The sequence below is a fragment of the Vogesella indigofera genome, assembly GCF_003633895.1.
Taxonomy (GTDB): domain Bacteria; phylum Pseudomonadota; class Gammaproteobacteria; order Burkholderiales; family Chromobacteriaceae; genus Vogesella; species Vogesella indigofera.
This window is the reverse complement of the sequence record NZ_RBID01000014.1, coordinates 223,584-279,840: the sequence shown is the minus strand read 5'-3', so window position 1 is coordinate 279,840 and position 56,257 is coordinate 223,584. Positions and strand designations below refer to the sequence as shown.

Annotated in this window: 54 protein-coding genes (2 of these 54 only partly in view); 11 read left to right on the top strand and 43 right to left on the bottom strand. The window is 65.5% G+C overall.

Features of this window, described 5'->3' with window-relative positions:
- Nucleotides 1-108: the end of a lysine--tRNA ligase gene (lysS, locus tag C8E02_RS09515; RefSeq protein ID WP_120810573.1), read on the top strand. It extends 1,407 nt beyond the left edge of the window; the window shows 108 of its 1,515 coding nt (coding positions 1,408-1,515); its start codon lies off the left edge, out of view; its stop codon occupies nt 106-108.
- Between the two features lie 118 nt (nt 109-226).
- On the opposite strand, the gene C8E02_RS09510 is transcribed toward lysS, so the two are convergent.
- From C8E02_RS09510 to C8E02_RS09480, 7 genes are all read right to left on the bottom strand, one after another.
- Nucleotides 227-1,330 (bottom strand): HD-GYP domain-containing protein, encoded by a 1,104-nt coding sequence (locus C8E02_RS09510; RefSeq protein ID WP_120810572.1) that lies wholly within the window; start codon nt 1,328-1,330, stop codon nt 227-229.
- The gene (locus C8E02_RS09505; RefSeq protein ID WP_120810571.1) at nt 1,327-4,416 is read right to left on the bottom strand and encodes a response regulator; all 3,090 of its coding nucleotides are present in this window, start codon (nt 4,414-4,416) and stop codon (nt 1,327-1,329) included. The genes C8E02_RS09510 and C8E02_RS09505 overlap by 4 nt, the downstream gene beginning before the upstream one ends.
- A 363-nt stretch (nt 4,417-4,779) precedes the next feature.
- A complete protein-coding gene (locus tag C8E02_RS09500) occupies nt 4,780-7,827 on the bottom strand; it encodes a transglycosylase domain-containing protein (protein ID WP_120810570.1) in 3,048 nt (1,015 codons plus the stop codon).
- Nucleotides 7,828-8,150: 323 nt separating this feature from the next.
- Nucleotides 8,151-8,822: a TIGR01621 family pseudouridine synthase gene (locus tag C8E02_RS09495; protein ID WP_120810569.1), complete on the bottom strand. Its 672-nt coding sequence runs from the start codon at nt 8,820-8,822 to the stop codon at nt 8,151-8,153.
- Between the two features lie 27 nt (nt 8,823-8,849).
- Complete coding sequence (locus C8E02_RS09490; protein ID WP_120810568.1) at nt 8,850-10,241, bottom strand: exonuclease domain-containing protein; 1,392 nt, start codon at nt 10,239-10,241, stop codon at nt 8,850-8,852.
- Between the two features lie 75 nt (nt 10,242-10,316).
- Nucleotides 10,317-10,910 (bottom strand): 3'-5' exonuclease, encoded by a 594-nt coding sequence (locus C8E02_RS09485; RefSeq protein ID WP_053068108.1) that lies wholly within the window; start codon nt 10,908-10,910, stop codon nt 10,317-10,319.
- Between the two features lie 36 nt (nt 10,911-10,946).
- A complete protein-coding gene (locus C8E02_RS09480; RefSeq protein WP_120810567.1) occupies nt 10,947-11,588 on the bottom strand; it encodes an RluA family pseudouridine synthase in 642 nt (213 codons plus the stop codon).
- Between the two features lie 118 nt (nt 11,589-11,706).
- Here C8E02_RS09480 and C8E02_RS09475 point away from each other — a divergent pair, with 118 nt between their 5' ends.
- Entirely contained in the window at nt 11,707-12,417 is a 711-nt protein-coding gene (locus tag C8E02_RS09475) for an alanyl-tRNA editing protein (RefSeq protein ID WP_120810566.1), read from the top strand.
- A 204-nt stretch (nt 12,418-12,621) separates the two neighbouring features.
- Here C8E02_RS09475 and C8E02_RS09470 read toward each other — a convergent pair whose 3' ends face one another.
- From C8E02_RS09470 to C8E02_RS09430, 9 genes are all read right to left on the bottom strand, one after another.
- Nucleotides 12,622-14,133: a DEAD/DEAH box helicase gene (locus C8E02_RS09470; protein WP_047966819.1), complete on the bottom strand. Its 1,512-nt coding sequence runs from the start codon at nt 14,131-14,133 to the stop codon at nt 12,622-12,624.
- 108 nt (nt 14,134-14,241) lie between these two features.
- Complete coding sequence (locus tag C8E02_RS09465; protein WP_047966820.1) at nt 14,242-15,156, bottom strand: CobD/CbiB family protein; 915 nt, start codon at nt 15,154-15,156, stop codon at nt 14,242-14,244.
- 63 nt (nt 15,157-15,219) lie between these two features.
- Nucleotides 15,220-15,684, bottom strand: coding sequence for a flagellar export chaperone FlgN (flgN, locus tag C8E02_RS09460; protein WP_120810565.1), 465 nt, complete (start codon nt 15,682-15,684; stop codon nt 15,220-15,222).
- A 15-nt stretch (nt 15,685-15,699) separates the two neighbouring features.
- Nucleotides 15,700-15,984, bottom strand: a complete 285-nt coding sequence (gene flgM / locus C8E02_RS09455; RefSeq protein WP_047966822.1) for a flagellar biosynthesis anti-sigma factor FlgM — start codon at nt 15,982-15,984, stop codon at nt 15,700-15,702.
- A 75-nt stretch (nt 15,985-16,059) separates the two neighbouring features.
- A complete protein-coding gene (gene flgA, locus C8E02_RS09450) occupies nt 16,060-16,740 on the bottom strand; it encodes a flagellar basal body P-ring formation chaperone FlgA (RefSeq protein ID WP_120810564.1) in 681 nt (226 codons plus the stop codon).
- Between the two features lie 127 nt (nt 16,741-16,867).
- A complete protein-coding gene (gene thrC / locus C8E02_RS09445; protein WP_120810563.1) occupies nt 16,868-18,274 on the bottom strand; it encodes a threonine synthase in 1,407 nt (468 codons plus the stop codon).
- Between the two features lie 5 nt (nt 18,275-18,279).
- Complete coding sequence (locus C8E02_RS09440; RefSeq protein ID WP_120810562.1) at nt 18,280-18,624, bottom strand: hypothetical protein; 345 nt, start codon at nt 18,622-18,624, stop codon at nt 18,280-18,282.
- On the bottom strand, nt 18,617-19,927 hold the full coding sequence (locus C8E02_RS09435) for a homoserine dehydrogenase (protein WP_047966895.1): 1,311 nt from the start codon (nt 19,925-19,927) through the stop codon (nt 18,617-18,619). The genes C8E02_RS09440 and C8E02_RS09435 overlap by 8 nt, the downstream gene beginning before the upstream one ends.
- A gap of 129 nt (nt 19,928-20,056) precedes the next feature.
- A complete protein-coding gene (locus C8E02_RS09430; RefSeq protein ID WP_120810561.1) occupies nt 20,057-21,286 on the bottom strand; it encodes a pyridoxal phosphate-dependent aminotransferase in 1,230 nt (409 codons plus the stop codon).
- A gap of 139 nt (nt 21,287-21,425) precedes the next feature.
- Here C8E02_RS09430 and C8E02_RS09425 point away from each other — a divergent pair, with 139 nt between their 5' ends.
- A complete protein-coding gene (locus tag C8E02_RS09425) occupies nt 21,426-21,794 on the top strand; it encodes an Mth938-like domain-containing protein (protein ID WP_120810657.1) in 369 nt (122 codons plus the stop codon).
- Nucleotides 21,794-22,132 carry a GlpM family protein gene (locus C8E02_RS09420; protein WP_120810560.1) on the top strand — a complete coding sequence of 113 codons (339 nt, stop codon included), beginning with the start codon at nt 21,794-21,796 and terminating at the stop codon, nt 22,130-22,132. The genes C8E02_RS09425 and C8E02_RS09420 overlap by 1 nt, the downstream gene beginning before the upstream one ends.
- Nucleotides 22,133-22,175: 43 nt before the next feature.
- Here the strand turns inward: C8E02_RS09420 and C8E02_RS09415 are convergent, their stop codons facing one another.
- From C8E02_RS09415 to queA, 8 genes are all read right to left on the bottom strand, one after another.
- On the bottom strand, nt 22,176-22,529 hold the full coding sequence (locus C8E02_RS09415; protein ID WP_120810559.1) for a carboxymuconolactone decarboxylase family protein: 354 nt from the start codon (nt 22,527-22,529) through the stop codon (nt 22,176-22,178).
- Between the two features lie 136 nt (nt 22,530-22,665).
- Nucleotides 22,666-24,192 (bottom strand): ubiquinone biosynthesis regulatory protein kinase UbiB, encoded by a 1,527-nt coding sequence (ubiB, locus tag C8E02_RS09410; protein ID WP_120810558.1) that lies wholly within the window; start codon nt 24,190-24,192, stop codon nt 22,666-22,668.
- Nucleotides 24,193-24,203: 11 nt separating this feature from the next.
- A complete protein-coding gene (locus C8E02_RS09405) occupies nt 24,204-24,788 on the bottom strand; it encodes a ubiquinone biosynthesis accessory factor UbiJ (protein WP_245961113.1) in 585 nt (194 codons plus the stop codon).
- Entirely contained in the window at nt 24,788-25,114 is a 327-nt protein-coding gene (locus C8E02_RS09400; protein ID WP_047966830.1) for a DMT family transporter, read from the bottom strand. The genes C8E02_RS09405 and C8E02_RS09400 overlap by 1 nt, the downstream gene beginning before the upstream one ends.
- The gene (locus tag C8E02_RS09395; protein ID WP_120810557.1) at nt 25,111-25,635 is read right to left on the bottom strand and encodes a M15 family metallopeptidase; all 525 of its coding nucleotides are present in this window, start codon (nt 25,633-25,635) and stop codon (nt 25,111-25,113) included. Before C8E02_RS09395 ends, C8E02_RS09400 begins: the two co-directional genes overlap by 4 nt.
- Nucleotides 25,635-26,369 (bottom strand): bifunctional demethylmenaquinone methyltransferase/2-methoxy-6-polyprenyl-1,4-benzoquinol methylase UbiE, encoded by a 735-nt coding sequence (gene ubiE / locus C8E02_RS09390; RefSeq protein WP_047966832.1) that lies wholly within the window; start codon nt 26,367-26,369, stop codon nt 25,635-25,637. Before ubiE ends, C8E02_RS09395 begins: the two co-directional genes overlap by 1 nt.
- A gap of 2 nt (nt 26,370-26,371) precedes the next feature.
- A complete protein-coding gene (locus C8E02_RS09385) occupies nt 26,372-26,743 on the bottom strand; it encodes a gamma-butyrobetaine hydroxylase family protein (protein WP_047966833.1) in 372 nt (123 codons plus the stop codon).
- Nucleotides 26,744-26,747: 4 nt separating this feature from the next.
- Complete coding sequence (gene queA, locus C8E02_RS09380) at nt 26,748-27,773, bottom strand: tRNA preQ1(34) S-adenosylmethionine ribosyltransferase-isomerase QueA (RefSeq protein ID WP_120810556.1); 1,026 nt, start codon at nt 27,771-27,773, stop codon at nt 26,748-26,750.
- Between the two features lie 278 nt (nt 27,774-28,051).
- Between queA and aroQ the strand changes: the two genes are divergently transcribed.
- From aroQ to C8E02_RS09350, 6 genes are all read left to right on the top strand, one after another.
- On the top strand, nt 28,052-28,501 hold the full coding sequence (gene aroQ, locus C8E02_RS09375) for a type II 3-dehydroquinate dehydratase (RefSeq protein ID WP_047966835.1): 450 nt from the start codon (nt 28,052-28,054) through the stop codon (nt 28,499-28,501).
- 28 nt (nt 28,502-28,529) lie between these two features.
- Nucleotides 28,530-28,988 carry an acetyl-CoA carboxylase biotin carboxyl carrier protein gene (accB, locus tag C8E02_RS09370; protein WP_047966836.1) on the top strand — a complete coding sequence of 153 codons (459 nt, stop codon included), beginning with the start codon at nt 28,530-28,532 and terminating at the stop codon, nt 28,986-28,988.
- Between the two features lie 151 nt (nt 28,989-29,139).
- Nucleotides 29,140-30,495 carry an acetyl-CoA carboxylase biotin carboxylase subunit gene (gene accC, locus C8E02_RS09365; protein ID WP_120810555.1) on the top strand — a complete coding sequence of 452 codons (1,356 nt, stop codon included), beginning with the start codon at nt 29,140-29,142 and terminating at the stop codon, nt 30,493-30,495.
- Nucleotides 30,496-30,499: 4 nt separating this feature from the next.
- Nucleotides 30,500-31,390 (top strand): 50S ribosomal protein L11 methyltransferase, encoded by an 891-nt coding sequence (gene prmA / locus C8E02_RS09360; RefSeq protein ID WP_120810554.1) that lies wholly within the window; start codon nt 30,500-30,502, stop codon nt 31,388-31,390.
- 3 nt (nt 31,391-31,393) lie between these two features.
- Nucleotides 31,394-32,593: a DUF3426 domain-containing protein gene (locus C8E02_RS09355; protein WP_120810553.1), complete on the top strand. Its 1,200-nt coding sequence runs from the start codon at nt 31,394-31,396 to the stop codon at nt 32,591-32,593.
- A 132-nt stretch (nt 32,594-32,725) separates the two neighbouring features.
- Complete coding sequence (locus C8E02_RS09350; protein ID WP_120810552.1) at nt 32,726-33,259, top strand: redoxin family protein; 534 nt, start codon at nt 32,726-32,728, stop codon at nt 33,257-33,259.
- A gap of 74 nt (nt 33,260-33,333) precedes the next feature.
- Here the strand turns inward: C8E02_RS09350 and C8E02_RS09345 are convergent, their stop codons facing one another.
- The 7 genes from C8E02_RS09345 to hemE all read right to left on the bottom strand — a co-directional run bounded on the left by C8E02_RS09345 (nt 33,334) and on the right by hemE (nt 40,630).
- Nucleotides 33,334-34,335 carry an NAD(P)H-dependent glycerol-3-phosphate dehydrogenase gene (locus C8E02_RS09345; RefSeq protein WP_047966841.1) on the bottom strand — a complete coding sequence of 334 codons (1,002 nt, stop codon included), beginning with the start codon at nt 34,333-34,335 and terminating at the stop codon, nt 33,334-33,336.
- Between the two features lie 8 nt (nt 34,336-34,343).
- Entirely contained in the window at nt 34,344-34,724 is a 381-nt protein-coding gene (locus C8E02_RS09340; RefSeq protein ID WP_238377293.1) for an SH3 domain-containing protein, read from the bottom strand.
- A gap of 68 nt (nt 34,725-34,792) precedes the next feature.
- On the bottom strand, nt 34,793-35,245 hold the full coding sequence (secB, locus tag C8E02_RS09335) for a protein-export chaperone SecB (RefSeq protein WP_047966843.1): 453 nt from the start codon (nt 35,243-35,245) through the stop codon (nt 34,793-34,795).
- An 84-nt stretch (nt 35,246-35,329) separates the two neighbouring features.
- A complete protein-coding gene (grxC, locus tag C8E02_RS09330; protein WP_047966844.1) occupies nt 35,330-35,587 on the bottom strand; it encodes a glutaredoxin 3 in 258 nt (85 codons plus the stop codon).
- A gap of 64 nt (nt 35,588-35,651) precedes the next feature.
- Nucleotides 35,652-37,031: a D-alanyl-D-alanine carboxypeptidase/D-alanyl-D-alanine endopeptidase gene (gene dacB, locus C8E02_RS09325; protein ID WP_245961112.1), complete on the bottom strand. Its 1,380-nt coding sequence runs from the start codon at nt 37,029-37,031 to the stop codon at nt 35,652-35,654.
- Complete coding sequence (locus C8E02_RS09320) at nt 37,032-39,206, bottom strand: primosomal protein N' (RefSeq protein ID WP_211329209.1); 2,175 nt, start codon at nt 39,204-39,206, stop codon at nt 37,032-37,034.
- Between the two features lie 359 nt (nt 39,207-39,565).
- Nucleotides 39,566-40,630, bottom strand: a complete 1,065-nt coding sequence (gene hemE, locus C8E02_RS09315; protein ID WP_047966846.1) for a uroporphyrinogen decarboxylase — start codon at nt 40,628-40,630, stop codon at nt 39,566-39,568.
- Nucleotides 40,631-40,818: 188 nt separating this feature from the next.
- Between hemE and C8E02_RS09310 the strand changes: the two genes are divergently transcribed.
- Nucleotides 40,819-41,637 (top strand): mechanosensitive ion channel family protein, encoded by an 819-nt coding sequence (locus C8E02_RS09310; RefSeq protein ID WP_120810549.1) that lies wholly within the window; start codon nt 40,819-40,821, stop codon nt 41,635-41,637.
- 81 nt (nt 41,638-41,718) lie between these two features.
- On the opposite strand, the gene C8E02_RS09305 is transcribed toward C8E02_RS09310, so the two are convergent.
- From C8E02_RS09305 to C8E02_RS09250, 12 genes are all read right to left on the bottom strand, one after another.
- Nucleotides 41,719-44,841, bottom strand: a complete 3,123-nt coding sequence (locus C8E02_RS09305; RefSeq protein ID WP_120810548.1) for an efflux RND transporter permease subunit — start codon at nt 44,839-44,841, stop codon at nt 41,719-41,721.
- Nucleotides 44,842-44,856: 15 nt separating this feature from the next.
- Nucleotides 44,857-45,966: an efflux RND transporter periplasmic adaptor subunit gene (locus C8E02_RS09300; protein ID WP_120810547.1), complete on the bottom strand. Its 1,110-nt coding sequence runs from the start codon at nt 45,964-45,966 to the stop codon at nt 44,857-44,859.
- 179 nt (nt 45,967-46,145) lie between these two features.
- Nucleotides 46,146-47,408: a murein transglycosylase A gene (gene mltA, locus C8E02_RS09295; protein ID WP_120810546.1), complete on the bottom strand. Its 1,263-nt coding sequence runs from the start codon at nt 47,406-47,408 to the stop codon at nt 46,146-46,148.
- 131 nt (nt 47,409-47,539) lie between these two features.
- Entirely contained in the window at nt 47,540-48,079 is a 540-nt protein-coding gene (locus C8E02_RS09290) for a glutathione peroxidase (protein ID WP_120810545.1), read from the bottom strand.
- Between the two features lie 179 nt (nt 48,080-48,258).
- Complete coding sequence (gene trxA / locus C8E02_RS09285; RefSeq protein WP_120810655.1) at nt 48,259-48,624, bottom strand: thioredoxin; 366 nt, start codon at nt 48,622-48,624, stop codon at nt 48,259-48,261.
- A gap of 132 nt (nt 48,625-48,756) precedes the next feature.
- Nucleotides 48,757-49,704 (bottom strand): class I SAM-dependent methyltransferase, encoded by a 948-nt coding sequence (locus tag C8E02_RS09280; RefSeq protein ID WP_120810544.1) that lies wholly within the window; start codon nt 49,702-49,704, stop codon nt 48,757-48,759.
- A gap of 86 nt (nt 49,705-49,790) precedes the next feature.
- The gene (gene coaD / locus C8E02_RS09275; RefSeq protein WP_047966854.1) at nt 49,791-50,336 is read right to left on the bottom strand and encodes a pantetheine-phosphate adenylyltransferase; all 546 of its coding nucleotides are present in this window, start codon (nt 50,334-50,336) and stop codon (nt 49,791-49,793) included.
- A gap of 118 nt (nt 50,337-50,454) precedes the next feature.
- Nucleotides 50,455-51,429, bottom strand: a complete 975-nt coding sequence (locus tag C8E02_RS09270) for a peptide ABC transporter ATP-binding protein (protein WP_120810543.1) — start codon at nt 51,427-51,429, stop codon at nt 50,455-50,457.
- Nucleotides 51,426-52,403, bottom strand: coding sequence for an ABC transporter ATP-binding protein (locus tag C8E02_RS09265; RefSeq protein WP_120810542.1), 978 nt, complete (start codon nt 52,401-52,403; stop codon nt 51,426-51,428). Before C8E02_RS09265 ends, C8E02_RS09270 begins: the two co-directional genes overlap by 4 nt.
- Before the next feature lie 9 nt (nt 52,404-52,412).
- Nucleotides 52,413-53,336, bottom strand: a complete 924-nt coding sequence (locus C8E02_RS09260) for an ABC transporter permease subunit (protein ID WP_120810541.1) — start codon at nt 53,334-53,336, stop codon at nt 52,413-52,415.
- Nucleotides 53,337-53,346: 10 nt separating this feature from the next.
- The gene (locus C8E02_RS09255; protein WP_047966858.1) at nt 53,347-54,375 is read right to left on the bottom strand and encodes an ABC transporter permease subunit; all 1,029 of its coding nucleotides are present in this window, start codon (nt 54,373-54,375) and stop codon (nt 53,347-53,349) included.
- A 334-nt stretch (nt 54,376-54,709) separates the two neighbouring features.
- On the bottom strand, nt 54,710-56,257 hold the 3' portion of the coding sequence (locus C8E02_RS09250) for an ABC transporter substrate-binding protein (RefSeq protein WP_047966859.1). Its footprint extends 45 nt past the window's final position; 1,548 of the gene's 1,593 nt are visible here — the last part of the coding sequence; the start codon falls outside the window, past its right edge — the gene reads right to left on this strand; its stop codon occupies nt 54,710-54,712.

The following is a 56,257-nucleotide window of genomic DNA, read 5'->3' as shown; positions in this document are numbered from 1 at the left end:
GGCGGCTGCGGCATCGGTATCGACCGTCTGGTGATGCTGCTGACCGATTCGCCTTCTATCCGCGACGTCATCCTGTTCCCGCAGATGCGACTGGAAGGCCAGGCCTGAGCAACAGCTTCGCTGAGTGTGTGAAGAAACTCAGCAGCACCTGAAAAACCAGACCGTGATCAGACCAAAGCCCCGGCAGCGATGCCGGGACTTTTTGCATTTAGCTGTCGTTCATCCTTTATTCGTCGGCGTAGCGCCGGGCGATGGCGCGGAACTCCTCGGCAATCGCGTCGAAGGCATCCACCATGTCGGGGTCGAAGTGCTGGCCGCGCCCGGCGCGGATTATCTCCACCGCCTGCTCGTGCGGAAACGGCGGTTTGTACACCCGGCGCGAGATCAGCGCGTCGTAGACATCGGCAACCGCCATCAGCCGTGCCGATACCGGGATGGCATCACCGGCCAAGCCTTCCGGATAGCCGCTGCCATCCCACTTTTCCTGGTGATAGTTGGCAATCTCGCGCGCCAGCCGCAGAAAGCTGCTGGGCGCATCCAGCAGCCTCTCCGCAGTGGCGATGGCATCGCGCCCCAGCGTGGTGTGCATCTTCATGATTTCGAATTCTTCGGGCGTCAGCTTGCCCGGCTTGAGCAGGATGGCATCCGGAATGCCCACCTTGCCGATGTCGTGCAGCGGCGCCGACTTGTACAGCATGTCGATGGTGTCGTCGTCCAGCACGGCGCCAAAACGCGGGAGAGACTGCAGCTGCTGCGCCAGCGCCCGCACATAGTTCTGCGTGCGGCGGATGTGGTTGCCGGTTTCGTGATCACGGGTTTCGGCCAGCGACGCCAATGCCATGATGGTGACATCCTGGATCACCTGAACCTCCCGGGTGCGGATGTCCACCTCGCGCCGCAGGAATGCGGCCTGGTCCTCCAGAAAATCCGCTGCCGCCTTCAGCTGCATGTGGGTATTCACCCGCGCCAGCACGATGGGCGGCGAGATCGGCTTGACGATGTAGTCGACCGCGCCGGCATTGAAACCGGCCTGTTCGTCGTCGTGTTCGCTCATCGCGGTCAGGAAGATCACCGGAATCTTGGCGGTGCGCGCGCTGCTCTTGAGCTGGCGGCACACGGCAAAGCCGCCGATACCCGGCATCATCACGTCCAGCAACACCAGATCCGGCAGCAGCTCGCCCTCCAGCAGCTGCAAAGCACGCTCGCCGCTATTGGCCACCAGCACGCGGTAGCGGTCTTTCAGCAGGCCGTACAACAGGGTCAGGTTTTCCGGCGTGTCGTCGACGACCAACACCGTCTGCCTCGCTGGCCGCAGTGGAGAGTCGATCATGGCGCATCCTCCTGCCAGCAAATGCCGGCCTCCGTTGCGGCCTGCTCCAGCCACTCGCGCGCGGCGGGAAAGTCGAACTGCCGCATCGCCTTGTCGAAAGCGGCATAACTGGCAGCAGGCAACACGGCACGCAGGCTATCGGAATGTTCCAGAAAAACGCCCAGCGCATCGCCGTCGCTGGCGGCCAGCAGGGCGGCCAGTTCACGCAGCTGCAGCGCCGTATTGTCCGGACGCAGCTCGCCGGCATGCTCCTCCTGCGCCAGCGCGTCTTTCAGCAACGACAGCACCCGCTGCATTTGTTGGTCGAAGTCCGCCAGCAGCGGCTGATAGGCCTCACGCTCGACGATGGCCCGCTGCAGGCTGGCCGCCACCACCTGCAGGCGCAGGAAGCCCAGGGTACCAGCCAGCCCCTTGAGACTGTGCACCACCCGCACCGCCGTCTCGTAGTCGGCGGCGGCCAGCGCGGCAGCAACCCGCTTGGCCGCGTCGCCCTCCTCCGCCACGAATTGGCGCAGCAGGTGCAGGTACAGGCTGCGGTTACCGGCCACGCTGGCCAGGCCCGCACTCTGGCTGAGCAGTGCCGCAGGGATAGCAGCGGCGGTAGCCGATACTGCAGGCGGGGTCACCGCGGTAGCGGCCGGCCCCGACGGTAGCCAGCGCAGCAGTGTTTCGAACATCAGGTACGGGTCTACCGGTTTGAGGATGCGATCGACCATCCCGGCCGCCATACAATTATCGTATTCGGTCGCCTGCACATCCGCGGTCAGCGCGATGATGGGCAACTCCAGCAGGCGCGGGTCACCGCGAATCAGCCGCGTGGCCTCGATGCCGTCCAGCACCGGCATCTGTACGTCCATCAGCACCAGCTGGTAGTGATCCGCCGCCTGCTCTGCCAGGCGGATCACCGCATCGCGGCCATTGCCCACCACCTCGACCGTGGCGCCAGCCGCCTGCAACAGCTCCACCGTCAGCTGCTGGTTGATCTTGTTGTCCTCGGCCAGCAGCACGCGCACCCCGTCCAGGCATGGCAAGGCCAGCATCTGGCGGGCGGTATCGCTCTCGCGCTGCACGCCGAACAGGCCCAGCATCACGTCCAGCAGTGACGACTGGCTCACCGGCTTGACCAAAAAGGCTTCCACGCCGGCCGTCTCCGCCGCGGCGCGCACGTCGTCACGGCCGAAAGCGGTGACCATGATGATCCTGGCACCATTCAGCGCCCGGATGCGGCGGGCGGTCTCGACACCGTCCATCACCGGCATCATCCAGTCCACGAACACGATGTCAAAAGGATGATCCATGCTGGCCTGGCGATAGATGTCCAGCGCCTCGCGCCCGGAAGCGCAGGTGCTGACGGCAAAACCCAGTCCGCGCAACTGCTCGGACAGGATGTCGCGCGCCGAGGCATTGTCGTCGATGACCAGCACGCGCAGCCCGCTTGCCAGATCGGACAAGGACTTGCCACGGGTATCGACCGCACTGGACACCCCCAGCCAGGCACTGAACAGGAAACTGCTGCCACAGCCTGGCGCCGACTCCACCTGGATCGCTCCGCCCATCAGCTCCACCAGCCGCTTGGCAATCGCCAAGCCCAGCCCGGTGCCGCCAAACCGGCGCGTGGTGGAGCCATCCGCCTGACTGAAGGCCCGGAACAGTCGCGCCTGCTGCGCCTCATCCATGCCGATGCCGCTATCGGTCACACCGATGCGCAGCTTTACCTTGTCGCCCACCTGCTCCAGCAACTGGATGCTCACGGTCACCTGTCCCTGTTCGGTGAACTTGATGGCATTGCCCACCAGATTGGTCAGCACCTGCCCCAGGCGCAGCGGATCGCCCACCAGGTTCTGCGGCACGGCCGGACTGCATTCGAACAGCAGCTCCAGCCCCTTGTCCGCCGCCTTCTGCCCGACCAGCGACGACACATTTTCCAGCACCTCGTCCAGCCGGAAACTCACCGTCTCCAGCTCGATGCGGTCAGCCTCCACCTTGGAGAAGTCCAGAATGTCGTTGATGATGCCCAGCAGCGAGGTGCCGGCATTGTGGATCTTGCTGACATAGTCGCGTTGGCGCTGGCTCAGCTCGGTTTTCAACGCCAGATAGGACATGCCGATGATGGCGTTCATCGGCGTGCGGATCTCGTGGCTCATGTTCGCCAGGAACATGGACTTGGCGCTGGTGGCTTGCTCGGCCTCGTGTTTGGCCGCGCGCAGCGCGGCGGCGCTCTGTGCCAGCCGGGTGTACAGCAGGCCGTTTTCCAGCAGCAGCACGATCAGCACAAAACTGGCCGCCAGCAAGCCGTAGATGCGGCCAGCGTAGAAGCCGAGGTCGAAACGACCGCCATTCAATACCGCGGACAAGGCGATATCGCACAACCAGGCAAACATCACCACGCTCAGCCACAAGTCCAGCGTCGTGCGCAGCCGGTCGCGCAGCAGCAGCACAAACGCCAGCAGACTGAGCCCCCACACGCTGAACACCACCCCGCGCATGACTGGCGTGTAACGGTTGCCCTGCATGATGGGCGGCAGATAGGCATGTCCCAGCGTGACCACCAGCAACAAGGCCAGCGTGGCCAGTGCGGCCAACATGCAGCACAGCAGGATGGCGTAGGCGGGGTGCCAGCGTGGAGGTAGTTCCAGCTTCCGCCGCGCCAGCATGGTGTAGACCATCACCAGCAGCGGAAAGCCGCCATGCCAGAACATGTACAGCCAGGCCGTGGTCTGCGGCCCGGCACCCAGCAGCCCGCCGGGGGAGAACAGGCCGGGAAAACTCAGCGCATGCACCACCGCCATAAAGGCCGTGAACAGGTAGCCGGTGGCCAGCGTCAGCAGCGCCAGCGAGCGCAGGATATAGAACTGGCCGAACAGCAGGATCGCGGTGATCAGGTCGTTCAGCACCAGCGCCGACTGATAGGCCGGGATAAACGCCCATACTTTGGCCTGCGGCTGCTTGGCAAACGGCACCAGCGCAGCGAACAGCAGCGCGGAAATGACGATCACCGCCAGCATCAGCCGCTGCTGTTTATGCGAGGGGGCAGAGGTGGACAGAAAGGCGAACCCTTCGTACTGCAATGAGGCTGATCGCTGCATGGTTCGGGTAACTCGCTATGGATCGCATCAGAACGCGGGAGACACCCTTTTCTATGTAGCACAACTGGCGGAATAGTCATTCGACATTTATTGATACTGTCGCACTTTCAGGCAGCACATGACAGATAACACGTTGGCCGCAAGCCACAGTCAGGAGATTGAGCACCGCACAGTAAAGCGTTGAGCCGGCAGGCGAGCCGACTCGTACGCGACACAACCAAACCTGCGGCCCTGCGGTGCGCTGCGCAGGCATCACCCTCGGCAGTAGGGAGCAGTCCGTCACGACGGAAAATGACGGACACCGGGCTGCGCCGCCATGCCGCCAACGCGCCCGGGCAAGGCTGTCCGGCAGGCGCCGGTGGGCTAGCCCGGTTTCAGCTCGAGGCGCTGGCGCAGGGTCGGTGCCAGTATCTTCAGCACCTGTACCGGCAGGGCGCTGGTGAAGCGGTAATCACCCGCCTGCGGCCCCGCCACATAGGCAATCAGCGTGCCGAAGTAGCGGTCGCCGATATAAAACGCAAAGGCGCCGGAGCGGCTGACCACCCGCTCGGAAGTCAGCACCCCGCCCTTGGCAAACACCTTGAAGCGGTTGTCGCCGGTACCGGTCTTGCCACCGACCGGGATGTGGGTACCGTCCGCCAGGTCGAAGGCGCCGGCCACCCGCCGCGCAGTGCCCAGCTCCACCACCTCGGCCAGCGCCTTGCGCACCACCTGCGGAATCTCGGGTGGCAGCACGCGCTCGCCTTTGGCCGACGTCTGGGTCAGGCTGGTTTCGTACGGGGTGCCGGCGGCAAAGTGCAGCTTGTCGAGGTAGACCGTCGGCAGGCGCACGCCGTCATTGGACAGGATGCCCATCAGTTCCGCCAGCGACGCCGGGCGATCGGCGGAGGCGCCCAGCGCGGTGGCGTAGGATGGCACCAGCGCGTCAAACGGATAGCCCAGCCGCTTCCAGCCCTTGTGGATCTGCTTGAAGGCGTCGATTTCCTTGATGGCCCTGATCCGCGACGCCTGCCCTGCCCGGTTCTTGCTGTTGAGCAGCCACTGGTAAACCTCTTGCCGCTGCTGGGTGCTGGCGCGGACCAGCTCGCTCCAGTCGGCGTCCGGATGCTGGTGCAGATAGGCCACCAGCCACAGCTCGAGCGGGTGCACGCCGGCCAGATAGCCGCGGTCGTTCAGGTTGAAGCGCTCTGGGCCGAGCTCGTCGTACAACCTGGCCAGCGTCTTGGCGTCCGGCTGCTGCCGCACGTCGAGGTGCCGGGCCAGGAACGCGGTGAACGCATCCAGCCCGGCCTCGGGGCGGATACTGCGGAAAATGACAGCCAGTTTCTTCGGACTTTGCCGTGCCCGCGCCACCAGCAGGGCGTCGATTTCCTCCGCGCTCTTGTGGCGGTACTTGTTGTAGAAACCGGCAAGGAAGGTGCGCCCTTCCCGATCGGCAAAACGCTGCAGGTATTCGCGGCGCGTGGTGTCATCGTCCTCGTCCGCGGTTTCGCCGCTGGCCGCCGCCGGCTGCATGTAGTAACGCGCGATGTCGCGCATCAGGCGGATATAGACCAGATTGACGGAACGGCGGGTGGCCTCGCGCACGGTGAGCGTCTTGCTGTCGTCATTTTCGTCGAAGTTGTTGAAGGTGTGCAGCCCGCCGGCGGTGAAGAAGCTCTCGCCGGGGCTGGCGGAATAGGTGCGCTCCAGCGCCGCCTCCAGCATGGCGGTCAGGCTGCTGTCCGTCGCCTGCACCAGATAGTCGATCGCCCAGCGGCGCAGCACGGATTCGCTGGCACTGGGCCTGATGGCGGCCAGCTGCTCGCTGCCCAGCGCCGCGTATTGCTGGTGCAGTTCGTGGACCACCATCAGGTAGCTGACCAGCGTGCGCAGCTTGGCGGTGGAGCCGAGATCCAGCTTGGCGCCTTCGTTGATGTCGAACGGCTGCGCGAAGTTGTCGGCCTGCACCCGCACCTTGTTGCCGGTGGGCGTGCGCTCGATCAGGGTGAAGCTGTAGGTCACCCCCTGCGGCGAGCCCTGTTGCAGCAGATACTCGTTGTTAAGGTTGGCCGCACGCGCGTACTCCGGATCGCGCAGCCTGAGCAGCTCGGCGGTGACCTGCTGCTGCAGCGTCAGGTCCAGCGTGCTGCTGGCGGCCAGATCCAGTCGGTCCAGATCGTACATGCGCCGCACACCCAGCAAGCCGGCCAGCTTGATGCGCACCGCATTGGCGCCCTTCTGCGCGACCACCGCCACCACCGGTAGCCGCACCCGTTCCCGCTGCTGCCGCAGCGATACCCGCAACGCCGCGTCGCGCAGCGCCGGGGTAATCAGCTTGTCCCTGGCCATCATGCGCAGGTAGGCATCGGTCATCGCCTCCAGCACCTTCATGTCGCCGTTCAGGAAAATGGAGGGGCTGCGCTGTGCGATCATCAGACTCAACGCTTCCTTGAACACCACCGCGCGCTCTGCCACCGGCACGCTGGCGCTGGTCAGCGCCCGGTTGACCTGCGCGAAATCGCGCCCGTACCACGCCCACATGCCGTCACCGATGCCGGACACCTCGCCGAAACCGGCGCGCGCCGCCAGCGGCACCGTGTTCAGGTATTTGACCACCAGCCGGCGGCGGGCGGCGGTGGTGTCCTCGCCATCGAGATAGGCGCGTACCGAGGCCGACAGCATCTGGCGCAGTTTTTCCTGATCCGAGCTGGTGCGCCCGGCCGGCGAATGGCGGTATTTCTCGATCTGGGTCGCCAGCGTGCTGGCGCCGGCGGCGCGGTAGCCGGAATCAAACAGGTGCAGCGCCTTGTCGACCAGCGCCTTGCTGAAGCGCGACCAGTCCACCGCCGGATTGCGCTGCGGGCTGTCCTTCTCCAGCAGCGTCCGGTTCTCGATATACAGCAGGCCGCCGACCAGCAAGGACGGCAAGGCATTGAAATCCGCGTACACGCGCTGCGGCGTGCGTGACTGATAGATGGTCTGGCCATAGCCGTCCGTCAGGGTGAGGCCGGTCTGGTCCTTCTCGTGATACGGCAGGAACAGGCCCAGCGGCAGAAGCGGCGCCGTCACGCCGTGATCGGCCAATGCCAGCATGCCGTCGGACAGCTCGGCCTGGCTGGCGATGGCGTAGCCGCGTGCCTGCAACCGTTGCAGATAGCCGGGCATCGCGGTATAGCCCAGGCGTTGGTCGTAGGGGCCGCCGCTCGTCGGAAAGCGGATGGCCTGGCTCGGCCCCGCCTTCACCTGATAGCGGGCATCCCGCGCCGCATTGCTGAAAAAGCGCGCCTGCTGCCGCGAGTGCTGCAGCTCGTCCAGCAGCAGATACAGCAGCCCGCCGATCAGCAGCAGTAACAGGATGCCGACAGACCACAGCGCATAACGACAGCCGCGGCCGTTACCCTTTTTGAGTTGGATGTCTGAATTATCCATGGCGTCGCTTCACCAGCGAGAATGTCGAGCAGTATGTTTTATTCAAGCAATGCGACTGTGGCGGCCACCGCCGGCGCACTGCCGCTGGCGGGGCAAAACCGGCTGCCCCTGTGCCCGGAGCTTAGCAGTACAGCGGCGCTGCTTGCCGATTAAATCGCCGCTTGCCCGCCATGGCGCCGTAATTAAAACGGCGTGCAAGGCGCTTTCCCTTAAAAGCATAGCTGTCGCCGCCACGCTCTGCCGTGTATCCAGTTGCCGTAGCGCTCATCCAGCCGGCAATGCCGCGCTTTCCGGCTCGTTACAGGCCAAATCCGGGAACACGGCTAGCGCTGCGGCCAGGGCAGCGTCCACGGCGGCTGTTGCTGCAGGTAGTCGGCCAGCGCCGGCAGCGCGAACTCGCTGCCCTGCGCCGGCGGGCAGACGAAACGCAGCGCCTCGCCGTCCAGCGTCAGCGCCAGCGCATAGGCGTGCAGATAAGTGCGGTCGGCGGCGCTGCCGCCATACAGCGCGTCGCCGAGGATGGGCGCGCCCAGCGACTTCATCGCCACTCGCAGCTGGTGGGTCTTGCCGGTGCGCGGCCGCAGCAGGAACAGGCGCCGCCCCGGCGCCAGCGAGTGACTGAAGAACTGCGTCACCGCCGGATTGAGCTGGCTCTGGCACAGCTTCCACGCGCCGCCGCGGCCCTTCTCCATGTCACCGCGGATCAGGCCCTGCTTCTTCGCAGGCTTGGCGTCGGACAGCGCCAGGTAGTACTTCTCCACCTCGCGCCCGGCAAAGGCGGCGCCAAGGTTGGCCGCAACCTGCTGGCTGCGCGCGATCAGCAGCAGGCCGGAGGTGACGCGGTCGAGACGGTGCACCGGCCACAGCGCGTCATCGCCGAGACCGGCGCGCAGAGCGCTCATCAGCCCGGCCTCCTCGCCGTCGGCGTGGAAGCTGACGCCGGGATGCTTAGCGATGACGTAAAAACGCGGATCGGTGTGCAGCAGATCAAACATGGCTCTCGCTCGTGGCTGGTGCGCGCGTCACAGCACGCGCAATTCGGCATCGGGCAGCGGCTTGCGCAGAAAGGCCGCCAGCAGCTTGTAGGTATCGGCATCGAAGGTCGGCGTGCCCTGCGGCACGGCCGCTTCCTCGCTGCGCGAGCCGAGATAGCACCAGCGCTCGAACAGGTGTTCCTGCCACTGTCCGGACACCGGATCGGTCTCGCGCACCGCCACCACACCGGGATAGGGCCAGCTTTGCAGCTTCAGCCGCGCCAGCGCCTGCTGCAGGCGCAGGTTGTGGCTGGCCGCGTCCTCGCGCCCGATGCAGGCGCCCTTGCAGCGACCGAGGGCGAAGGCGGAGCAGGCGCCCTTGCGCGCGCCGCGCTTTTCCAGCGCCAGACAGGTCTGGCACAGGCCGTTGCCGGCGCACAGTTCCACCAGCGCCTTCTTGGCTTCCTTCTGGCTGCGGAACAGGCCGAACAGCGTATCCAGCCGCGAGAAGTCGACCTCGCTGGCCAGCACGAGGCGCGGTGTCAGGAAGCCGCTGTCCAGCGGCGTCAGCTGCAGCGAGCACAGCTCCTGCGACAGGCGGCCGCGCAGGTTGTGCAGCGGCTGCAAGGCGCGGATCAGCTGCAATTCCTGCAGTTGCGCACCGAAGTCGCCGACCGTCTCCCGCCATTCGATGCGCTTGATCGGCTCGCCGATACGCACGTCCTTGTGCGGGCGCGGCTCGGCACCGAAATGCGCCAGCACGCGGCGGCGCAGATTGTCGCTGCGGCCGACATACAGCGCCTGGCCGTCGTCGCCGTAGAAGGAGTACACCCCCGGCACGTCCGGCAGCTGCTCCACCACTTCCGGGTCGATGCCCGGCGGCGCGGCCGGCTCCGCCATCAGCGCAGCCGCCCGCACCTCGACCTCGGCCTGGCCGTGCTCGGTGATCGCCTGCTGCAGGAACTGGTACAGCGCGTCGGCATCGGCCAGCGCGCGGTGGCGCTCGGCCTGCACGATGCCGTGGCGCGCGATGATGCTGTCCAGGCTGTGCTTGAAGTGCTGCGGATACAGCAGCCGCGACAACTTGACGGTGCACAGCACCTCGCTGCGGAACGGCAGGTTGAGGCGCTTGAATTCGTTCTTCAGGAAACCATAGTCGAAGCGCACGTTGTGCGCGATCAGCAGCCGGCCGCGCAGCTTGTCCAGCAGCATGGCGGCGATGTCGGCGAATGGCGGCGCATCGGCGACCATCGCGTCGCTGATGCCGGTGATCTGCTCGATGAAGGGCGGGATCGGCTGCCCGGGATTGACCAGCATGTCGAAGCGCTCGACGCGCTCGCCGTCAATCAGGATGACGCCGACCTCGGTCACCCGGTCGCGGCTGATGTGGCCGCCGGTGGTCTCCAGGTCGACAATGGCACAAGGCCGCTCAAACAGCATGCTTACCCCTGACTCCAGTTAATCGTTCCTTCACGCCGCCGCATGGCGATGGCGTTGCGGCCAACCTTGGCCGCATCACGCGCCCGGGCGCAGCGCCTGATAGATGCGCAGCGCCACCCAGGCGTCGTTGGCGGCGTATACCTGCTGCGCCTCGCTCAGCACCTTCGCGCCCCAGTTGGAGGTGGACAGTTTTTTCGACTTGCGGAAATACTGGCCGAACACTCGTGCCACCGCCTGCACCGCGCCGACGGTGATGGTCGGCGAATCGCTCTGGAACAGGCTGCCGACATCCAGCAGCGACTTGCACTCGATGCCGAAGCGGTCGCGCAGATGGCGCTTGTCGGAGCGCAGGTCGAAACCGACCACCAGCACCTCGCCACTGGCCAAGAGCGCGCCCAGCGCCGCCAGCACCTCGGCATCGGACACCGGGAACAGGTAGGCGTGCTCGCTGGTAGCCAGCTGGATCAGGTGCGGGCCGGTGGCCTCTTCGCCCTTGCGGAAGGTTGGCCGCGACTCGGTATCGAAGCCGGCCACCCTCGCCGCGCGCAGCGCCGCGAGCGCCCCCGGCAAGGCGGCGCGATCCACCACCGTGATCTGCGCCGGCCCCAGCGCCGGGAACAGCGGCAGGGTCTTGATCTCGTCTCGGGACAACTGTCTGGTCTGGCTCATGCGCCTCATTTCCTCGGGTTTCGGTTTAGCGTCCGTTCAGAACGGTGCCGCCAGCTGCCACTGCAGCAACTCATCGCTATGTGGATGACGCAGGGCCAGCGACTGCGCGTGCAGCATCAGCCGCGGCGCGGCACGGCCGCCGTACAGCGCGTCGCCGACGATCGGACAGCCCAGCGCCAGCATGTGTACCCGCAGCTGGTGGGTACGGCCGGTCACCGGAGTCAGCAGCACGCGGCTGTCGTCGGCCTGGCGCTGCAACAGCCGGTACTCGGTTAGTGCCGGCTTGCCGGCGGCATCCACCTTCTGTCGTGGCCGCCGCAGCCAGTCGCTCATCAGCGGGAAATCCACCGTCCCGGCCGCGTCCGGCAGCTGGCCGTCCAGCAGCGCGACGTACTGCTTGCTCACCGCGCGGCTGGCAAAGGCCTGGCTCAGCGCGCGCTGCACCGCCAGGCTGCGCGCCAGCACCATCAGCCCGGAGGTCGCCATGTCCAGGCGATGCACCACCAGCGCGTCCGGATACTGCTGCTGCACGCGGTGAATCAGGCAGTCCTGCATTTCGGGCAGCCGCCCCGGCACCGCCAGCAGTCCGGCCGGCTTGGCCACCACCAGCAGCGCCTCGTCGGCGTGCAGCATCGCAACCGCCTCTTGCGGCGGCGTGTAATCATCCAGCGTATGCATGCTTGATTGTGGCGACAACGTCATCATCTATTCTGTTCGCTGACCGCTTGCGGCCAACCTTTGCGCGTAACCATACCGGACGTGCGCCACAAGGCACACGACACCATCAGGGGAAACCATGTCCGAACAATTCAATCTCGACGCCTACCAGCGCACGCTGGACACCCGAGTGCTGCAGCACGACGAGCACGGCCTGGTGCTGGCCGACACCCTGTGCTACCCGCTGGGCGGTGGCCAGCCCGGCGACCGCGCCACGCTGACGCTGGCCGACGGCCGCAGCCTGACCGTCCACGACACCCGCCGCGACAAGGAAAGCCGCCGCATCGTGCACCAGCTCGACGCCGATGCGCCGATGCTGGCGCCCGGCACGCCGCTGACGCTGACGCTGGACTGGGAACGCCGCTACCGCCACATGCGGGTGCACACCTGCTTGCACCTGCTGTCGGTGGTGATCAAGGCCGGCGTCACCGGCGGCAACCTCACCGCCGACGGCGGCCGCCTCGACTTCGACCTGCCGGAAGGCATGCAGCTGGAGCCGCAGGCTATCGAACAGGCGCTCAATGCGCTGGTAGCGCGCGATCTGCCGGTCAGCGTCAAGATGACCAGCGGCGCCGCGCTGCAGGCGCAACCCGAGCTGATCAAGACCATGTCGGTGACCCCGCCGCTGCACCTGCCGGAAATCCGCCTGATCGAGATCGACGGCGTCGACCTGCAACCCTGTGGCGGCACCCACGTCGCCCGCACCGGCGAAATCGGCCGCGTGCTGGTGAAAAAGATCGAAAGCAAGGGCGCACGCAACAAGCGGGTGGTGATCGCCCTCGCAGGCTAGGCGCCGGAAAAACAAACCCGCGCAATACAGCTTGCGCGGGTGAAGGGCGGAACCGCGGCGCTTAGAGCGTGTTCACGATCTTGCGAGCTAGAGCGAGACAAGGCGAAAACGGCTGAGGAAGCGGAGTTGACATGGGGTCAATGAGCATTCCGAGGCCGTTTTCAACGCAGTATCGCCGAAGCGCAGCAGACCGTGGACAGGCTCTTAGCGCTCCTGGTTCACCTTGTAGCGCGGCGGCAATAACAGCGCCGGCACTTCACGCTGCCGTTGCGGCAGGATGCGGCCGCCGATCTCGCCGACGCGCGCCACTTTCAGGCCTTCCTGCGGGTCACGCTGCTCGCGGCTGCGGGTGGCCGCATCGCGCAGATCACGCGGCGCGCGCGGCGCTCGTTCAGTACGCTCCGGACGCTCGCTGCGTTCCGGGCGTTCGCTGCGCTCGGGACGCTCACTGCGCTCCGGCCGTTCGCTGCGTTCCGCCCGCTCGGCGCGCGGTTCGCGTGCTGGCCGCGCGTCGCTGCGCTCGCGCCCGGCGTTGCGGCTGCCAAAGCCGCTGTCGGCGGCGGACGACGCATCGCGGCGCTCGAAACCGTTGACGGTCTGCGGCGGCAGCGTCTGCCGGGTCAGTTTCTCGATGGCTTCGTGCTGCTTGACCTCGTCCGGCGACATCAGCGAAATCGCCACCCCGGAGGCGCCGGCACGGCCGGTACGGCCAATACGGTGCACGTAGTCTTCCGGCGAGTTCGGCATTTCGTAGTTGACCACGAACGGCAGCTCGGAAATGTCGAGGCCGCGCGCCGCCACGTCGGTGGCCACCAGCACCTTCACCTCGCCGCTCTTGAAGCTGTTCAGCGTTTCCAGGCGCGCGCTCTGCGCCTTGTCGCCGTGGATCGCCTCGGCGGCGTGGCCGTCACGCTTCAGGTCGCGCGACAGCTGGTCGGCGGAAATCTTGGTCTTGCAGAACACGATCACCTGGCTCATCTCGCGTTCGCGGATCAGGTGCGACAGCAGCGCGCGCTTGCGGCCGCTGTCGACGGCATACACCAGCTGCTCGACCTGGGCGTTGGTGGAGTTCTGGCGCGCCACCTCCACCGTTTGCGGGTCGTGCATGAAGTCTGCGGCCAACCTTTTGATTTCCGGCGCAAAGGTGGCGGAGAACAGCAGGGTCTGGCGCTGCTTGGGCAGCAGCGACATGATCTTGCGGATGTCCTGGATAAAGCCCATGTCCAGCATGCGGTCGGCCTCGTCCAGCACCAGCACGTCGACCTTGTTCAGCTGGATGGTTTTCTGCTGGATGTGGTCGAGCAGGCGGCCCGGGGTGGCGATCACGATTTCGATACCGCGACGCAGGTCCGCCGTCTGCGGATCCATGTTCACGCCACCGTAGATGGTGGTGCAGCGCAACGGCAGGTGTTTGGTGTAGGCCTTGGCGTTGACGCCGATCTGGTCGGCCAACTCGCGCGTCGGGGACAGGATCAGTGCGCGCACCGGGTGCATCGCCGGCGACACGCTGGGATTGGCAAATTTTTTCAGACGCTCCAGGATCGGCAGCAGGAATGCCGCCGTCTTGCCGGTACCCGTCTGCGCTGCGGCCAACAGGTCCCGTCCGGACAATACCAGCGGAATCGCCTTGGCCTGGATCGGGGTGGCTTCGCTGTACCCCAGTTCATCTACGGCCCGCAAGATTTCGGGCGATAGACCCAGTTCGGCAAAAGACATGTCGGGAACTCCATCAGGGCTGGCGCTGTGCTGCGCCCCGGCCCCTGTTCAATAATCAATTAAAAAGCGAAGCGCCGCCAACACTGGCGGCGCAGCAACAGGCTGTGTTCAGCCGAAGAATGAGATCACGCTGATCAGCAATACCACGAACAGCCACAGCAGCACGGTACGCCATACCAGGCCGACGGCGCTCTTCAGGTAGTTGGGGTCGGCATCGTCGCCGACACCCAGTTCCGGGCGGTATTTCACGGTGTAGTCCTGGCGCAGCGGATCGCCGAGCTTGACGCCCAGTGCGCCAGCCGCCGAGGCCAGCAGAATGCCGGTCGCGTAGTTGCCCCAGGTCTTGGCCTGCGAGCGCCAGCAATACACCGCGTCCTCGAAGTCGCCCATCACCGCAAAGCTGGCCGCGGTCAGGCGCACCGGAATCCAGTCCAGCCATTCGCCGGCTCGGCGCGAGAAACGGCCGAACAGGTCGTCGTCGCGGGCGCCCCACTTCTGCGCCAGCATCTGCGTGGCACGGTACAGCACGGCACCGGCCGGACCGGGCAGCAGCACGAACCAGAACATGGTGCCGAACACGTGGCGGTAGCTGTCCAGCACGCCCTGCTCGATGGCCAGCCGCGAGACTTCCTCGATCGACAGCTCGGAGGTCGGCTGGTTGGTCCAGCGTGCCAGCTCCTTGCGTGCGTCAAAATCCCGCCCCTCGCCCAGTGCCAGCGCGATTTCGGAAAACGAGCCCGAGAAATGGCGGAAGCCCATGGTCAGGTACAGCACCAGGATGTTCCACAGCAGGGCAAACAGCGGGCTGGCTTGGTACAGCGCGTAGTACACCGCCATCACCACCGCCACGACCGGCAGCACCGCCACCACCCAGGCCAGTACGCCGTGCCGGTTGTAGCCGGCATTCAGCGTGCGTTCCAGATGGTTGGCATAACGGGTAAACACGCGCCATACCCGGTTGCGGTTACCCAGGGGGCGCAATTGTTCCAGAGCCAGTGCAACGATAAGGGAGATCAGGGTCATGAATTAACGCAGACGCAAGAGATGAACTCGCGAGGGAAGATAACACAAAAACAACAATCGCTGTCAGGCAGAACCCAGACGGCGCGACGCGGCCAGCGTGGCGGCGAAGTTGCCGTCGCGGCCGTAACCGTCGATGGCCTTGGCTTCCTCGCGCAGCGCGGTCAGCGCCTCGGTGGCAAAGGTCATCCGTTCCGCCGCCATCACGGCATTGCTGTCGTTCAGCGCCTGCACCTTGGCCAGCTCGTGCTCCAGCGCCATCCAGGCTTGCTGCAGCGCCGGCTCGGCGGCGGACAGCCACGAGAGGAAGGCGGTCTTGCCGTCCAGCTGGTGCGCGGCCAGCAGCGCCAGGCGCTGCGCCTTGCTGTCCTGCAGCAGCTGCAGTTGCTGCTGCTTGCTGACGGCGCAGGCGTCCAGTTTCAGCGCGTCAAAACGCACGATCGCGCGCTGCTCTTCTTCCAGCAGCGACAATAGCGCATGCAGTGCCGCCGTTTCCTGCTGGCACTGCTGTAGGAACAGTTCGCTTGGCATCACGCGTTTCCGCTATCAGCCGGCCAGCAACTCGCGCGTGCTGGCGATCAGGCTGTCGGCAATGGCTTCCGGATTGATCTTGAATTCGCCGGCGGCAATGGCAGCCTTGATGGCGGCAACCTTGTCCGCATCGAAAGCCTCGGCCGCCTGCGCCGCCTTGGCGAGTCCCTGCGAGCTGATGGCGACGCTTTCGCTACGCGATGTGGCGCCCGACGCCGTGGTGGCCACGTCTTCCTTCTTGGCAGCACGTACCGGCGCGCCATAAGCCGCCGCTACCTTGCCCGAATTGTCGATTTTCATATGTCACCCGCCCGACAAAAAGTTTTGTAATCTGAAGTCATTATCGCCTGAAAATGCAAAAACTTGACTATTTTTTCAGGGTGCCGCGATCAGCACGCTCAGATCTTCCTGCACCACGCCCGAGATCACCTTGCCGGACGGTACCCGCACATTCAGCCGTTCACCGACGGCGGCATTGCCCAGCGCCACCGCGTCGCTGCCGATGGCAAAGCCGTTGCCCTGTACCAGCACCCGCACCGGCTGATTGGTCTTGATCACCAGCGGCAGGCGTAGCTGGCTTTCGCGCAGCAGGCTGCCGGCCGGCAGGGTGCTGCGCAGCGCCTTGCCCACGATCAGCGCCGGATCGCGCACCGCCTGCAGCGCCAGTGCGCGATTGCTGACCGGCATCAGCTTGATGTCGCCTAGCTGCAGCACCTCGCCGGCGCGCAACTGCCGGGTGGTGACGTAGCCGACGCTGAGCTGGCTGGCGGTCACCGGTAGCAGGATGCGCCAGCCCTGCCCGGCACAGGCCAGCTCCAGCGCCGTGAACGGCGGCTTCTGGCCGCCGGGCCAACCAGCCGTCGGCGGCTGCGCACAAGCGGGCAGCCGCAAACGCGGATCGGCCTTGCCGGCCTGGTAGCGGAAGCCGTCACTACCGGCCTCGGCCTCGGCAAACGCCGTTGCCACCTGCTCCAGCTGGCGCAGATCCTGCACCCCGGCGGCGCTGGCAAACAGGCTGAGCAGCAGCAGGCCGTACAACAATGGATTTCGCATCATCCGCCCATTGTACCCGCGTCATCCTGCCTTGCAAAAACGGTTGCCGACCTGCGCGGCTGCCGGGCAGCGGACAACAAAAAGCCCCTGCCATTGGGCAGGGGCTGGGATGTGGCAGGGGCGGACTGGCTCAGGCCAGCTTCTGCTCGATATAGGTCTTCACCGCCGCGGCGTCGGCATCGAATACCGTCACCCGTTGCGGCAGGTCTTCCAGGCCGTCGAAGCCGTCCGGACGCGGCGCGTCGCGCCCCAGCGCCTCGCGAATGGTGTCGGCGAACTTGGCCGGCAGCGCCGTTTCCAGGCAGACGACGGTTTCGCCCGGCAGGCGCACTTCACGTGCAACCTTGATGCCGTCGGCGGTGTGGGTATCCACCACCACGCCATCCTCGGCATCCACGGCGCGGATGGTGGCCAGCCGGTCGGCGTGCGTACTCTTGCCGGACACGAAGCCGAACTGCTCGCGTACCGCGCCAAGGTTGGCCGCAAGGTCGAAACCGTTGCCGCTGTCCACCTGCGCCCACAGCGCCTTGACCTGCGCGCCGTCACGGCCGACCAGATCGAAGATGAAACGCTCGAAGTTGGACGCCTTGGAGATGTCCATCGACGGGCTGGAGGTGACCCAGGTGTTGGCGGTGCCGCGCGGCGCGTACTTGCCGCTCTTGAAGAACTCGTCCAGCACGTCGTTTTCGTTGGTGGCCACGATCAGGCGCTGTACCGGCAGCCCCATCTGTCGCGCGATGTGACCGGCGCAGACGTTGCCGAAGTTGCCGGACGGCACGCAGAAGCTGACCTGTTCGTCGTTGCTGCCGGTGGCGTTGAAGTAGCCCTTGAAGTAGTACACCACCTGCGCCACGATGCGCGCCCAGTTGATGGAGTTGACGGTACCGACCTTGTACTTGGCCTTGAAGGCATGATCGTTCTGCACCGCCTTCACGATGTCCTGGCAATCGTCGAACATGCCACGGATGGCAATGTTGTGGATGTTGGCATCCTGCAGGCTGTACATCTGTGCGCGCTGGAACGGGCTCATCAGGCCGTCCGGGCTGAGCATGAACACGTTGATGTTCTGCTTGCCGCGCATCGCGTACTCGGCGGCGGAGCCGGTATCGCCGGAAGTGGCGCCGAGGATGTTGAGCTGCTCGCCCTTTTTCGCCAGCACGTACTCGAACAGGTTGCCGAGGAACTGCATCGCCATGTCCTTGAACGCCAGCGTCGGGCCGTTGGACAGCTCCAGTATCACCAGACCGTCGGAGAGGCGCTTCACCGGGGTGATCGCCGCGCTACCGTACACCTCGGCGGTGTAGGTGCGGTCGAGGATGTCCTTGAGGTCGGCCGCCGGAATGTCGGTGGCGAACAGGCTAATGATCTCGAAGGCGAGGTCGGCGTAGGACAGGCCACGCCAGGCGTCCAGCTGCGCGCGGCTGATCTGCGGGTAGCTTTCCGGCAATGCCAGGCCGCCGTCCGGGGCCAGCCCCATCAGGATGGTGTCGGAGAATTCAAGCGGCGCCATGCCGCCACGGGTGCTGATGTATCGCATGTTGTTTATTTAACCAGTTGATCCAGACATTGCAGTCCGACATTGAGCAGGCGCCGTTTCCAGGCCGGATCCTGCGCCACGCCCTTGCCCTTGCTGACTGCATCCAGCAATTCGTCGTCGCTGAGGCCGCTGACGATGCGTTCGCCGGCGCAGCTGCAGTAGGCGCTGGCCGCCGCCGGGCTGCTGAGCAGGCTTTTCAGCAGCGGCTCCTGCCCGGCCTTGGCCAGGCAGGCGGAGGTCAGCAGCTGTATCACCGGCTGGCGCGGGATCGCGCCAGCACTGCCACTGGCACCGTTGCCGGCGCAAGCCAGCGCCGGCAGCAGCAACAGCAGCCAGCCACCCTTAGCCATTCAGTTCTTCCATGCGCAGGCGCACCACCTTGCCGGCAACGCTGTCCAACGCCTCGATGGCGGCGATCGCCTTGTTGGCGGACTTCTCCACCACACGGTGGGTCAGGATCACGATCTCGGCGGAACCGTCGGTGGCGGAGCCCTTCTGGATCAGCGCTTCGATCGAGATGTTGTTCTCCGCCAGCAGGCGGGTGATGTCGGCCATCACCCCGGCGCGGTCGGCGGCCTGGATGCGCAGGTAGTAGCTGCTGACCACTTCGCCCATCGGCAGGATAGGCAGGTTCTGCAGCTGGTCCGGCTGGAACGCGAGATGCGGCACGCGGTGTTCCGGATCGGAGGTCAACAGGCGCGCGACATCGACGATGTCGGCCACCACCGCCGACGCGGTCGGCAGCGCACCGGCGCCCGGGCCGTTGAACAGCGCCTGGCCGATGGCATCGCCACGCACCAGCACCGCGTTCATCACGCCGTTGACGTTGGCGATCAGCTGGTCTTCCGGGATCAGCGTGGGGTGCACGCGCAGCTCGACACCGGCGGCGGTGCGGCGGGTCAGGCCCAGCAGCTTGACACGGTAACCCAGTTCTTCCGCGTACTGGATGTCCTTGCCTTCCAGCTGGCTGATGCCTTCCAGATAACAGTTGTCGAAGTTCATCGGGATGCCGAACGCGATCGCCGCCATGATGGTCAGCTTGTGACCGGCGTCGTGGCCTTCCACGTCGAAGGTCGGATCGGCTTCGGCATAGCCCAGCGCCTGCGCCTCTTTCAGCACGTCGCCGAAATCGGCGCCTTTTTCGCGCATTTCCGACAGGATGAAGTTGGAAGTGCCGTTGATGATGCCGGCCAGCCACTCGATGCGGTTGGCGGACAGGCCTTCACGCAGCGCCTTGATGATCGGGATGCCGCCGGCCACCGCGGCCTCGAACGCCACCATCACGCCCTTTTCCTGGGCGCGGGCAAAGATCTCGTTGCCGTGCATCGCCAGCAGTTTCTTGTTGGCGGTGACCACGTGCTTGCCGTTGTCGATGGCCTTGAGCACCAGCTCCTTGGCGATGGTGTCGCCGCCGATCAGCTCGACCACGATGTCGACTTCCGGATGGTTGACCACCTGGAAGGCGTCATCGACCAGCGGCACGCCGTCGCCGACGACTTCGCGCGCGCGCGCCAGATCGCGGTTGGCAGCCATGAACAGGCGGATCTCGCGTCCGGCCCGGCGGCTGATCTCTTCCGCGTTGCGCTTCAATACGGTGGCGGTACCGCCACCGACTGTCCCCACTCCCATCAGACCAATGTTGATCGGTTTCATGCTGAACTCCAAAGTGTTATTGATTTGTCCCTGGCGCAAGGCGTCCAGTGCGGCCAACCGTGGCGGGCCGTACTCGGCGTCCTGCCGCGTGCAAAAAAGGGGAGCCCGCGGCTCCCCTTTGCATCACGATCAGGCGGTACCGTGTTGTTTGCGGTAGTTTTCCAGAAAACGCGCGATACGGCCAATGGCCTCGGTCAGGTCGTCGCTATTAGGCAGGAATACCACGCGGAAGTGATCGGGGGCAACCCAGTTGAAGCCGCTGCCCTGCACCAGCAACACCCGCTCCTGCTGCAGCAGTTCCAGGATGAACTGCTGGTCGTCCTCGATCGGATACACCGCCGGGTCCAGGCGCGGGAACAGGTACAGCGCACCCTGCGGCTTGACGCAGCTCACGCCGGGAATCGCGGTCAGCAACTCCCAGGCCAGATCGCGCTGCCGCGCCAAGCGCCCGCCCGGCGCCACCAGATCGTCGATGCTCTGGTAACCGCCCAGCGCGGTCTGGATCGCGTACTGCGCCGGCACGTTGGCGCACAGCCGCATTGAGGCCAGCATGTTGAGGCCCTCGATATAGTCCTTGGCGTGGCGCTTTTCGCCGGCGAGGATCATCCAGCCGGCACGGTAGCCACAGGCGCGGTAGTTCTTGGACAGGCCGTTGAAGGTGCACACCAGCAGGTCCGGCGCCAGCGAGGCAATGGAAGTGTGGGTGACGCCGTCGTACAGCACCTTGTCGTAGATTTCGTCGGCGTAGAGGATGAGGCCGAACTCGCGGGCGACCTCGACCAGTTGCTGCAGGATGTGATCCGGGTACAGCGCGCCGGTCGGGTTGTTGGGGTTGATCACCACCAGCGCCTTGGTGCGCGGCGTGATCTTGGCGCGGATGTCGGCGATCGACGGCAGCCAGCCCTCGGCCTCGTCGCACAGGTAGTGCACCGGGTGGCCGCCGGCGAGGCTCACCGCAGCGGTCCACAGCGGATAGTCCGGCGCCGGCACCAGTACCTCGTCGCCGTTGTCGAGCAAGGCCTGCATCGCCATCACGATCAGCTCGGACACGCCGTTGCCGATGTAGATGTCTTCCATGCCGACGTTGGGAATATGCTTTTGCTGCGCATAGTGCATGATCGCCTTGCGCGCGGCGAACAGGCCCTTGGAATCACAATAGCCGGACGCATTCTGCAAATTGGCGATCACGTCTTCGATGATCTCGTCCGGGGCGAAAAAGCCGAATGGCGCCGGATTGCCGATATTGAGCTTGATGATGCGATGACCTTCTTCTTCCATGCGCTTGGCGTGCTCAAGCACCGGGCCGCGAATGTCATAGCAGACGTTGGCAAGTTTTTGTGATTTCTGGATAGGCTGCATGGGCACTGTTACCACTGGCTGGGGGTCGGTTCACGATATGTCGCAAGCGCAATGCAGGGCATGCACCGCTTGCGGGCAAGGTATAATCCTATCCCAATACGTGGTGCACTGCACCAGCTTCTCACGCCAGGATGACATCATGAAACTTCACGAAGCCAACACCGCCGGATCCAACCTGTTCACCGCCTCCGGCGCCGGCCATGTCGAGATCAACAAGGTGCGCCACGAGGGCAGCCTGATCGTCACCGCCGACAGCATCACGCCGTGGCGCCCGGCCCGTTTCGAGGATTTCAGCGACGCCGACTTTGCTGCGGTGCTGGCCAAGCAGCCGGAACTGGTGCTGCTGGGCACCGGCAACAAGCTGCGTTTTCCGCACCCGAAGCTGTACGCGGCGCTGACCAATGCCGGCATCGGCGTCGAGGTGATGGACACCGCCGCGCTGTGCCGTACCTATAACATCCTGCTGGCCGAAGGCCGCGGCGTGGTCGCCGCGCTGCTGCAGGACTGATGCTGGCGCTGTTCGCCAAGTGCAGCCTCGGCGCATTGGCGGTCCTGCTGATCGCGCTGCTGTCGCAGTCGCGCGCCTTTCACATTGCCGGCCTAGTGCCGCTGTTTCCCACCTTCGCGCTGATCGCGCACTACATTGTCGGCAGTGAACGCGACGCGCTGGCCTTGCGCAGCACCGCGCTGTTCGGGCTGTGGTCGCTGCTGCCCTACGCGCTGTATCTGCTGGCGGTGTACTGGCTCAGCACCCGCACCACGCTGGTGCCGACGCTGCTGCTGGCCACGCTCGCCTGGCTGCTGGCCGCCGCCCTGCTGCTGTGGGGCACTCGGCTGATGAGCTGAAGTCCGCAAGCTTGGCCGCAAGCCAGCCTGCCAGCCCTTTTCCCTAGGCAGCGCGTTCGCCGCCGAAGCTCTCGTAGGCCAGCAGCGCCTCCGCCGCCGTCATCAGCGACGGCCCGCCGCCCATGTACACCGCCACCTGCAGCATCTCCATGAATTCCGCGCGCGTGCAGCCCAGCTCCACCAGCGCCTTGCCGTGAAAGGCGAGGCAGCCCTGGCAACGGCCGGCGATGCCGATGGCCAGCGCGATCAGCTCCTTGGTCTTGTTGTCCAGCGCGCCATCGCTGTGCGCGCTTTTGCTCATCTGGCCGAAGCCACGCATGGTGTCCGGCATTTCCTTGCGGAATTCGGCCAGCTTGGCCGACAGCGCGGCGGTCAGCTCCTGATAGTTGTGACTCATACTTGCCCTCTCACGATTAAATAATTTACGTTATATATTTTTATATATTTAATTCGCAAGGTCAAGCCTGCGGCCAACGTTGGCCGCAAAAAAGCCGCCCGTGGGCGGCTTGCCATATAGAACGGGACGGAACGCGTTACAGCCAGTCGCGCAGCAGCAGTGCAGCGAGCAGCAGCGCGATCAGCTTCAGCAGGAAGTTCTGCGTTTTCTGCTCGCGCATCAGCTGGATGTAGCCCTGCACCACCAACTCCGTGCTCTTGCCGGACAGCACCTCGTTCAGCTTGCGCGGGATCGCCGGCAGCGTGGTCGCCCACTCCGGCGCCTCGTGCTTCAGCGTGCGCAGCAGGCCGCGCCAGCCGATCTGCTCGTTCATCCACTTGGTGAGGAACGGTTTGGCGGTATCCCACAGATCAAGATCGGGATCGAGCTGGCGACCGAGGCCCTCGATGTTGAGCAGCGTCTTCTGCAGCAGCACCAGCTGCGGCTGGATCTCGACGTTGAAACGGCGGCTGGTCTCGAACAGGCGCAGCAGCACCAGGCCGAAGGAGATCTGCGACAAGGGCTTGTTGAAGATCGGCTCGCACACCGTGCGCACCGCCGCTTCCAGCTCCTCGGCGCGGGTATCTTTCGGCACCCAGCCGGATTCGATGTGCGCGGTGGCGACACGGTGGTAGTCGCGGTTGAAGAAGGCGAGAAAGTTCACCGCCAGGTAGTGCTTGTCGGATTCGGTGAGGCTGCCGACGATGCCGAAATCGAGCGCGATGTAGCGGCCGTCGGCGGCGACGAAGATATTGCCAGGATGCATATCGGCGTGGAAGAAGCCGTGGCGGAACACCTGGGTGAAGAAGATCTCGACGCCGAAGCGGCTGAGTTTTTTCAGGTCGACACCGGCCTCGCGCAGGCGCTCGATCTGCCCTACCGGAATGCCGTCCATCCACTCCAGCGTCAGCACCTCGCGTGCCGAGTAGTCGTAGAACACCTCCGGCACCAGCAGCATGTCAGAACCGGTGAAATTGCGGCGCAGCTGGCTGGCGTTGCCGGCCTCGTGCATCAGGTCCAGCTCGTCGTGCAGGTGGCGGTCGAATTCGGCCACCACTTCCAGCGGCTTCAACCGTTTGCCGTCCGGCAGGAAGCGCTCCACCAGCCGCGCAAGTGTCCGCATCAGTGCCAGGTCCTGCTCGATCACCGGCAGGATGCCCGGACGCAGCACCTTCACCGCCACCGCTCGTCCCGGCTTGCCATCCGTTCCGTGCAGCCGCGCGCGGTGCACCTGCGCCACCGAGGCACTGGCCACCGGCACGTCGTCGAACTCGGCGTACAGCTGCGCCACCGGTCGCCCCAGATTGCGGGCTATCACCTGGTGCGAGATGGCACCGTCGAAAGGCTGCACATTGTCCTGCAGGTGGGCCAGCGCGTCGGCGTACGCCTCCGGCAGCAGGTCGCGGCGGGTGGACAGCACCTGGCCGAACTTGACGAAGATCGGCCCCAGCGCTTCCAGCGCCAGCCGCACCCGCTGCGGCAACGGTGCGGACAGGTCGCGCGGCAGCGGCGTCAGCTGGCACAGGCGGTGGATAAAACCGACGCGCGCGCGGCCGGCAAAGAATTCGTCGAGACCGAAACGGTAAAAGGTGGCAACGATTTTGCTAAAACGGGCAATGCGCATGATGAGGGAGGTCAGTTCCGGTTGCTGGCTTGCGCCAGGGCTTCGAGATGGGCGAGGCGTTTTTCCAGCCGCTCGGCGTCGTCGCGCAGGGTATCCACCGCGCGCACGAACTGCTCGACGCCGTCCTTGCGCGCCAGCAGCGGGCTTTCCTCGCGCAGGTGCTCCAGCCAGTTGTCCAGCAGACGGCCGCCGATCTCGCCCTTGATGCCGAACAGGCCGCGGGCAAAGCCCTGCAGCCGCTGCGCGGCGATGTCGCCGACCACGCGCGACAGGTCTTCGGTGGCGTCCCACTTCAGCTGGCGCACGATGCGGCCAACGTTGGCCGCCAGTTCGGTATCGCCTTCCAGCAGCACGTCGGCCAGATCCGGCGCGCGGCCGGACAGCTGCGCCAGCGCCACGCCGTGTTTCAGGCGCAGCGTGGCTTCGGCGCCGCCCTCGCACACCGCCAGCCAGCCCTCCTCGGTGACCACGCCGTGCACGTCCAGCGGCGGCAGCACGATGCCGATGCGGCGCCCGGCGAACTGCGCCAGCTCGGCACGCTGCGCCGGATGCTGGTTCAGCAGATGATTGAAAGCCGCCACGCGGATACGCATCATTAATGTCCTTTGCCCGACAAACTCAACAAGATGGTGCCGATCATGATCGCCAGCAGCCCGGCGATACGCAGCGGCGACAGGCTCTCGCCGAACAGCAGCACGCCCACCGTCGCCACCACCGCGATGCCGACCCCGCACCAGATCGCGTACACCACGCCGAGATCAAGCCTGAGCAGCACTTGCGACAGCAGCCAGAACGAGGCGATGTAGCCGAGCACCACCAGCAGCGACGGCAGCGGTTTGGTGAAACCGGCGGCCAGCTTCAGCGAGCTGGTGGCGATCACCTCGGTGCCGATCGCCAGCGCCAGCATCAGCCACGGATTCATGCCGTCACCTGCTGGTAGCACCAGTGCCACGGTTCGTACAGATAGCCGCAGGCGTTGTCGCGCGGGAAGCTCAGCACGAAGCCGAAGCGGGCGGCGTTGGCCTGCAGCCAGGCGAAGGCCGGCGTCTGCTCGAATGCTTCTTCCAGCGCCGGCGAATCCGGGGTACCGATATCGACGGCGCGGCCGGTGTGGTGCTCGCTGAAGCCGGGCGCGGCGCTGACCTGCAGGATGGCGTCCAGGCTCTGACCACGCGCCAGCTTGGCGGCGACGATCTCGTGCTGGCGCGCGATACTGCGATAGGCCGACACCAGCTGCAATGTCACCCCGTCCGCGGCAGCGGCGTCGCGCATTGCCTGCCACGCGCCGGCGGCGGCCGGTGTCAGTTCGAACTCGCGGCCGCTGGCATTGCGCTCCGCCACCACCAGCGTGTCCGCCTCGGCGAACGGCGTCAGGCCGCGTGCGGCCAACGTTTGCACGTCGATGCCGAGGGTGGCGTTGAGCGCGGCCAGCTCGTCCGGCATCAGAACTTGACGCCCTTGTGCAGCGCGACCACGCCGCCGGTCATGTTGTGGTAGTCGACGCGGCCGAAACCGGCGTCCAGCATCATCTGCTTCAGTGTTTCCTGGTCCGGGTGCATGCGGATCGATTCGGCCAGATACTGGTAGCTGTCGGCATCGCCGGCCACCAGTTTGCCCATCACCGGCAGCGCCTTGAAGGAGTAGAAGTCGTAGAACGGCGACAGCGGCTTCCACACCTTGGAGAATTCCAGCACGAACAGCTTGCCGCCCGGCTTCAGCACGCGGCACATCTCCTTCAGTGCCGCGTCCTTGTGCGTCATGTTGCGCAGGCCGAAGGCCACCGACACCGCGTTGAAGTAGTTGTCGGGGAAGGGCAGCTTCTCGGCGTCGGCCAGCGACACAGGCAGGATCATGCCCTCGTCCAGCAGCCGGTCGCGGCCAACGGTCAGCATCGAGCTGTTGATGTCGGTCAGCCACACTTCGCCGCTCTTGCCGACGCGCTTGGCCCAGCCGCGGGCGAGGTCGCCGGTACCGCCGGCGATGTCCAGCACCTTGTCACCGGCGCGCACGCCGGAGGTGGTCAGCGTGAAGTGCTTCCACACCCGGTGCAGGCCACCGGACATCAGGTCGTTCATCACGTCGTACTTCTGTGCCACCGAGTGGAACACCTCGGCGACCTTGTCCGCCTTTTCGCTCTCGTCGACGGTCTTGAAACCAAAGTGCGTCTGCTTGTCCATGTTTACTCCCTGAGCGCGCCGGCAGCGGCGAGCCGATTCAGATAATCCTGCCAGTACTGGTCGTGCTTGACGCCCAGCTCATATAAGTAGGCCCAGCTATACAGCCCGCTGTCGTGGCCGTCGTCAAAGGTGATCTTCAACGCGTAGTGGCCGACCGGCTCCAGCGCGGTGATGCCGACGTGCATCTTGCCGGTCTGCAGCGTTTCGTTGCCGACACCGTGGCCGCGCACTTCCGCCGACGGCGAATAGACGCGCAGGTACTCGGCCGGCAGCTGGAAGCTGGCACCGTCGTCGAAGCTGATCTCCAGCTTTTTCGACACGCTGTGCAGCTTGATCTCCACCGGGCGGGCGCTGTCCGGGCTCAGTCCGCTCATGGCATCACTCCTTGCGGGTTAGCAGCATGGCATCGCCATAGCTGAAGAAACGGTATTCCTGCGCCACCGCGTGGGCATAGGCGGCGCGCATTTCCTCGTAACCGGCAAACGCCGACACCAGCATCAGCAGCGTCGACTTCGGCAGGTGGAAATTGGTCAGCAGTTTGTCCACCACGTTGAAACGGTAGCCGGGGGTGATGAAGATGTCGGTCTCGCCGCGACCGGCGCGCAACACGCCGTCCGGCCGTGCCGCCGACTCCAGTGCGCGCATGCTGGTGGTGCCCACCGCCAGCACCTTGCGGCCAACCTTGTGCGCCGCGTCGATGGCGTCCACCGTCGCCTGCGGGATGTCGTAGATCTCGCTGTGCATCTTGTGCTCAGCGATGTTCTCCACCCGCACCGGCTGGAAGGTGCCGGCGCCGACGTGCAGCGTCACGCTGCACAGGATCACGCCCTTGTCGCGCAGCGTCTGCAGCATGGCGTCGGTGAAGTGCAGGCCGGCGGTCGGCGCCGCCACCGCGCCCTTCTCCCGTGCGTACACCGTCTGGTAGCGCTCGTCGTCGTCGCCGTCGGTGTCGCGCTCGATATAAGGAGGCAGCGGCAGCTTGCCGGAGGCATCGAGGATGTCGAACACGTTGGCCGCATCCAGAAAGCGCAGCTTGAACAGCTCGCCGGCGCGCTCGACCATCTCCGCCTGCCAGCGGCCGGCAAACACCAGCCGCGTGCCCGGTTTCGGCGACTTGCTGGCGCGCACGTGCGCCAGCACCTCGTGCTCGTTCAGCACCCGCTCCACCAGCGCCTCGATCTTGCCGCCGCTGGCCTTCTCGCCAAACAGGCGCGCCTTGATCACGCGGGTATCGTTGAAGACCAGCACGTCGCCGGCGTCGAGGGCGTGGGCGATGGCGGCAAAGTGATCATCCTGCAACACCCGCCCGTTGACGCGCAGCAGACGGCTGCCGCCGCGTTCGGCCGGCGGATGCTGGGCAATCAGGTGTTCGGGCAGGTGGTAATCGAAATCGGAAACAAGCATGACAGGCATCTTCAAGGAAACCGGCGGATTATACCTTTCGAGCGCGTTTGCCGCACAGCGTTCCGCCGGTGGCATCACTTGCCCCAGATCAAGTCATCGCCGGCGACAAGGCGGCAAGCTGCCGTGTCGCGGGAACCGGCGCTGGGGTTTTTACTCCAAACCACCACAATTTTCCGCCACCGCAAAAAGCAAACGCGCGTTTGAAATACTGCAAATACTGGACATCGTGCTGACAATTGCGGCAAACTCGCGCCCATATCAAAACCGAGACTGCTACCTTGACCCGAAAAATCCTTGTGCTGCACGGCCCCAATCTGAATCTCCTCGGACTGCGCGAGCCACAGCATTATGGCCGGGACACACTGGACGACATCAACCGTCGTCTGCAGGAACAGGCCGCTGCGGCCGGTATTGAACTGGATTCGCTGCAAAGCAACGCCGAGTCCGTACTGATCGACCGCATCCACGCCTGTCTCGGTGACGGCACCGATCTGGTCATCATCAATCCGGCTGCATTCACCCATACCAGCGTCGCCCTGCGCGATGCCCTGGCCGGTGTCAAGGTACCGTTCATCGAAGTTCACCTGTCGAACGTCCACGCCCGCGAAGCCTTCCGCCACCATTCCTATTTCTCGGATCTGGCGATCGGCGTCATTTGCGGTCTGGGCGCCCACGGCTACGAGCTGGCCCTGGCCCACGCGATCAAGCGTCTGGCACAGCCGGCATAAACACCCGAATACCTAAAGAAGGAAAACCATGGACCTGCGCAAACTGAAAAAGCTGATTGATCTGGTCGAAGAGTCCGGCATTGCCGAACTGGAAGTGACCGAAGGCGAAGAAAAAGTCCGCATTACCCGCGTTTCCCCGAACAGCACCGTGCACTACGCACAGCCGATGACCATGCAGGTACCGCAGCACGCCGCGCCAGCCGCCGCGCCGGCCGCCGCCGAAGCACCGGCCGTGGTATCGGTGGCCAACAACCCCGGCACCGTCAAGTCGCCGATGGTGGGTACCTTCTACCGTCGCCCTAGCCCGCAATCGACCCCGTTCGTTGAAGTTGGCCAGCAGGTCAATGTCGGCGACACGCTGTGCATCATCGAAGCGATGAAGCTGATGAACGAGATCGAGGCCGAGCGCGCCGGCGTGGTGAAAGCCATCCTGATCGAAGAAGGCCAGCCGGTCGAGTTCGGCGAGCCGATGTTCATCATCGAATAAGCAGCCTGCCGCACGACATGCTGAACACAGGGCACGCCAGTCTGGTCAGTGCCCTTGTTGTTTGACGCACCGTTTACGGGAAAAACCCCAGCCTGCGCACGGCGCCCGGTCCAGATCGCACACCGGCGCGCGCCCTGCAGTGGAGAAATACATGTTTGAAAAGATCCTGATTGCAAACCGCGGCGAAATCGCCCTGCGCATCCAGCGCGCCTGCCGCGAAATGGGCATCAAGACCGTGGTGGTGCACTCCGAGGCCGACCGCGAAGCCAAATACGTGAAGCTGGCCGACGAATCGGTCTGCATCGGCCCGGCCTCCTCGACCCTCAGCTACCTGAACGTACCGGCGCTGATCGCCGCTGCCGAAGTCACCGACGCGCAGGCGATCCACCCCGGCTACGGCTTCCTGTCGGAAAACGCCGACTTTGCCGAACGCGTCGAGCAGTCCGGCTTCGTGTTCATCGGCCCGCGCTCGGAAACCATCCGCCTGATGGGCGACAAGGTGTCCGCCAAGCAGGCGATGATCGAAGCCGGCGTGCCGACGGTGCCCGGCGTCGCCGGTGCGCTGCCGGATGATCCGGCCGAAATCACCAAGATCGCCCGCAAGATCGGCTTCCCGGTCATCATCAAGGCCTCCGGTGGTGGTGGCGGTCGCGGCATGCGCGTGGTGCACACCGAAGCCGCGCTGATCAACTCGGTGAACATGACCCGTACCGAAGCCGGTGCTGCCTTCGGCAACCCGACCGTGTACATGGAAAAGTTCCTGGAGCAGCCGCGCCACATCGAGATCCAGGTACTGTCCGACCAGCACGGCAACGCCGTACATCTGGGCGAGCGCGACTGCTCGATGCAGCGCCGTCACCAGAAGATCATCGAAGAAGCGCCGGCACCGGGCATCACCGCCGAGCAGCGCAAGCGCATCGGCGAAGCCTGCGCCGACGCCTGCCGCCGCATCGGCTACCGCGGTGCCGGTACCTTTGAATTCCTGTACGAAAACGGCGAGTTCTACTTCATCGAGATGAACACCCGCGTGCAGGTGGAGCATCCGGTATCGGAGCTGATCACCGGCATCGACATCGTGCAGGAACAGATCCGCATCGCCGCCGGCCTGCCGCTGCGTTTCAAGCAGAAGGACATCCACTTCCGTGGCCACGCCATGGAATGCCGCATCAACGCCGAAGACCCGTTCACCTTCGTGCCGTCGCCAGGCAAGATCGAGAGCTACCATCCGGCCGGCGGCCCGGGCATCCGCATCGATTCGCACATCTACCAGGGCTATACCGTGCCGTCGCATTACGATTCGATGGTGGGTAAACTGATTGCCTACGGCGATACCCGCGATCAGGCGATGGCGCGCATGCGCGTCGCGCTGTCGGAAATGGCCATCACCGGCATCAAAACCAATATCCCGCTGCACCAGGAACTGTTCCTCGATGCCGCCTTCCAGAAAGGCAGCACCAGCATTCACTATCTGGAAGAACGTCTGGCGCAGTTGAAGAAAGGCAGTTAATTCTATGGCATGGCTGCAAGCCACCATTCAAGCTGACTCGGCGGTAGCCGAGCGCTTCGCCGACGTCCTGATGGAGGTCGGCGCCCTGTCCGCCACCATCGAGGACGCCCTGGCCGGCACCGCCGAAGAGCAGCCGATTTTCGGCGAACCGGGCGAACCGGTTGACCAGATGTGGCAACACAGCCTGATCAACTGCCTGTTTGCCGAGGACGCCGACGTCGCCGCCATGGTCGCCATGGCCGCACTCAAATGTGGCCTGCCGCTGCCGCAGTACGAGCTTGGCCGCGTCGAGGAACAGGACTGGGTACGCCTGACGCAAAGCCAGTTCGACCCGATCCGCATCTCGTCGCGACTGTGGATCACTCCGACCTGGCACCAGTCGCCGGATCCGGCGGCGATCAACCTGCAGCTGGACCCGGGCCTCGCCTTCGGTACCGGCAGCCACCCGACCACCCGCCTGTGCCTGCAGTGGCTGGATGAACAGATCAAGGGCGGCGAAACGGTGCTCGACTACGGCTGCGGCTCCGGCATCCTCGCCATTGCCGCGCTGAAGCTGGGCGCTGGCGCCACCCGCGGCATCGACATCGATGCCCAGGCGGTGCGCGCCAGCATCGACAACGCCGCGCAGAATGACGTCAGCGCCGACTTCGGCCTGCCCGACAGCCTGCTGCCGGGCGAGTACGATGTCGTGGTCGCCAACATTCTGGCCAATCCGCTGCGTCTGCTCGGCGGCCTGCTGGCCGGCCATGTGCGTGCCGGTGGCCGCATCGTGCTGTCCGGCATCCTGCAGGAACAGGCCGAAGAACTGGCGGCGATCTACAGCCAATGGTTCGACATGGACGCGCCAGTGTTCGACGACGGCTGGACCCGCCTTTCCGGCGTGAAACGCGGCTAAACCATGAGCTACACCACACAGTGCCCCGCCTGCCAGACCCGCTTCAAGGTCTCCGATGCCCACCTCGCCCTTGCTGCCGGCATGGTGCGCTGCGGGCGCTGTAGCCATGTCTTCCACGCGCCCAGCCATTTCGAGCAAGCGCCGACAGTCGCCGAGGCGCCGCTGGTCATCAGCACCCCGGCCAACGCGGCCAACACCCGTGCCGAAGCCGCGGCCGACGACGACTTCGAGCTGGAGCTGCCGGACTTTCATCCGGAACGGGATGCGGCCAACCTTGCCGCCAGCGCCGAGCCGCGCGCGGCAGCGGTAAGCGCACCCGACGAGACGGCACTGGATCTGCCAGACTTCGACCTGCTGCCGGAGCCGGAGCAGCCGCTGTCGTGGCAGGACCTGGATACCCCGCCCCGGCAAGACGACACCCCGCCCGCCGAGCCGCAGCAGGACATCGCCGCCTTCCAGCGCGCGCTGGCCGAAGCGCTGCAGACTCCGGCCAGTCGTGCCAGCGAGCCGGTGGCACTGATCGACGAACCGCCGGCACCCACAACGCCGGCACCCAACCGTCAGCAAAGGTTGGCCGCACAGTACGACACAGAGCACACGGACAGCCCGCTGCCACCGATTTCTGCCGCCGACCTGGACGACGACGCGCCGGCGCCAGCCGCCAGCAACCACGACGCAGAAACAGAAGAAAGCGACACCGCAAGAAGCACCGGCGACGGCAGCTGGCTGCGCGCCACCGCCTTCGGCCTGCTCGGCGTCATCGGCGTGCTGCTGCTGCTGTTGCAGCTGGCCTTCATCAACCGTACCGCGGTCAGCGCCGAGCTGCCGGAACTGCGCCCCGCCTTCGAGTCGCTGTGCCAGTCGCTCGGCTGCGAGGTGCCGCTGCCGACCCAGCGCCAGCTGATCCGCACCGAGTGGTCCGAGCTGTCGTTCGTGCCGCAGCACGAGCACCTGATCCAGCTGGACGCCACGCTGAAGAACCTGGCCCCCTATCCACAGGCCTTCCCGCTGATGGAGGTGTCGCTGAAGGATGGCGAGGACCGCGTGTTGATCCGCAAGACGCTGAAACCGGAACAGTACCTGTCCGCCGACGACCTCAAGCTGGGCCGCTTCAACGCCAGCAGCGAGCTGAAGATCGTCACCCGCATGGAAGTTCGCGACGCCAAGGCGCTGGGCTACAGCCTGCACTTCTACTACCCCTGATATCGCCTGGCACTAAAGCCGGTGCCTGCAGCCATCACGCTGCCGGTCACCGGCTTTTTTCATAAGCTCACCGCCCCGCGCTTGCTTTTCGCATGTTCTGTTCCACCATGAAGAAACAACCAGGAGCAGACCATGACCCACACCCATTTCCGCTATGCCGACGAATGGCTGGCGGTAGAAGGCCGTTTCCCGCAGGCGGGCGAGACCCTGCCCAGCTTCATGCTGGTCGACGAGCAGCTGCGCGACGTGTCGCTGGAGCGTTTTCTCGGCCACGACAAGCTGGTGGTGACCCTGCTGTCGCTGGACGCGCCCAAGGCCGGGCTGGCGCTGCTGCAGGAATTGCGCCGCCAGCTGGAGCCGTGGCCGCAGCTACAGCTGATCGTGATCACCGTCGACTCACCGTTCAGCCTCGCCCGCGCGCGCCAGGCGCACGGCCTGCCCTATGCGGTGCTGCTCTCCACCCTGCGCGGGCGCGATTTCCACAAGCACTTCGGCGTGTTGATCCAGGATGTGCCGCTGGCCGGCATGACCTGCCCGGCGCTGTGGCTGGTGGATGGCGACGACCACATCGGCTACGCGCAGCGGCTACGCCACGAAGACGACGACTTCGACTTCGCCGAGCTGCGACAGAAGCTGGTGGAACGCTTCTCCACCCTGCCGCGCTAGAGGACAAGCCAGACGTGAAAACCGGCAGCGCCAGGCTGCGGGTGAGGATGCGGCGCTTGCTGCGTAGCAAAGGTTTAGGCGCCCGGCGCGTGAAACTCCGGCTTGGGCGAGCGTCCGAGCAGGCGCTCCACCACGTGCTGTGGCGTGGCCTGGTGATAGAGCAGCTCGCACACCGCGGCGGTGATCGGCATGTCCACCTGCAGCCGCTCCGCCATCTTCAGCACCTCGCGCGCGGTCGGCACCCCTTCGGCGACGTGGCCCAGCTCGGCGAGGATGGTGTCCAGCGACTTGCCCTCCGCCAGCTTGAGGCCGACCTGGCGGTTGCGCGACAGCGCGCCGGTGCAGGTCAGCAGCAGGTCGCCGACGCCGGACAGGCCCATCATGCTCTGCTGGCTGCCCCCCAGCGCCACTGCCAGGCGGGTGATTTCGGCGAGGCCGCGGGTAATCAGCGCCGCGCGCGCGTTCATGCCGAAGCCGAGGCCGTCGGCGACGCCGGTGGCGATCGCCATCACGTTTTTCACCGCACCGCCGACTTCCACACCCACCAGATCGTCATTGGCGTAGATGCGCAGCAGCGGGCTGTGCAATTCGCGCGCGTAGTCGCGGGCAAAAGCATAGTTTTCCGACGCCAGCGTTACCGCCGCCGGCAGGCCCTGCGCCACCTCGCGGGCAAAGCTCGGGCCGGACAGCACGCCGACGCTCTTGAGATGGGGAAATTCCTCGGCCACCACCTGGTGCGGCAGCAGGCTGGAGCCGGCCTCGAAGCCCTTGCACGCCCACAGCAGCGGCGCATCCACCTTCAGCCGCGCGAGCTCGCGCAAGGTTGGCCGCAAGCCGGCGATCGGCGTCACCACCAGTACCAGATCGACCCCGACCACCGCCTCGGACAGGTCGGCGGACAGGTGCAGATCGGCCGGGAACGGACACTCCGGCAGGTAGCGCCGGTTCAGGCGCGTGGCCTGCATGTCGATCATCTGCTCGGCATTGCGGCCCCACAGCGTGACATGATGCTGGCGGCAGAATGCAAAGGCCAGCGCCGTGCCCCAGGCACCGGCACCAAGTACGGCTATTTTCATCGTGTTCCTTACAGCCCCCACAGGCCGGCAATGCGGGCATAACCCACGGTATTGTCGCGATGACGTACCTTGACCCAGCCACTTTGCGGCGGCTCCAGCAGCTCCAGCGCCAGATCCTTGCCGGCCTGGTACAGTACGGCCGCGCTTTCCGCCGGCGCAGCACGCACCGGCAGCTGCTCGGCGGTGACCAGCAGCATCTGCCGCGTCGACAGCGCCGCCGCCGGAATCCAGGCGATGCCGCCGGTGGCGTCACGCACCCGTGCCCAGTCCTTCTGCGTCACCAGCACTTCCACCGGGTAGTAGCGGCTGACCACGAACAGTTTCTTGGCGGCAAGGTTGGGCGCCTCGTACAGCGCGACGCCGGTTTCCTTGACCGAACGGAATTCCAATGCAAAAACCGTACTGGCCAGCAGGGCCAGTACGGCTGCAAACACAATGCGAGTCGGTTTCATCGCGATCAGGCTGTACCGGCTTCGGCCTGGGCGGCGCGTTGCTGCATGTACAGGGCTTCGAAGTTGATCGGTGCCAGCAGTACCGGCGGGAAACCGGCGCGGCCAACCAGGCTGGATACGGTTTCGCGGGCGTACGGGAACAGGATGTTCGGGCAGGCCACGCCGAGGATCGGGTCGATGTCTTCAGCAGGAATATTCTGGATCTGGAAGATACCGGCCTGTGCCACTTCGCACAGGAACATGGTTTTTTCCGGCAGCTTGGCGGTGACGGTCACGGTCAGCGACACTTCGAAGAAGCCGTCTTCCAGCTGGCGGCCTTCGGAAGCCAGCTGCATGTCGATTTCCGGCTGTTCCTGCTCCAGGAAGATGGCGGGTGCGTTCGGGATTTCCAGCGACAGGTCTTTGACGTAGATTTTTTCGATGGAGAATACCGGTTGCAGCTCTTGTTGTTCGCTCATGGTGTTGGATCTCGGTAGCGCCGTCAGGCGCGGGGTTGGAATCAAGTGCGGATCATCGCACGAAAATGATGACAGCTGCGCGCGTCAACCTGCCAGCAGCACATCCAGCTTGCCGGCCGAATGCAGCGCCACCAGGTCGTCACAGCCGCCGACGTGCACGTCGCCGATGAAGATCTGCGGCACGGTACGGCGCCCGGTCAGCGACATCATGGTGTCGCGCGCCTGCGGGTCAAGGTCGATGCGGACTTCTTCAATGTCGGTCACGCCATTCTGGGCCAGCACCTGCTTGGCACGAATGCAGTACGGGCAATAGGCCGAGGTGTACATGGTAACGGGTTTCATGGTGACGGCCTTAAGCTAAAACAAACAGTGATTATAAGGCCAGTTACCGCGCCCAAGGCAAGGCTCAGGGCTGCCGTTGCAGCTGCGCCGCGTAACGCTCGACCACATCGCCGACCAGCGCATCCAGCGCACCCTGCAACTGCGCCGCCCGCGCGGAATTGAGCAGCGCCACGATCGCCAGCCGCTGCCCGGACGGCGCCTGCCAGTAGCCGGCCAGCGCGCGGGTGTCACCGAGGGTGCCGGTCTTCAGCCGCAGCCGTGGCCCCAGCTCGGCAAAGCGGCGACGCAGGGTGCCGTCCTCGCTGGCCAGCGGCAGGCTGGCGATGAATTCGGCCGCGTACGGCCCGCGCGCGGCATCGAGCAGGATCGCGCCCAGCTGGCGCGCGCTGATGCGCTCGCGCCGCGACAGGCCGGCACCGTTTTCCAGCTGCAGCGGCTCGGCGGCGATGCCGCGCTCCAGCAGCAGCGAGCGCACCGCCAGCTGCGCGTCGGCCACGGTGTCGCCGCTGTGCGGGTTTTCCGCGCCCAGCGTCAGCCACACACTGCGCGCCATGGTGTTGTTGCTGTACTTGTTGATGTCGTTCAGCGCCTGCGGCAGCGGCTCGGAATCCAGGCGCACCAGCTGGCGCGCGTCGGGCGGGGTATCGCCCTGCGCGACGCCGCGCGGCCCCTCGCCGCCCAGCGTCTGCCAGATGGCGGCGAAGCTCTGTCCGGCATAGCCGTCGTTATCCAGCACGTTGACGTAGCTGGCCGCGCCGTCACAGGCCGGCGGCAGCTTGCCGCTGACGCGGATGCTGCTGCCGCTGACGCTGACCTCCGCGTGCTCGCGCACGTCACCGCAGCTGGCGGTGCTGCCTGGCTGCAGGCGGTTGTCGAGGCGGAAGCCCGGCAGCGGCGGGTCCAGCACCACCTGCGGCCGGCCCTGCTCGTAGAAGTAGCGCAGCCACGCCACTTTCAGGTTGGACAGGTGGGTATCCGGCGGCACCGAGAACACGCGCTCGGCGTCGCCGTCGAAGCCGTCGGCGCTGCTGATGCGGCTGAAGGCGCGCTTGTCCAGCAGCAGCTGGCCGTCGATGCGCTGCACGCCGCGCAGGCGCAGCTGGCGCAGCAGCTCGGTCAGGCGTGCGGAATCGAAACGCGGATCGCCGCGGCCTATCCAGTACAGGTCGCCACGCAGCACGCCGTTTTCCAGCACGGCATTGCTTTTCAGCTCGCTGCGCCAGCGGTAGCCCGGCCCCAGCCGGTTCAGCGCCGCCCAGGCGGTGACCAGCTTCATGGTCGAGGCCGGGTTCATCGCGGCATCGGCACGGTGCTCGTCGAACACCGCGCGCCCTTCCACCGGCGCCGCCCACAGCGCCACCTCGTCGGCGCGCAAGGCGCCAAGGTTGGCCGCAAGCGCAAGCGGCGAAACGGCCAGCATGGCCATCAGCAAACGTCGTGTCACTCAGATCTCCTGCGGGTCGACATCCAGCGACCAGCGTAATTGGCGCGGCGCCTTGCGCGCCAGCGCATCCAGCTGAGGTAGCAGCGCGCGCAGCCAGGCGTGCAGCGCCGCCCGTTGCGGCGCCTCGAAGGTCAGCTGTGCCCGCTCGCGGCCGGCGAGGCGCGCCATCAGCGCCGGCGCCGGGCCGAACACGAACAGCGGCGGCGGCAGTTCGCCGCACAGCGCCAGCACCTGCTGCAGGAAGGCCTCGGCCTCGTGGTACTGCGGCGCGTCGGCACGCAGGATCACCTGGCTGGCCGCCGGCGGGAAGCCGGCCTCGCGCCGCTCCTGCAGCTGGCTGGCGGCAAAGCCGTCGAAATCGTGCCGCGTCAGCGCGAGATACAGCGGGTGCTCCGGCCAGTTGGTCTGCACGATGACGTCACCGGCCAGCTCGGCGCGGCCGGCGCGGCCGGACACCTGCAGCAGCTGCGCGAACAGGCGTTCGCTGGCGCGGTAATCGGCGGAATAGAGGCCGCCGTCGCTGCCCAGCACCACCACCAGCGACAGCGCGCCGAAGTCGTGGCCCTTGGCCAGCATCTGGGTGCCGAGCAGGATGTCCACCTCGCCGGCGTGCACGCGCTGGTACACCGCGTCCCACGCCGCCTTGTGGCTGGTGCTGTCGCGGTCGATGCGCAGGATGCGCGCCTCCGGCAACAGCCGGCGCAGCGCCTCTTCCAGCCGCTGCGTGCCCTCGCCCAGCGGCTGCACGTCGGGATTGCCGCAGGCCGGGCACTGCAGCGGCACCCGCTGCTGCGCACCGCAATGGTGGCAGCGCAGCTGGCGCGCCGACAGGTGCAGCACCATGCGCGCGCTGCAGTGCTTGCAGGCCGAGGTCCAGCCGCAGGCGGTGCAGGCCAGCACCGGCGAATAGCCGCGGCGGTTGATGAACAGCAGGCTCATCTCGCGCCGCGCCAGGCGCTGCTGCAGCGCGGCGATCACCGGTTCGGACAGGCCATCCACCAGCTTCAGGCGGCGGGTGTCGACCAGGCCGATGCGCGGCAGCCGCGCGCTGCCGTGCGCCCGCGCCGACAGCAGCAGCTTGCGGTAGCGGCCGGCCTCGACGTTGGCCACCGTTTCCAGGCTGGGGGTGGCGCTGCCCAGCAGCACCGGCACCTGCGCCTGGTTGGCGCGCCACACCGCCAGATCGCGCGCGTGGTAGCGAAGGCCGTCCTGCTGCTTGAACGAGCCGTCGTGCTCCTCGTCCACGATCAGCAACCCGGCGCGCGGCAGCGGCGTGAACACCGCCAGCCGGGTGCCGATCACGATGTCGGCGACGCCCTGCCAGGCGTCGACCCAGCCCTGCAGCCGCTCGCCATCGGACAGGCCGCTGTGCAGGCAGACGATGTGGCTGGCGGGAAAACGCTGCGCGAAGCGTTCGATCAGCTGCGGGGTGAGGTTGATCTCGGGAATGATCACCAGCGCCTGCTGTCCGGCAGCCAGCACGCGGGCGATCAGCTGCAGGTAGACCTCGGTCTTGCCGCTGCCGGTGATGCCGTGCAGCAGGAAGGCGCCGAAGCGGCCAAGGTTGGCCGCCACCGCGTCCAGCGCCGCCTGCTGCTCGTCGTTCAGCGTTAGCGCTGCGGCGATCTGCAAGGGCGGTGCCTGCCACGGCAGGATGTCGATATGGCCTGCGGCCAACCTTTGTTTGAGAAAAGCCGTCGCCTGCGGGTGCACGCGGCGCAGCGCGTCGCGCGATTGCGGCTGCTGCAGCGCCTGCCACAACTGGCGCTGTACTGTGCTGCGTGCGGATGGCTCGGCGTCAAGACCGGCGGCATTGAGGCGGTACGACTGGCGATCGGCCAGCGTCACCGCGCGCGGCTCGCGCAGCGCGGTGGGCAAGGCGGTGAACAGCGCCTGCCCCTGCGGATGCAGGTAGTAGCGCGCGGCAAAGCGCACTTGCTGCAGCAGCGTCTCCGGCAGCGGCGGCAGCTCGTCCAGCACCGCCAGGATAGGCTTGCAGCGCGCCTCGTCCAGCGCCTGCGGCGGCACGCTGTTGTCGACCACGCCGCACAATTCGCGATTGCCGAAGGCGACGCGGACGCGCTGGCCATTGGGCAGCGGCTGCGGATGCAGGTAGGTAAATGCACCACGCAAGGGCACATCGAGCCAGACACTGATGTGCTGCATTGCAGTCATGATTGGACGGACTCCCCGCTAATCCAGCACTGGCGCGGCTTGGCGCCAGCTGTGCACAGATACTGTGGATAACTTTGTGAACAACTGACGAGCCGGCTGGCAAAAAGCACGTCAATCGGGCATTCCATTAGATTGCACAAATTTTAATCTGAAATATTAAATTCAATAAAATCAGATGCTTATATAAATTTCATCTTTCTTTGGCAACAAGCCTTGACAGGCCGGAAAAATGCCCCGTTTTGGTGTGCATAAGTCGTGGAACAACTGCGGCGACAACTGTCAAGCCTTGCCGGCAAGCTTTGTTTATGCATCAAAAAAAGCCACCGCCGGCAGGCGGTGGCTGTGACCGGTTTGACGCGTCAGACGGCGTGGTACGGGCGCGACAGGCGGTGTACGGCGGCGACCAGTGCCTTGGCGTGTTCCGGGTCGGCAAACTGCGAAATGCCGTGACCGAGGTTGAACACGTGGCCGGAGCCGTGGCCGTACGCCGCCAGGATGCGGCCGGCTTCCTGCTCGATCGCCGCCGGGCTGCCGAACAGCGCGTTGGGGTCGAAGTTGCCCTGCAACGCCACCTGGTCGCCGACGCGCGCGCGCGCCTGGCCGATGTCGGTGGTCCAGTCCAGACCGACGCAGTCGGCGCCGATGGCGGCGATCTGTTCCAGCCACTGGCCGCCACCCTTGGTGAACACGATCACCGGCACGCGGCGGCCGTCGGCCTCGCGCTTGAGGCCGGCGATGATCTGCTGCATATAGGCCAGCGAGAATTCCTGGTACGCGGCGTGGCTCAGCGCGCCACCCCAGGTATCGAAGATCTGCACCGCCTGGGCGCCGGCATCGATCTGGGCGTTGAGGTAGGCGGTCACCGAGTCGGCGGTGATGCGCAGGATGTGGTGCAGCAGTTCCGGGCGGCCGTACAGCATCGCCTTGACGTGGCGGAAGTCGGCGGAGCCGGCGCCCTCGATCATGTAGCAGGCCAGCGTGAACGGGCTGCCGGAGAAGCCGATCAGCGGCACGCGACCGTCGAGCGCCTTGCGGATGCTGGATACCGCGTCGAACACGTACTGCAGCTTGTCCAGTGGCGCCACCTGCAGCGCCTTGATCGCCGCCTCGTCGCGCAGCGGACGGGCAAAACGCGGACCCTCGCCCTCGGCAAAGGACAGCCCCAGCCCCATCGCGTCCGGCACCGTCAGGATGTCGGAGAACAGGATGGCCGCGTCCAGCGGGAAGCGCTCCAGCGGCTGCAGCGTGACCTCGGTCGCGTAGTCCGGGCTGGTGCACAGGCCCATGAAGCTGCCGGCGCGGGCGCGGGTGGCGCGGTATTCCGGCAGGTAGCGGCCGGCCTGGCGCATCATCCAGATCGGGGTGTATTCAACCGGCTGCTTCAGCAGCGCGCGCAGGAAGGTATCGTTCTTGAGCTGGGTCATGTTGGCTATACGGGCAGAAAAAGGTTGGCCGCATTATACCCTGCGCCGGCGGCGCTGCCTTGACCTGACTGCGGCATCGCCCGATGTTTTTGCCCGCCGGCAGCGACAATTCATGCAAATGAACTTGTTGCCGGCAATGCCAGCTGCTTAACTGGATGCAGATCCCACCCGCCCGACAAGGAGTTGTCATGAATCAGATCGACCTTTCCCACTGGCAGCAGGTCGCCACGGATTATGCGTTCAATATCGGCGGCACGCTGCTGGCGGCGCTGGCCTTCTGGATCATCGGCCGCTGGCTGATCGGCCAGGTCGGCCGCCTGCTGCAGCGCACGCTGGAGCGGCAGCATGTCGACGCCACCATCATGCGTTACCTCGGCACCACCATCCACGTCACCCTCAACGTGATCCTGGTGGTCGGCATCCTCGGCTACTTCGGCATCCAGACCACCACCTTTGCCGCGCTGTTCGCCGCCGCCGGCGTCGCCATCGGCATGGCCTGGTCCGGGTTGCTGTCCAACTTTGCCGCCGGGGTGTTCCTGATCATGCTGCGGCCGATGAAGGTCGGCGATTTCGTCACCGCCGGCGGCGTGACCGGCACGGTGAAGGAGATCGGCCTGTTCACCACCGCCATCAACACGCCGGACAACGTGCTGACCATGGTCGGCAACGGCAAGATCATGGGCGACACGCTGCAGAACTTCAGCAGCAATCCCTACCGCCGCGTGGAGCTGAAGGCGCAGCTGGCCGGCAGCGCCGACCCCGCCGCCGCGATGGCGCTGCTGCGGCAGCGGCTGGCGGCCATCCCCAACGTGCTGGCGGAGCCGGCGGTCGAGGTGGCGATCCTGGAATTCAACTTGGTGGGGCCGGTGCTGGCGGTGCGGCCGTTCTGCCATAACGACCACTACTGGCAGGTGTACTTCGACAGCAACCAGCAGATCCGCGACGCACTGGGCGGCGAGGCGTTCCCGCCGCCGATGCCGGCGCAGGTGGTGTACGTCAAACAGTAAGGTTGGCCGCAACCGTTCTCAATGCCCAAGGCCGCTGCCGATAAACATCGGCAGCGGCCTTGGCCGTTCGTGCGCGGCGGCTCAGTGCGGCGAGGCCGCCGTCTGGCCGGTTAGCCGCGCCAACAGGCCGCGGATGCGGGTGCGCAGGCTGTCGAGGTAGGTGTACACCACCGGCAGCACGATCAGCGTCAGCACGGTGGAGGTGATCAGGCCGCCGATGATGGCGTGCGCCATCGGCCGCTGCGTCTCCGAGCCGGCGCCGCTGGCCAGTGCCAGCGGCAGCATGCCGAAGATCATCGCCAGGCTGGTCATCATGATCGGGCGCAGCCGCACGCGGCCGGCCTCGACGATGGCATCCAGCCGCGCCATGCCTTCCTTGCGGCTCTGGTTGATGAAGTCGACCAGCAGGATGCCGTTCTTCGCTGCCAGCCCCATCAGCATGATGATGCCGATCACCGAGAACATGTTGAGGGTGGAGCCGAACAGCCACAGCGCGGCGAACACGCCGACGAAGGCCAGCGGCAGCGCCATCATGATGGTCACCGGCAGCGTAAAGCTGCGGAACTGCGCGGCGAGAATGAGATAAATGAAGATCACCCCCATCGCCAGCGCCTGCACCGCGTAGTTCAGCGATTCCTGCATGCTCTTGCGCTCGCCCTCCTGCGACAGCATCACCCCGGCCGGCAGCCGCAGCTGTTTCAGCGCGGCGTCGACACCGGCAAACACCTCGCCGGCGCTGCGGCCGCTGATGTTGGCGGTGACGCTGATCTCGCGCATCAGGTCGGTGCGCTCGATCTGGCGCGGGCTGCTGCCCGGCTCGATGCGCGCCAGCTGCGCCAGCGGCACCATATTGGCCTCGCCGTTGTCGCGCCGCGTGCCGGGCACCATCAGCACCTCCAGCAGCGCCGCCTCGCGCCCCTCGCGCGGCAATTGCAGGCGCACATCGTAGTTTTCGCCATCCGGCGCCTCCCACGTCGTCACCGTGCTGCCGGCCAGCAGCACCGACAGCGTGTTGCCGACGCGGGTGAGATCCACGCCCAGCGAGGCGGCGGCGTCGCGGTCGAGGCGCACGTCCAGCGCCGGATCGGCGTCGGAAAAGCTGCTCTGCACGTCGCGCACGCCGTTGACGCGTGCAATCGCCGCCATCACCGCGTCGGTGGCCTGGCTCAGCGCCTGCAGGTCGCTGCCGCGGATGCCGATATTGACCGGCTTGCCGCCGGGGCCGTGCTGGCCCAGCTCCTGCACCGAATCCAGCTCGATGCCGGCCACCCGCTGCGCGCTGCTGCGCGCCGCCGCCATCAGCTGGAACAGGTCGCGCTGGCGCGACTGCTTGTCGCCGACATCGATGGTCAGCTGCGCCTCGTTGCGGCCGGCGCCGAAGCGACCGCCGCCGATCTTGCTGTCGACGGTGTTCACCTCCGGAATGCTGCGCAGCTGCGCCTCCACCTCGCGCGCCTTGGCGGCGGTGTACTCCAGCGTCGAGCCGGGCGCGGTCTTGAACGACAGGCGGAAATCGCCGTTGTCGGCACGCGGCAGGAATTCACCGCCGATCACCGGCACCAGCATGAAGCTGCCGACGGTCAGCGCCAGCGCCGTGGCCAGCACCGTCTTGCGGTGCGCCAGCGCCCAGCGGATCACCCGCACGTAGCCGTCGGCGAGGCGGTCGAGCGAGGCCTCGAACCAGTCCAGCGCGCGGCCGACCGGGCCCTTGTGGTGATCGCCGTGGCGGTGCGGGTCGTGCCACACCGAGGACAGCATCGGGTCCAGCGTGAACGACACGAACATCGAGATCAGCACCGCCACCGTCACCGCGAGGCCGAACTGGTGGAAGAACTTGCCGATGATGCCGCCCATGAAGCCGACCGGCAGGAACACCGCGACGATGGTCAGCGTGGTGGCCAGTACCGCGAGGCCGATCTCGTTGGTGCCGTCCAGCGCCGCCTGGTAGTGGCCCTTGCCCAGCGTGGCGTGGCGCACGATGTTCTCGCGCACCACGATGGCGTCGTCGATCAACAGGCCGATGGACAGCGACAGCGCCATCAGCGTCATCACGTTGAGGGTGAAGCCCAGCGCCTGCACCGCGAACAGGGTGCCCAGCAGCGCGATCGGCAGCGTCAGGCCGGTAATCACCGTGCTGCGCCAGCTGCCGAGGAACAAGAACACGATCAGCACCGTCAGCCCGGCGCCTTCCAGCAGCGTCTGCTGCACCCCGCTCAGCGACTTGCGCACCTCGTCCGACTTGTCGTAGGTGAGCTTGACCTCGCTGCCGGCCGGCATCAGCGGCCGCTGCTCGGCGATGATTGCCTTCACCGCATCGGCCACCGCCACCACGTTGGCGCCGCGCGCGGCACGCACGTCCAGCCCCACCGCCGGCTTGCCGTCGATCAGGCTGATGCTGTTCTTTTCTTCCTCGCTGTCGCGCACTTCGGCCACGTCCGCCAGGCGGATGGTGGCGCCCTGGCGCGTGGCGATGCCCAGCTCGCGGAAGTCGTCCACCGACTCAAGCTTGCCGGCGACGCGCACCGACAGCTCGTTACGCTGGCTGCTGACCTGGCCGGCCGGGAAATCACGGTTGGCCGCGGCGATGGCGTCGGCCACCTCGCTGACCGACAATCCCAGCGCCTCCAGCCGGTACGGCTGCAGCTCAATGCGGATCTCGCGCTTGCTGGCACCGACCAGTTTCACCTCGCCGACCCCGCTCACCGTCTGCAGCCGCTTCTTCAGCACATTGTCCAGCCAGTTGCTCAGCTCGCGCTGCGAACCGTCCTGCTGGCTGAAGGTGTACGACATCAGCGGCTCGTCGTTGGGGTTCATCTGCGAGATGGTCGGCGTGCTCACCTCGCGCCGCAGCCGGCCCTGCGCGGCGCCGACCTTGTCGCGCACCTCCTGCAGGCCGATGGCCGGATCGGTGGACAGCTCGAACTCCACCACCAGCGTGGCGACGCCCTCGGAGGAATAGGAGCGGATGTGCTTGACGCCGTTGATGGTGTTGACCGCCTCTTCCAGCGGGCGGGTGACCTCGCTCTCGATCACCTCCGGCGAGGCGCCGGGATAGGACGCCGACACCACCGCCACCGGGAAGCGGATATCGGGAAACTCCTCGACCGGCAGCTGCTTCCAGGCAAACAGGCCCAGCACCGTCAGCAGCAGCATCATCACGGCGGCCAGATAGGGGTTCTGCACGCTGACGCGGGTTAACCACATAGTGTCACCTTCTCCTTAGCGCGGCAGCGCCACGCGGTCGCCGGGTTTCAGCCCCAGCAGCGGCGCCGCCAGCAGCGTGCGGCCAAGCTCGATGCCGCGCACCGCCAGCACCCGTTCGCTGTCGTTGCGCAGCACGATGCTGACCGGCTGGCGGCGCAGGGTGTTGCCGTCCAGCAGCATCACCCACGGCTTGCTGCCGTCGGCATCGCGCACCGCCGCCTGCGGCAGGCGCACCGCGTCGCTGATTTCGCGCAGGATCACCTCGCCGGTGACGAACTGGCCGGCCTGCAGCCGGCCGGCGCGGTTGTCGACGCGCAGATAGGCATTGAAGGTGCGGCTGCCGGCATTGGCCACCGGGTTGATGCGCACCAGCTGCGCGGCAAACGGCTCGGTCGCGCCCTCGACGCGGAAGCGCGCGCGCTGGCCTGGCTGCAGCTGCGCCACCTGCCGCGCCGGGATGCTGGCGGTCGCCTCCAGCTGGCTGAGGTCGGCAATGGCGAACAGCTTCTGGTTGCGGCTGACCTGCTCGCCCGGCTGGATGCGGCGGGCGTAGACCACGCCGTCCATCGGCGAGTGCACCGCGGTATCGGCCAGGCTCTTGCGCGCGCGCGCCAGCTGGCTGCGGCGGGCGTTGACGTCGCCTTCGCGGATGCGGTATTCGCTGTCCACCTCGTCGAACGCCAGCTTGGAAATGAAGCCCTGCTGGTACAGCTCGCGCTGCTTGTCCAGCTTCAGCCGCGCCAGTCGCAGCCGTGCCTCGTCGTTGGCCAGCTGCGCCTGCTGTTCCACCAGTGCCTGCTGCAGCGTCTCGCCATCCAGCCGCGCCAAGAGCTGGCCGCGGCGCACGGTTTCGCCCTCGCGCACCAGCACCTCGCGCACGCTGGCGTCGATCTCGGCGGCGACCTCGATGCTGGTCAGCGCGTTGAGGGTGGCGGTAAATGGCAGGCTGGCGGCCACCGGCGCCAGCCGCGCCTGCAGCACGTCGCCGCGCGCCAGCTGGCGCAATGGCGCGGCGGCAGCAGCGGCACTGGCATCATGGCCGCTGGTGGCAGGTTGGCCGCAAGCGGCCAGCAACAGCACGCTGGCGGCAAGGCAGGCAGTTCGGAACAGGGTCGGACTGGTCATGGTGACAGGCTTTCTCAAATCTGGTGGCGGCGCAGAGCCAGCGCACGATCGGCGGTGGCGGCTCCCGGCACGGCGAGACGGCGCTGGCAGCGGCGTGCCTGTTTATCTGTCGACAAACGCCGCGGTCTCAGCCGTTTTCGCCGGCACTCGCGGGAGCGCGCGCGATCGTGAACACGCGCTCAGGGACGCGCTACCGGGGTCATGCCGCGCGGCAACAGCAGCCAGAACCTGCCCTGCTGCTTCATGCGGCCGGCGTACATGCCGGCCTCGGTGCCGAAGCCGAAAAAGAAATCGCCGCGCACCGCACCGCGGATGGCACCGCCGGTGTCCTGCGCGTGCATCAGCCGGGTCAGCGGCTTGGGGCTGCCGTCCAGCGGCCAGGTGGTGGCCAGGTACACCGGCGCCCCCAGCGGGATATAGCGCGGATCAACCGCCAGGCTGTGGCCGTCGGTCAGCGGCACGCCCAGCGCGCCGATCGGGCCGCCGCCGCTGCTGTTCAGGGTACGGAAGAACACGTAGCTCGGGTTGACGTCGAACAGCTCGCGCCGGCGCTGCGGGTTGGCTTCCAGCCAGCCCTTGATGCCCTGCATGCTGGCTTCGGCCAGCGTCAGCTGCTGCTGGTCGATCAGCCAGCGGCCGATGGACTTGTACGGGTGGCCGTTCTGCTCGGCGTAGGTCACGCGCAAGAAGCTGCCGTCTTCCAGCTGGATGCGGCCGGAGCCCTGCACCTGCAGGAAGAACAGCTCGGTTTCGTCCTCCACCCAGGCCAGCACCGGCGCGCTGCCTACGCCCTTGCCGGCGTTGATCTCGGCGCGGCTGTAGTACGGCAGCAGGCGGTTGCCGTCGAGGCGCCCTTTCAGGGTACGGGTGCGGCTGTCGATGACGAAATCGGCCAGCGTCACCAGCAGCTCGTCGGCGCCGGGCTGGGTCCTGCCCGCCACCACCTGCAGCCGGTTGCCGCCGCTACGGCGCGCCACCAGTTGCGTGGCCGCGCGCTGCTCGGCGCTGATGTCGAGCAGCAGCAGGTCCTGCGGCACGCCGTACACCGGGTATGGCGTCTGCGCGCTGCGCTGGCGGCTGCCAGTCAGCAAGGGCTCGTAGTAGCCGGTGATCAGGCCGCTGTCCTTGCCGGCGTCACTGACCTGCCACGGTACGAAGCGGCTCTCGTAAAAGCGGCGGATACCGTCAACGTTGGCCGCATCCAGCGTCGCGGCCTCGCTGCAGACCGCCTGCCACTGCGGGCGGCCAGCCAGCGGGCGGCAGCTTTCGCGCAGCGCCAGCAAGCTCTCGCTGGCCAGCGAGCTGTCCCATTGCGGCAGCTGGCTGAACGCGGCCGGCTGGTAGCGGATGCTATCGGCGGGCGACGACGTCGGCGGGGTGGAAACGGTGGAACAGGCGGCCAGCAACAGCAGGCTGCCGCACAGCAGTAAACGGTTCAGCATGGAAACAGGACTCTCGGAAAACCCGGAACAGGCATGGGCGGTAGAGCGGCACGGCACCGGAAAGTTCGGATGGTACTGGAACGGTGGCCGGAATAACAATGCAGCTGTCGTGAATCCGGCCAGCGCTGCGCTCAGGGCGTGGCTGGCAACCGCTGCTGCAGCGCCTTGAGGAAGGCCGGATCATCCGGCCGCGTCAGCGGGCCGAAGGCGATCACCGACTTGCCGCCCGGCGCGATGATGTACTTGTAGAAATTCCACTTCGGCGTGCTGCCGGCCGCGCTGGCCAGCGCCTGGTAGAACGGATGCGCGTTGCTGCCCCGCACGCTGATCCGGCTCATCATCGGGAAATCGACGCCGTAATTGCTGTGGCAGAACTCGGCAATGTCCTTGGCCTGTTCCAGCTCCTGGAAGAAATCGTCGCTGGGGAAGCCGAGCACCACCACGCCGCGACTGCGGTATTGCTGCCACAGCGTCTGCAGCTGGGCAAACTGTGGCGTGAAGCCGCACTCGCTGGCGGTGTTAACCACCACGATGGTCTTGTCCTGGTACTGGCACAGGTCAGTGCTGCCGCCGGTCAGGCGCGGCACCCGGTAATCCAGCAGCGGCGGGCAGGCTGCCTGCGCCAGCGGTGCCGCCAGCAGCAGCCACAGCCACCATGCTTGCTTGCGCATCAGCCTGCCCTCCCCGTCTTGCGGCTCAGAGCCGTGTTCACGATCTCGCGAGCTAGCGCGAGACAAGGCGAAAACGGCTGAGGAAGCGGAGTTGACATGGGGTCAATGAGCATTCCGAAGCCGTTTTCAACGTCGTATCGCCCGCTTGAGATCAGTCGCAGCAGATCGTGAACAGACTCTCAGCCCTGGTCCTGTGCGGCCATGTCGGCGCGCACCTGGTCCATGTCCAGATCGCGTACCGCCTGCACCAGTTGCTCGAACTGCGGCGCCATCATCGCGCCAGCCTGGTGGAACACCACGATGCCGTCCTTCAGCGCCATCAGCGTCGGGATGGAACGGATCTTGAAGTGGGCGGCCAGCTCCTGCTCGTCCTCGGTATTGATCTTGGCGAACACGATGTCGGGGTGTTTTTCCGCCGCCGCCTCGAAGATCGGGCCGAACGACTTGCACGGGCCGCACCACGGCGCCCAGAAGTCGAGAATCACCATGCCGTCACCCTCGACGGTGTCGTTAAAGGTATCGGCAGTTACGTTTACATAGGCCATGACGGCTCCTTGGATTCGTTTGCGGCGGCCGCTGCGGCCAACCTTGCTGCTTTTCAAGATTGTCGCTGTGCGGCGACTAGGCAAGGGATGGCCGCCATTAAATTTCGCGATACCGCATATTGGCGGCCGCTATCAGTGGCGATGACGGATGCGCCAGCACTGGTGGATCTTCTTGTTGCGGAAGTCCTCCGGCACCGACTGCGCGCTGATGTCCTGCACCGCGTAGTCGGCGACCAACCTTTCGTCCAGCGTGAAGCTGCGCAGGTTGTTGGAAAAGTACAGCACGCCGTCCGGCGCCAGCAGCCGCATCGCGCCGTCGACCAGCTTGACCTGGTCGCGCTGCACGTCCAGCTCGTCCATCATCTTCTTGGAGTTGGAGAAGCTGGGCGGGTCCATCACGATCAGGTCGAACTGCTTGCCGGCAAAGGCGGCGTCTTCCAGATACTGGAACACGTCGTCGCGGATCAGCTGGTGCTTGGCCGGGTCCAGGCCGTTGAGCTCGAAATTGCGCCGGCTCCACGCCTGGTAGGTATTGGACAGGTCGACGGTTTCGCTGCTGACCGCGCCACCGTTGGCCGCATACACGGTAAAGCTGCCGGTGTAGGCGAACAGGTTGAGAAAGCGCTTGCCGGCGGCCTCGTCGCGTACCCGCTTGCGGGTGTTGCGGTGATCGAGGAACAGGCCAGTGTCGAGGTAGGCGTCGAGGTTGACCCAGAAGCGCTGCCCCTGCTCGGCCACCACGAAGTCCTCGCCGTCGCGGCCGGTCTTCTCGTACTGGCTTTCGCCCTTCTGGCGGCGCCGGGTCTTCAGCGCGATGTTCCACAGCGGCACGCCGGTGATGTCGCTGATCGCCTGCTGCACCGCGGCGATCCACGCCACGTACTCGGATTCCTCGATCTGCCAGCCGGTGTCGTACTCCTGCAGGTGGATGCGCTGGCCGTAGACATCGATGATCAGCGGAAACTGCGGCACGTCGCGGTCGTAGACGCGCCAGGCGTCCAGCTCGTTGCGGCGCGCCCATTTGGCGTAGTGCTTGTAGTTTTTGGCAAGCCGGTTGGCAAAGGCGGAAACGTCAACCATGCAACTTCCTTTTCAATAAAAACCAAACGCCGGAACATGTCCGGCGCCAATATTTCGGTGCGTTGCGGCCAACGTTGGCCGCACGGCTAGTCGTTGTTCAGCGCGGCCTGCTGCCGTTCATGATAGGCCACCAGGCGGCGGTATACCGGCTCCGGCACGTACTGGCGGATCATCTGCTCCCAGCCCTGCGGCCCCATCAGTCCCTTGACCATGGTGGAGGATACCTCGGCGTACTCGCGCGGCGGCAGCAGGAAGATGGTAGTGATGTCGGCGTGCAGGTCGGAGTTGATGTAGCGCATGGTGCGCTCGTACTCGTAGTCGCTGGCGGTACGGATGCCGCGAATGATGTAGTTGGCTTCAATGCTCTGCGCGTAGTTGACCAGGAACTGGTTCTCGAATACCTCGACCCGCAGCTTGGAAAAGCCGCGCGTCACCGCACGCAGCATGTCCAGACGCTCGTCCACGCTGAAGGTGCAATGTTTTTCCGGATTGACGCCGATGGCCACCACCACCTCGTCAAACAGTTCCACGGCCTCGCGAATCATCCACAAGTGCCCGTTGGTCACCGGGTCAAAACTACCGGCATAGACGGCGCGCTTCAATTGATGCTTTCCTTTGCGACTATTTGTCATGGCGGAATGTAGCGTGGCTAGGGATGGTGGACAAGGTATTTTTGCTGCATTGCAAAAATAAAAGCACCGGCGCGGTGCAGTAACGCATCACGCCGGTGCGGCACTCCATTGCAGAATATCAGGCGTTGATGGTTTCCGCATGATGGCACGCCACTTCGCGGCCTTCTAGGCTGCGCAATTGCGGTACTTCCTTGCCGCACAGATCGGTCGCGTAGGGGCAGCGCTTGTGGAAGGCGCAGCCGCTTGGCGGGTTGAGCGGGCTGGGCAGCTCGCCGTGGATCTTGATCTTGATGCTGCGGTCTTCCGGATAGATCGACGGTGTCGCCGACAGCAGCGCCTGGGTATAGGGATGCAGCGGCTTGGCGTAGATCACTTCCTTGCTGCCCACCTCTACCGCACGGCCGAGGTACATCACCATCAGGTCGTCGGCGACATGCTCCACCACCGCCAGGTTGTGCGAGATGAACACGTAGGCGGTGTTGAACTCTTCCTGCAGGTCCATGAACAGGTTCAGCACCTGCGCCTGGATCGACACGTCCAGTGCCGAGGTCGGCTCGTCGGCAATCACGATCTGCGGCTGCAGCATCATGGCACGGGCGATGGCGATACGCTGGCGCTGGCCGCCGGAGAACATGTGCGGGTAGCGATAGTAGTGCTCCGGACGCAGGCCGACGCGCTTCATCATCGCCTTGACCTTGTCCTCGCGCTGCTGCGCCGTCAGCTTGGTGTTGATCAGCAGCGGCTCGCCCAGCTGGTCGCCAACCTTCTGCCGCGGGTTGAGCGAGGCGTACGGGTTCTGGAACACCATCTGCACCTTGCTGCGCAGTGCCTTCAGCGCGGCCTTGTCGGCGCTGGCGATGTCGACACCGTCCAGCACCAGCGAACCGGCGGTCGGCGCCTCGATCAGCGTCAGCTGCCGCGCCAGCGTGGACTTGCCGCAGCCGGATTCGCCGACCACCGCCAGCGTCTTGCCGGCCTGCAGTTCAAACGACACGCCATTCAGCGCCTTGACCACGGCCTTCGGTTTCATGAAGCCCTGCGACACCTCGTAGTGACGGGTCAGGTCGCGAGCCTGCAATACAGTCTGGCTCATGGGGCCTCCTTCTTCTCGAATAGCGGGTAGAAGCAACGCACGGCACCATGCTCGTGCGCGGTGATGCCGGGACGCTCGTTGCGGCAGCGTTCCTGCACGTACGGGCAGCGCGGCGACAGCAGGCAGCCGCTGGGGCGGTCGTACTGGCCGGGCACGATGCCGGGCAGGGTCACCAGCCGGCGTGCGCCCTTGCTGTGCTCCGGAATGGAGGACAGCAGCGCCTGGGTATACGGATGCACCGGGTGACGGAACAGCTGCGGCACGGTGCCTTCCTCGGCTACCTGGCCGGCGTACATCACCGCCACGCGGTGCGCCACCTCGGCAATCACCGCCAGATCGTGGGTGATCATCAGCAGTGCCATATTGCGTTCTTTTTGCAGGTTGACCAGCAGGTCCATGATCTGCGCCTGGATGGTGACGTCCAGCGCGGTGGTCGGCTCGTCGGCGATCAGCAGCTTGGGGTTACAGGCCAGTGCCACCGCGATCATCACGCGCTGGCTCATGCCGCCGGACAGCTGGTGCGGGTAGGCTTCGAGACGGGTCTTCGCCGCCGGAATCTCCACCAGTTCCATCAGTTCCAGTGCGCGCGCCTTCAGCTCGGCGCCGCGCAGGCCCTGGTGCACCTTCAGCACTTCCATGATCTGGTAGCCGACGGTGTAGCTCGGGTTGAGCGAGGTCATCGGGTCCTGAAAGATCATGGCGATGTCCTTGCCCACGATCTTGCGGCGTTCCCGCGCGCTGATGGTCAGCAGGTTCTTGCCGTCGAAGGTCAGTTCGTCGGCCACGATGCGGCCCTGCCCTTCCAGCAGGCCCATCATCGCCATCATGGTTACCGACTTGCCGGAGCCGGATTCGCCGACGATGCCGACGATCTCGCCCTGGTCGACCGACAGGTCCAGCCCTTCCACGGCGCGGAACGGGTTTTTCTCGGAGCCGAACTCGACCGAGAGGTTCTTGATTTGCAACAGACTCATGATTTTCCCTTACGCCGCGCGCTTCATTTTCGGGTCCAGCGCATCGCGCAGGCCGTCGCCCATCAGGTTGATCGACAACACCGAGACCAGGATGGTCAGACCCGGCAGGGTTACCACCCACCAGGCGCTGTCCATGTAGTCACGCGCCGAGGCCAGCATGGTGCCCCACTCCGGTGTCGGCGGCTGTACGCCGAGACCGAGGAAGCCCAGGGCGGCGATTTCCAGGATGGCGGAGGAGAAGCTCATGGTGGCGTGCACGATCAGCGGCGCCATGCAGTTGGGCAGCACGGTAACGAACATCAGACGGAACAGGCCGGCACCGGCGACGCGCGAGGCGGTCACGTAGTCACGGTTCAGTTCGGTCATCGCCGAGGCACGCGTCAGCCGCACGTAGGCCGGCAGCGACACCACGGCAATGGCGATCATCGCGTTGACCAGGCCCGGCCCGAGGATGGCCATGATCGCCACCGCCAGCAGCAGCGACGGCAAGGCCATCATCACGTCCATCAGGCGCATGATCAGGGTGCCCAGCGCCTTGGGGAAGAAGGAGGCCAGCAGGCCCATCACCACGCCGGGAATCAGCGCCATCACCACCGATACCAGACCGATCAGCAGCGACAGGCGCGCGCCGTAGATCAGGCGCGACAGGATGTCGCGGCCAAGCTCGTCGGTGCCGAGCAGGAACTGGCTGCTGCCACCCGCGGCCCAGGCCGGCGGTGTCAGGAAGTAGTCGCGGAACTGTTCGATCGGGTCATACGGCGCGATCCACGGCGCAAACAGCGCACAGAAGGCGACGATGGACATGAACACCAGCCCGGCGACGGCGCCCTTGTTGTGGGAGAAGCCCTGCCAGAACTCCTTGAGCGGCGAAGGATAGCCGGCGGCCAGCTCTTCGACCGGCGCCGCAGCGGGCGCAGTAGAAATGGATGTCATTGCTCGCCTCTTACTTGGCATGACGGATGCGCGGGTTCGCGATGCCGTACAGGATGTCTACGATGAAGTTGGTGACGATCACCAGTGTGGCCACGATCAGGATGCCGTTCTGCACCACCGGGTAGTCGCGACGGCCAATAGCGTCGATCAGCCACTTGCCGATGCCGGGCCAGGAGAAGATGGTCTCGGTCAGCACCGCACCACCCATCAGCGTGCCCACCTGCAGCCCGATCACGGTCAGCACCGGGATCAGCGCGTTGCGCAGGGTGTGGATGAAGATCACGCGCGCCGGCGACAGGCCCTTGGCGCGAGCGGTGCGCACGTAGTCTTCGCGCAGCACTTCCAGCATCGACGAGCGCGTCATCCGCGCGATCACCGCCAGCGGGATGGTGCCCAGCACGATGGCAGGCAGGATCAGGTGCATCACCGCATCCTTGAAGGCGCCGGCGTTGTATTCGGGATCGGCCATTTCGGCGCGCCAGGCGTCGATCAGCATGAAGCCGGTCTGAGGCTGCACGTCAAAGGCAAGATCGAGGCGGCCGGAAACCGGGGTCCAGCCCAGCTGTACCGAGAACAGCATGATCAGGATCAGGCCCCACCAGAAGATCGGCATCGAGAAGCCAGTCAGCGAGATGCCCATCACGCCGTGGTCGAAGATGGAGCCGCGCTTGATCGCCGCCACCACGCCGGCCAGCAGACCACAGACGGTGGCGAACACCAGTGCGCACAGCGCCAGTTCCAGCGTCGCCGGGAACAGGGTGGTGAATTCGCTCCACACGCTTTGCTGGGTTTTCAGCGAGGCGCCCAGATTGCCCTGGAACAGGTTGCTGATGTAGTCGAAGTACTGGATATACAGTGGCTGATCCAGACCCAGACGCTTCATCGCCGCCGCGTGCAGGGCGGGGTCAAGCGAACGCTCCCCCATCATCACTTCGATGGGATCGCCCGGGATCATACGGATCAGGCTGAAGGTAATCAGCGTGATGCCGAAAAATGTCGGAATCAGTACGCCAAGACGACGCAGGATAAAGAAAAACATGTGAAGGTCTCCCGTACACGCACAAGACTGGCGTGACGTATTGCTGCAAGAGACAGGGAACGGGAACAGCAGGAAGGAAAGCGGAAGGGGTGCCGGGCGACGTAGCTGCATCTGACCACCCACCTACACCAGATGCAATCGCCGCCACGGCAAGACGCACTTTACGGATCGCACGCCGTGACCGCCTTGATGCAGGTCAATCACGAGACATCAACCCACCGCTGCCGCGCCCCGACTTTCCTTTTGCATAAACCGTTCGCCTGATAATGAACAAGGAGGGGCCAAAGGCGCCCTCCTTGCCATTCACCCGGACCCGCCGGGCGATACCGCGAACTTACTTGACGCTAACACCCTTGAAGGAATAGTCGCCGAACGGGCTGATCTTGAAGCCGTTCACTTCCTTGCGCATCGGCTGGTTCACCACCGAGTGGGCGATGGTCGACCATGGCATGTCTTTCTTGAAGATTTCCTGGGCCTTCGCGTACATGGCGGTGCGCTGCTTCAGGTCGGTGCTCTTGCGGGCGCCCAGCACTTCCTTGTCGAAAGCCTTGCTGCAGTAGCGCGCGTAGTTGGAACCACCGATGGCTTCGCAAGTCAGCAATACGCCGAGGAAGTTGTCCGGGCTGGCGTAGTCGCCGGTCCAGCCGATCAGGCCGGCATCATGCTCGCCGTTCTTCATGCGCTTGAGGTATTCGCCCCACTCGTAGGAAGTGATCTTGGCCTTGACGCCGATCTTGGCCCAGTCGGCCTGGATCATTTCCGCCATCAGCTTGGCGTTCGGGTTGTACGGACGCTGTACCGGCATCGCCCACAGGGTGATTTCAAAGCCGTTCGGGTAGCCGGCCTTGGCCAGCAGGGCCTTGGCCTTGGCGATATCGGTCGGCTGGTTGCGCAGCGACTTGTTGTACGACCACAAGGACGCCGGGAACGGGTTAGCCGCTTCCTGGCCCTGGCCCTGGTACACGGCATCGATGATCGCCTTGCGGTTGATGGCCATGTCCAGTGCCTGACGCACTTCCAGCTTCTTCAGTTGCGGCTTTTCAACGTTGTAGGCGAGGTAGCCGATGTTGAAGCCCGGAGCGGACAGCATCTTCAGCGACGGATCAGCCTTCATGCCGGCCAGATCCTGTGGCTTAGGATAGGACATGATCTGGCATTCGCCGGCCTTCATCTTCTGCGCACGTACCGACGGGTCGGTGGTGATCGCAAAAATCAGGTTGTCGACCTTGACGTCGCCTTTTTTCCAGTACTGCTTGTTGGCCGCATAACGGATCTGCGCGTCTTTCTGGTAGCGCTTCAGGATGAACGGACCAGTGCCGACCGGCTGCTGGTTGATCATCGACGCCTTGCCTTCCTTCATCAGCTTGTCGCCGAACTCAGCAGACAGGATCGACGCGAACGGCATCGCGATCTTGGCCAGCAGGTCGGCATCCGGAGCCTTCAGCTTGAACACCACGGTGTACGGATCGGTCTTCTCGACGGCGGTGATGTTGCTGTCCAGGCCGGTATCGGAGGCGTACGGGAATTCAACGTTGTACGCTTTGCGGAACGGATGGTTCTTGTCGATCATCCGCATGAAGCTGAACACCACGTCATCGGCGTTGAAATCGCGGGACGGGGTGAAGTATTCGGTCGTGTGGAACTTGACGCCCTTGCGCAGCTTGAAGGTGTAAGTCAGGCCGTCCGGCGACGAAGTCCACGACTCGGCCAGACCCGGCTCAATATTGGTGGAGCCGGCCTTGAACTCGATCAGGCGGTTGAACATGGCGTGACCGGCAGCGTCAAAGGTAGAGCCGCCAGTGTATTGTGCGGAATCAAAGCCCTCAGGGCTGGCTTCGGAGCAGTAGATCAGGGTCCCTGCAGCCTGGGCGGCGGATGCCGC

Coding starts and splice junctions, on each gene's coding strand:
- accC (WP_120810555.1), top strand. CDS start 29,140: ATGTTTGAAAAGATCCTGATTGCAAACCGCGGCGAAATCGCCCTGCGC.
- C8E02_RS09475 (WP_120810566.1), top strand. CDS start 11,707: ATGTCCGAACAATTCAATCTCGACGCCTACCAGCGCACGCTGGACACC.
- C8E02_RS09465 (WP_047966820.1), bottom strand. CDS start 15,156: ATGACCCTGATCTCCCTTATCGTTGCACTGGCTCTGGAACAATTGCGC.
- flgM (WP_047966822.1), bottom strand. CDS start 15,984: ATGAAAATCGACAATTCGGGCAAGGTAGCGGCGGCTTATGGCGCGCCG.
- C8E02_RS09510 (WP_120810572.1), bottom strand. CDS start 1,330: ATGATCGACTCTCCACTGCGGCCAGCGAGGCAGACGGTGTTGGTCGTC.
- flgA (WP_120810564.1), bottom strand. CDS start 16,740: ATGATGCGAAATCCATTGTTGTACGGCCTGCTGCTGCTCAGCCTGTTT.
- C8E02_RS09420 (WP_120810560.1), top strand. CDS start 21,794: ATGCTGGCGCTGTTCGCCAAGTGCAGCCTCGGCGCATTGGCGGTCCTG.
- C8E02_RS09500 (WP_120810570.1), bottom strand. CDS start 7,827: ATGGATAATTCAGACATCCAACTCAAAAAGGGTAACGGCCGCGGCTGT.
- C8E02_RS09505 (WP_120810571.1), bottom strand. CDS start 4,416: ATGCAGCGATCAGCCTCATTGCAGTACGAAGGGTTCGCCTTTCTGTCC.
- thrC (WP_120810563.1), bottom strand. CDS start 18,274: ATGCGATACATCAGCACCCGTGGCGGCATGGCGCCGCTTGAATTCTCC.
- C8E02_RS09305 (WP_120810548.1), bottom strand. CDS start 44,841: ATGTGGTTAACCCGCGTCAGCGTGCAGAACCCCTATCTGGCCGCCGTG.
- C8E02_RS09300 (WP_120810547.1), bottom strand. CDS start 45,966: ATGACCAGTCCGACCCTGTTCCGAACTGCCTGCCTTGCCGCCAGCGTG.
- C8E02_RS09355 (WP_120810553.1), top strand. CDS start 31,394: ATGAGCTACACCACACAGTGCCCCGCCTGCCAGACCCGCTTCAAGGTC.
- C8E02_RS09290 (WP_120810545.1), bottom strand. CDS start 48,079: ATGCGCAAGCAAGCATGGTGGCTGTGGCTGCTGCTGGCGGCACCGCTG.
- C8E02_RS09495 (WP_120810569.1), bottom strand. CDS start 8,822: ATGTTTGATCTGCTGCACACCGATCCGCGTTTTTACGTCATCGCTAAG.
- C8E02_RS09255 (WP_047966858.1), bottom strand. CDS start 54,375: ATGTTTTTCTTTATCCTGCGTCGTCTTGGCGTACTGATTCCGACATTT.
- queA (WP_120810556.1), bottom strand. CDS start 27,773: ATGCTTGTTTCCGATTTCGATTACCACCTGCCCGAACACCTGATTGCC.
- C8E02_RS09435 (WP_047966895.1), bottom strand. CDS start 19,927: ATGAAACCGATCAACATTGGTCTGATGGGAGTGGGGACAGTCGGTGGC.
- C8E02_RS09440 (WP_120810562.1), bottom strand. CDS start 18,624: ATGGCTAAGGGTGGCTGGCTGCTGTTGCTGCTGCCGGCGCTGGCTTGC.
- C8E02_RS09430 (WP_120810561.1), bottom strand. CDS start 21,286: ATGCAGCCTATCCAGAAATCACAAAAACTTGCCAACGTCTGCTATGAC.
- C8E02_RS09415 (WP_120810559.1), bottom strand. CDS start 22,529: ATGAGTCACAACTATCAGGAGCTGACCGCCGCGCTGTCGGCCAAGCTG.
- secB (WP_047966843.1), bottom strand. CDS start 35,245: ATGAGCGAACAACAAGAGCTGCAACCGGTATTCTCCATCGAAAAAATC.
- C8E02_RS09490 (WP_120810568.1), bottom strand. CDS start 10,241: ATGCTGTTTGAGCGGCCTTGTGCCATTGTCGACCTGGAGACCACCGGC.
- C8E02_RS09320 (WP_211329209.1), bottom strand. CDS start 39,206: ATGACTGCAATGCAGCACATCAGTGTCTGGCTCGATGTGCCCTTGCGT.
- prmA (WP_120810554.1), top strand. CDS start 30,500: ATGGCATGGCTGCAAGCCACCATTCAAGCTGACTCGGCGGTAGCCGAG.
- C8E02_RS09280 (WP_120810544.1), bottom strand. CDS start 49,704: ATGGTTGACGTTTCCGCCTTTGCCAACCGGCTTGCCAAAAACTACAAG.
- C8E02_RS09400 (WP_047966830.1), bottom strand. CDS start 25,114: ATGAATCCGTGGCTGATGCTGGCGCTGGCGATCGGCACCGAGGTGATC.
- C8E02_RS09350 (WP_120810552.1), top strand. CDS start 32,726: ATGACCCACACCCATTTCCGCTATGCCGACGAATGGCTGGCGGTAGAA.
- ubiB (WP_120810558.1), bottom strand. CDS start 24,192: ATGCGCATTGCCCGTTTTAGCAAAATCGTTGCCACCTTTTACCGTTTC.
- C8E02_RS09385 (WP_047966833.1), bottom strand. CDS start 26,743: ATGAGCGGACTGAGCCCGGACAGCGCCCGCCCGGTGGAGATCAAGCTG.
- C8E02_RS09485 (WP_053068108.1), bottom strand. CDS start 10,910: ATGAGCCAGACCAGACAGTTGTCCCGAGACGAGATCAAGACCCTGCCG.
- C8E02_RS09405 (WP_245961113.1), bottom strand. CDS start 24,788: ATGATGCGTATCCGCGTGGCGGCTTTCAATCATCTGCTGAACCAGCAT.
- C8E02_RS09310 (WP_120810549.1), top strand. CDS start 40,819: ATGAATCAGATCGACCTTTCCCACTGGCAGCAGGTCGCCACGGATTAT.
- accB (WP_047966836.1), top strand. CDS start 28,530: ATGGACCTGCGCAAACTGAAAAAGCTGATTGATCTGGTCGAAGAGTCC.
- C8E02_RS09470 (WP_047966819.1), bottom strand. CDS start 14,133: ATGTCTTTTGCCGAACTGGGTCTATCGCCCGAAATCTTGCGGGCCGTA.
- hemE (WP_047966846.1), bottom strand. CDS start 40,630: ATGACCCAGCTCAAGAACGATACCTTCCTGCGCGCGCTGCTGAAGCAG.
- C8E02_RS09345 (WP_047966841.1), bottom strand. CDS start 34,335: ATGAAAATAGCCGTACTTGGTGCCGGTGCCTGGGGCACGGCGCTGGCC.
- C8E02_RS09265 (WP_120810542.1), bottom strand. CDS start 52,403: ATGAGTCTGTTGCAAATCAAGAACCTCTCGGTCGAGTTCGGCTCCGAG.
- coaD (WP_047966854.1), bottom strand. CDS start 50,336: ATGACAAATAGTCGCAAAGGAAAGCATCAATTGAAGCGCGCCGTCTAT.
- C8E02_RS09480 (WP_120810567.1), bottom strand. CDS start 11,588: ATGCATACGCTGGATGATTACACGCCGCCGCAAGAGGCGGTTGCGATG.
- C8E02_RS09395 (WP_120810557.1), bottom strand. CDS start 25,635: ATGCCGGACGAGCTGGCCGCGCTCAACGCCACCCTCGGCATCGACGTG.
- C8E02_RS09260 (WP_120810541.1), bottom strand. CDS start 53,336: ATGACATCCATTTCTACTGCGCCCGCTGCGGCGCCGGTCGAAGAGCTG.
- C8E02_RS09425 (WP_120810657.1), top strand. CDS start 21,426: ATGAAACTTCACGAAGCCAACACCGCCGGATCCAACCTGTTCACCGCC.
- ubiE (WP_047966832.1), bottom strand. CDS start 26,369: ATGGACAAGCAGACGCACTTTGGTTTCAAGACCGTCGACGAGAGCGAA.
- flgN (WP_120810565.1), bottom strand. CDS start 15,684: ATGCCAAGCGAACTGTTCCTACAGCAGTGCCAGCAGGAAACGGCGGCA.
- C8E02_RS09270 (WP_120810543.1), bottom strand. CDS start 51,429: ATGAGCCAGACTGTATTGCAGGCTCGCGACCTGACCCGTCACTACGAG.
- mltA (WP_120810546.1), bottom strand. CDS start 47,408: ATGCTGAACCGTTTACTGCTGTGCGGCAGCCTGCTGTTGCTGGCCGCC.
- grxC (WP_047966844.1), bottom strand. CDS start 35,587: ATGAAACCCGTTACCATGTACACCTCGGCCTATTGCCCGTACTGCATT.
- trxA (WP_120810655.1), bottom strand. CDS start 48,624: ATGGCCTATGTAAACGTAACTGCCGATACCTTTAACGACACCGTCGAG.